This window comes from Streptomyces malaysiensis subsp. malaysiensis (assembly GCF_040653035.1).
In the GTDB taxonomy this organism is placed as follows: domain Bacteria; phylum Actinomycetota; class Actinomycetes; order Streptomycetales; family Streptomycetaceae; genus Streptomyces; species Streptomyces malaysiensis.
Genome location: NZ_JBEZNG010000044.1, coordinates 1 through 57671, shown reverse-complemented (window position 1 = coordinate 57671; position 57671 = coordinate 1). Strand labels below are relative to the sequence as shown.

45 protein-coding genes, 1 pseudogene and 1 riboswitch are annotated in these 57671 nt (G+C 71.6%); of the genes and pseudogenes, 32 read left to right on the top strand and 14 right to left on the bottom strand.

The annotated features are described in order from the left end of the window. Positions 1–88 precede the first annotated feature (88 nt). From AB0E24_RS43095 to AB0E24_RS43075, 5 genes are all read left to right on the top strand, one after another. Positions 89–448, top strand: coding sequence for a YraN family protein (locus tag AB0E24_RS43095; RefSeq protein ID WP_359385291.1), 360 nt, complete (start codon positions 89–91; stop codon positions 446–448). Continuing rightward, positions 448–2076 carry a YifB family Mg chelatase-like AAA ATPase gene (locus AB0E24_RS43090; protein WP_359385289.1) on the top strand — a complete coding sequence of 543 codons (1629 nt, stop codon included), beginning with the start codon at positions 448–450 and terminating at the stop codon, positions 2074–2076. The genes AB0E24_RS43095 and AB0E24_RS43090 overlap by 1 nt, the downstream gene beginning before the upstream one ends. Next, on the top strand, positions 2076–3566 hold the full coding sequence (gene dprA, locus AB0E24_RS43085; protein WP_359385287.1) for a DNA-processing protein DprA: 1491 nt from the start codon (positions 2076–2078) through the stop codon (positions 3564–3566). Before AB0E24_RS43090 ends, dprA begins: the two co-directional genes overlap by 1 nt. Before the next feature lie 129 nt (positions 3567–3695). Continuing rightward, positions 3696–4529, top strand: a complete 834-nt coding sequence (whiG, locus tag AB0E24_RS43080; protein WP_069866419.1) for an RNA polymerase sigma factor WhiG — start codon at positions 3696–3698, stop codon at positions 4527–4529. A 93-nt stretch (positions 4530–4622) separates the two neighbouring features. After that, positions 4623–5162, top strand: coding sequence for a TetR/AcrR family transcriptional regulator (locus tag AB0E24_RS43075; protein ID WP_069866896.1), 540 nt, complete (start codon positions 4623–4625; stop codon positions 5160–5162). 28 nt (positions 5163–5190) lie between these two features. Here the strand turns inward: AB0E24_RS43075 and AB0E24_RS43070 are convergent, their stop codons facing one another. After that, positions 5191–5874, bottom strand: coding sequence for a M23 family metallopeptidase (locus tag AB0E24_RS43070; protein WP_359385285.1), 684 nt, complete (start codon positions 5872–5874; stop codon positions 5191–5193). Positions 5875–6502: 628 nt separating this feature from the next. Between AB0E24_RS43070 and rpsB the strand changes: the two genes are divergently transcribed. The 9 genes from rpsB to AB0E24_RS43025 all read left to right on the top strand — a co-directional run bounded on the left by rpsB (position 6503) and on the right by AB0E24_RS43025 (position 16333). Beyond that, on the top strand, positions 6503–7426 hold the full coding sequence (gene rpsB / locus AB0E24_RS43065) for a 30S ribosomal protein S2 (RefSeq protein ID WP_079259131.1): 924 nt from the start codon (positions 6503–6505) through the stop codon (positions 7424–7426). Between the two features lie 110 nt (positions 7427–7536). Continuing rightward, positions 7537–8373 (top strand): translation elongation factor Ts, encoded by an 837-nt coding sequence (gene tsf / locus AB0E24_RS43060; protein ID WP_069866415.1) that lies wholly within the window; start codon positions 7537–7539, stop codon positions 8371–8373. Between the two features lie 155 nt (positions 8374–8528). Then, positions 8529–9311 (top strand): UMP kinase, encoded by a 783-nt coding sequence (gene pyrH, locus AB0E24_RS43055; RefSeq protein WP_069866413.1) that lies wholly within the window; start codon positions 8529–8531, stop codon positions 9309–9311. Positions 9312–9415: 104 nt separating this feature from the next. Next, positions 9416–9973, top strand: coding sequence for a ribosome recycling factor (gene frr, locus AB0E24_RS43050; RefSeq protein ID WP_030834259.1), 558 nt, complete (start codon positions 9416–9418; stop codon positions 9971–9973). After that, positions 9973–11151: a phosphatidate cytidylyltransferase gene (locus AB0E24_RS43045; RefSeq protein WP_347236593.1), complete on the top strand. Its 1179-nt coding sequence runs from the start codon at positions 9973–9975 to the stop codon at positions 11149–11151. The genes frr and AB0E24_RS43045 overlap by 1 nt, the downstream gene beginning before the upstream one ends. Before the next feature lie 72 nt (positions 11152–11223). Then, the gene (gene rlmN, locus AB0E24_RS43040; protein ID WP_069866409.1) at positions 11224–12330 is read left to right on the top strand and encodes a dual-specificity RNA methyltransferase RlmN; all 1107 of its coding nucleotides are present in this window, start codon (positions 11224–11226) and stop codon (positions 12328–12330) included. A 73-nt stretch (positions 12331–12403) separates the two neighbouring features. Next, positions 12404–12508, top strand: a riboswitch (TPP riboswitch). Next, positions 12504–13577 carry a thiamine ABC transporter substrate-binding protein gene (locus tag AB0E24_RS43035; protein ID WP_359385280.1) on the top strand — a complete coding sequence of 358 codons (1074 nt, stop codon included), beginning with the start codon at positions 12504–12506 and terminating at the stop codon, positions 13575–13577. It overlaps the preceding riboswitch by 5 nt. 104 nt (positions 13578–13681) lie before the next feature. Beyond that, positions 13682–15295: an ABC transporter permease gene (locus AB0E24_RS43030; RefSeq protein ID WP_093702249.1), complete on the top strand. Its 1614-nt coding sequence runs from the start codon at positions 13682–13684 to the stop codon at positions 15293–15295. Next, positions 15296–16333 (top strand): ABC transporter ATP-binding protein, encoded by a 1038-nt coding sequence (locus tag AB0E24_RS43025; protein ID WP_359385278.1) that lies wholly within the window; start codon positions 15296–15298, stop codon positions 16331–16333. It begins immediately after the preceding gene. 130 nt (positions 16334–16463) lie between these two features. Here AB0E24_RS43025 and AB0E24_RS43020 read toward each other — a convergent pair whose 3' ends face one another. From AB0E24_RS43020 to AB0E24_RS43000, 5 genes are all read right to left on the bottom strand, one after another. Then, a complete protein-coding gene (locus tag AB0E24_RS43020) occupies positions 16464–17561 on the bottom strand; it encodes an LOG family protein (RefSeq protein ID WP_069866403.1) in 1098 nt (365 codons plus the stop codon). A gap of 105 nt (positions 17562–17666) precedes the next feature. Further along, the gene (locus tag AB0E24_RS43015; protein WP_359385276.1) at positions 17667–18923 is read right to left on the bottom strand and encodes a hypothetical protein; all 1257 of its coding nucleotides are present in this window, start codon (positions 18921–18923) and stop codon (positions 17667–17669) included. Continuing rightward, a complete protein-coding gene (locus AB0E24_RS43010) occupies positions 18905–19630 on the bottom strand; it encodes an ABC transporter ATP-binding protein (protein ID WP_079259137.1) in 726 nt (241 codons plus the stop codon). The genes AB0E24_RS43015 and AB0E24_RS43010 overlap by 19 nt, the downstream gene beginning before the upstream one ends. Positions 19631–19799: 169 nt before the next feature. After that, entirely contained in the window at positions 19800–21473 is a 1674-nt protein-coding gene (locus AB0E24_RS43005; protein WP_359385273.1) for a thiamine pyrophosphate-binding protein, read from the bottom strand. A gap of 54 nt (positions 21474–21527) precedes the next feature. Then, positions 21528–23003 (bottom strand): sodium:solute symporter family protein, encoded by a 1476-nt coding sequence (locus AB0E24_RS43000; RefSeq protein ID WP_359385271.1) that lies wholly within the window; start codon positions 23001–23003, stop codon positions 21528–21530. A 230-nt stretch (positions 23004–23233) separates the two neighbouring features. Here AB0E24_RS43000 and AB0E24_RS42995 point away from each other — a divergent pair, with 230 nt between their 5' ends. Beyond that, the gene (locus AB0E24_RS42995) at positions 23234–24829 is read left to right on the top strand and encodes a PucR family transcriptional regulator ligand-binding domain-containing protein (RefSeq protein WP_359385269.1); all 1596 of its coding nucleotides are present in this window, start codon (positions 23234–23236) and stop codon (positions 24827–24829) included. 581 nt (positions 24830–25410) lie between these two features. On the opposite strand, the gene AB0E24_RS42990 is transcribed toward AB0E24_RS42995, so the two are convergent. After that, positions 25411–26772, bottom strand: coding sequence for an aspartate aminotransferase family protein (locus AB0E24_RS42990; RefSeq protein WP_069866391.1), 1362 nt, complete (start codon positions 26770–26772; stop codon positions 25411–25413). A gap of 2 nt (positions 26773–26774) precedes the next feature. Further along, complete coding sequence (locus tag AB0E24_RS42985) at positions 26775–27248, bottom strand: Lrp/AsnC family transcriptional regulator (protein WP_069866389.1); 474 nt, start codon at positions 27246–27248, stop codon at positions 26775–26777. 178 nt (positions 27249–27426) lie between these two features. Here AB0E24_RS42985 and AB0E24_RS42980 point away from each other — a divergent pair, with 178 nt between their 5' ends. Together AB0E24_RS42980 and AB0E24_RS42975 are read left to right on the top strand one after the other, a co-directional pair. Further along, positions 27427–28878, top strand: coding sequence for a gamma-aminobutyraldehyde dehydrogenase (locus AB0E24_RS42980; RefSeq protein ID WP_069866387.1), 1452 nt, complete (start codon positions 27427–27429; stop codon positions 28876–28878). Between the two features lie 88 nt (positions 28879–28966). Beyond that, positions 28967–30256, top strand: coding sequence for a hypothetical protein (locus AB0E24_RS42975; RefSeq protein WP_359385266.1), 1290 nt, complete (start codon positions 28967–28969; stop codon positions 30254–30256). 84 nt (positions 30257–30340) lie between these two features. Here the strand turns inward: AB0E24_RS42975 and AB0E24_RS42970 are convergent, their stop codons facing one another. Further along, positions 30341–31030 (bottom strand): glycerophosphodiester phosphodiesterase, encoded by a 690-nt coding sequence (locus tag AB0E24_RS42970; RefSeq protein WP_069866383.1) that lies wholly within the window; start codon positions 31028–31030, stop codon positions 30341–30343. Continuing rightward, positions 31027–32049 (bottom strand): adenosine deaminase, encoded by a 1023-nt coding sequence (locus tag AB0E24_RS42965; RefSeq protein WP_359385263.1) that lies wholly within the window; start codon positions 32047–32049, stop codon positions 31027–31029. The genes AB0E24_RS42970 and AB0E24_RS42965 overlap by 4 nt, the downstream gene beginning before the upstream one ends. Before the next feature lie 111 nt (positions 32050–32160). On the opposite strand from AB0E24_RS42965, the gene AB0E24_RS42960 reads away from it, so the two are divergent. From AB0E24_RS42960 to AB0E24_RS42930, 7 genes are all read left to right on the top strand, one after another. Then, positions 32161–33237: a DUF4190 domain-containing protein gene (locus AB0E24_RS42960; protein WP_359385261.1), complete on the top strand. Its 1077-nt coding sequence runs from the start codon at positions 32161–32163 to the stop codon at positions 33235–33237. Between the two features lie 333 nt (positions 33238–33570). Then, the gene (locus tag AB0E24_RS42955) at positions 33571–35091 is read left to right on the top strand and encodes a gamma-aminobutyraldehyde dehydrogenase (protein WP_100806025.1); all 1521 of its coding nucleotides are present in this window, start codon (positions 33571–33573) and stop codon (positions 35089–35091) included. Positions 35092–35158: 67 nt separating this feature from the next. Further along, the gene (locus AB0E24_RS42950) at positions 35159–36406 is read left to right on the top strand and encodes a polyamine ABC transporter substrate-binding protein (RefSeq protein ID WP_079259144.1); all 1248 of its coding nucleotides are present in this window, start codon (positions 35159–35161) and stop codon (positions 36404–36406) included. A gap of 21 nt (positions 36407–36427) precedes the next feature. Next, entirely contained in the window at positions 36428–37579 is a 1152-nt protein-coding gene (locus AB0E24_RS42945; protein ID WP_147968289.1) for an ABC transporter ATP-binding protein, read from the top strand. Next, positions 37576–38631, top strand: a complete 1056-nt coding sequence (locus tag AB0E24_RS42940; protein ID WP_359385258.1) for an ABC transporter permease — start codon at positions 37576–37578, stop codon at positions 38629–38631. Before AB0E24_RS42945 ends, AB0E24_RS42940 begins: the two co-directional genes overlap by 4 nt. Further along, the gene (locus tag AB0E24_RS42935) at positions 38628–39425 is read left to right on the top strand and encodes an ABC transporter permease (protein WP_069866370.1); all 798 of its coding nucleotides are present in this window, start codon (positions 38628–38630) and stop codon (positions 39423–39425) included. Before AB0E24_RS42940 ends, AB0E24_RS42935 begins: the two co-directional genes overlap by 4 nt. A 5-nt stretch (positions 39426–39430) precedes the next feature. Further along, a complete protein-coding gene (locus AB0E24_RS42930) occupies positions 39431–40879 on the top strand; it encodes an NAD(P)/FAD-dependent oxidoreductase (RefSeq protein WP_359385255.1) in 1449 nt (482 codons plus the stop codon). 58 nt (positions 40880–40937) lie between these two features. On the opposite strand, the gene AB0E24_RS42925 is transcribed toward AB0E24_RS42930, so the two are convergent. Further along, complete coding sequence (locus AB0E24_RS42925; protein WP_359385253.1) at positions 40938–41885, bottom strand: phosphatase PAP2 family protein; 948 nt, start codon at positions 41883–41885, stop codon at positions 40938–40940. A 102-nt stretch (positions 41886–41987) separates the two neighbouring features. Further along, positions 41988–43337 (bottom strand): 4-aminobutyrate--2-oxoglutarate transaminase, encoded by a 1350-nt coding sequence (gene gabT, locus AB0E24_RS42920; protein WP_347236608.1) that lies wholly within the window; start codon positions 43335–43337, stop codon positions 41988–41990. Positions 43338–43730: 393 nt separating this feature from the next. Here gabT and AB0E24_RS42915 point away from each other — a divergent pair, with 393 nt between their 5' ends. The 3 genes from AB0E24_RS42915 (at position 43731) to AB0E24_RS42905 (ending at position 49670) form a co-directional block, all read left to right on the top strand. Further along, complete coding sequence (locus tag AB0E24_RS42915) at positions 43731–46019, top strand: type IV secretory system conjugative DNA transfer family protein (protein WP_383144830.1); 2289 nt, start codon at positions 43731–43733, stop codon at positions 46017–46019. A gap of 210 nt (positions 46020–46229) precedes the next feature. Further along, positions 46230–47993: a PucR family transcriptional regulator gene (locus AB0E24_RS42910; protein ID WP_359385249.1), complete on the top strand. Its 1764-nt coding sequence runs from the start codon at positions 46230–46232 to the stop codon at positions 47991–47993. A 216-nt stretch (positions 47994–48209) separates the two neighbouring features. After that, the gene (locus AB0E24_RS42905) at positions 48210–49670 is read left to right on the top strand and encodes an aldehyde dehydrogenase family protein (RefSeq protein ID WP_102937163.1); all 1461 of its coding nucleotides are present in this window, start codon (positions 48210–48212) and stop codon (positions 49668–49670) included. Positions 49671–49755: 85 nt separating this feature from the next. On the opposite strand, the pseudogene AB0E24_RS42900 reads toward AB0E24_RS42905, so the two are convergent. Next, positions 49756–50250, bottom strand: a pseudogene (locus AB0E24_RS42900) (carbohydrate-binding protein); the annotation flags it as partial. Between the two features lie 207 nt (positions 50251–50457). Between AB0E24_RS42900 and AB0E24_RS42895 the strand changes: the two are divergent. Then, positions 50458–51159: a glycoside hydrolase family 12 protein gene (locus AB0E24_RS42895; protein WP_069866356.1), complete on the top strand. Its 702-nt coding sequence runs from the start codon at positions 50458–50460 to the stop codon at positions 51157–51159. Between the two features lie 92 nt (positions 51160–51251). On the opposite strand, the gene AB0E24_RS42890 is transcribed toward AB0E24_RS42895, so the two are convergent. Further along, positions 51252–52268: a LacI family DNA-binding transcriptional regulator gene (locus AB0E24_RS42890; protein WP_093703124.1), complete on the bottom strand. Its 1017-nt coding sequence runs from the start codon at positions 52266–52268 to the stop codon at positions 51252–51254. A 290-nt stretch (positions 52269–52558) separates the two neighbouring features. On the opposite strand from AB0E24_RS42890, the gene AB0E24_RS42885 reads away from it, so the two are divergent. The 4 genes from AB0E24_RS42885 to AB0E24_RS42870 form a co-directional block, all read left to right on the top strand. Next, positions 52559–54493 (top strand): acyl-CoA dehydrogenase family protein, encoded by a 1935-nt coding sequence (locus tag AB0E24_RS42885; RefSeq protein WP_359385246.1) that lies wholly within the window; start codon positions 52559–52561, stop codon positions 54491–54493. A 186-nt stretch (positions 54494–54679) separates the two neighbouring features. Beyond that, a complete protein-coding gene (dxr, locus tag AB0E24_RS42880) occupies positions 54680–55942 on the top strand; it encodes a 1-deoxy-D-xylulose-5-phosphate reductoisomerase (protein WP_359385243.1) in 1263 nt (420 codons plus the stop codon). Continuing rightward, positions 55939–57240 (top strand): M50 family metallopeptidase, encoded by a 1302-nt coding sequence (locus tag AB0E24_RS42875; RefSeq protein ID WP_079259155.1) that lies wholly within the window; start codon positions 55939–55941, stop codon positions 57238–57240. The genes dxr and AB0E24_RS42875 overlap by 4 nt, the downstream gene beginning before the upstream one ends. A 141-nt stretch (positions 57241–57381) precedes the next feature. After that, positions 57382–57671, top strand: a 290-nt coding sequence (locus tag AB0E24_RS42870; RefSeq protein ID WP_359385241.1) for a flavodoxin-dependent (E)-4-hydroxy-3-methylbut-2-enyl-diphosphate synthase, incomplete at its 3' end; no start/stop codon positions are given.

The window sequence follows — 57671 nt, the reverse complement described above, 5'->3', positions numbered from 1 at the left end:
CCACAGCCGGGCGGCCGTCCACAGAAATGCTCCAAGATCCCTGAGTGGGGCGCGGGGGCGTCACAGTCGGTGCCGGAGGTGGTGCCGAATGAACGCCCGAGGAGCGCTGGGCCGCTACGGCGAGGATGTGGCGGTCCGCATGCTTGCGGAAGCCGGGATGACCGTCCTGGAGCGCAATTGGCGGTGCCGGGAGGGCGAGGTCGACATCGTCGCCCTCGACGCCGGGGCCCTGGTGATGTGCGAGGTCAAGACGCGCCGCGAGGGTGGCTACGAGCACCCGATGGCGGCCGTCCGGCCGGATAAGACCGAGCGGCTGCGGCGGTTGGCGGAGCGCTGGCTGGAGCGGCACGGCGGCCCGCCGCCGGGCGGGGTCCGCATCGATGTGGTGGCGGTCGTGCTGCCCCGCCGGGGCGCGCCCGTGGTCGAGCATGTGCGAGGGGTGGTCTGATGGGGTTCGCCCGCACCTGCTCGGTGGCGCTGGTCGGGGTCGAGGGCGTCGTGGTGGAGGTCCAGGCCGATCTGGAGCCGGGAGTGGCCGCCTTCACACTCGTCGGACTGCCCGACAAGAGCCTGGTGGAGAGCCGGGACCGGGTTCGCGCGGCCGTGGTCAACTCCGGCGGCGAATGGCCGCAGAGAAAGCTCACCGTCGGCCTCAGCCCGGCCTCTGTTCCCAAGGGCGGCAGCGGCTTCGACCTGGCCGTGGCCTGTGCGGTGCTCGGCGCGGCCGAGCGGGTGGACCCGCGCGAGATCGCCGACCTGATGATGATCGGTGAGCTGGGCCTGGACGGCCGAGTGCGGCCGGTCCGTGGGGTGCTGCCCGCCGTGCTCGCCGCCTCCGAGGCGGGCTACCGCCAGGTCGTGGTCCCCGAGCAGACGGCGGCCGAGGCGGCCCTGGTGCCGGGCGTCTCGGTGCTGGGCGTGCGGAGCCTGCGCCAGCTGATCGCGGTGCTGACGGACGCGCCGGTGCCCGAGGAGGAGGAGCCCCAGGAGCTGGGCCGCCCCGATCCGATGCTCGCGGGGCTCACCGTGCCCGGCGCCGGTATGGGCACCGGCGTCGCCGCGGTGCCCGGGGCGGGGGCGGGGGCGGGGCGGCCCGATCTGGCCGACGTCGCCGGGCAGCGGGCCGCGCGCACCGCGCTCGAGGTCGCGGCCGCGGGCGGGCACCACCTCTTCCTCAGCGGGCCTCCGGGCGCCGGGAAGACCATGCTGGCCGAGCGGCTGCCGGGGCTGCTGCCGCCGCTCACCCAGCAGGAGGCCCTGGAGGTCACCGCGGTCCATTCGGTCGCCGGTGTCCTCCCGCCGGGGCAGCCGCTGGTGCAGACCCCGCCGTACTGCGCCCCGCATCACTCGGCGACCATGGCCGCGCTCGTCGGCGGGGGAAACGGCCTGCCCAGACCCGGCGCGGTCTCGCTGGCCCACCGCGGAGTGCTCTTTTTGGACGAGGCTCCCGAGTTCAGCGGGAAGGCGCTGGACGCCCTGCGGCAGCCCCTGGAGTCGGGGCATGTGGTGGTGGCCCGCTCCGCCGGGATGATGCGGATGCCGGCGCGCTTCCTGCTGATGCTGGCGGCCAACCCCTGTCCTTGTGGGCGCCATGGGCTGCTGGGCGATGTCTGCGAATGCTCGCCCGCCACGGTCCGCCGCTATCAGTCACGGCTGTCAGGACCGCTGCTGGACCGGGTGGACCTGCGGGTCCGTGTCGAGGCGGTGAGCCGGACCGAGCTCACCGGAGGGGGTGCCGGGGCCGAGAGCAGCGAGTCCGTCGCGGCCCGGGTCCAGGAGGCCCGTGAGCGGTCCGCCGCCCGCCTCCTGGACACGCCCTGGCGGCTGAACAGCGAGGTGCCGGGCCATGAGCTGCGCACCCGCTGGCAGCCGGTCCCCGGTGCGCTGCGCGAGGCCGAGCGCGATATGGAGCGCGGGCTGCTCACCGCCCGGGGGCTCGACCGGGTGCTGAGGGTCGCCTGGACCGTCGCCGACCTGGCCGGGCACGACCGGCCCATGGCGCCGGACATCGCCCAGGCGCTGCAACTGCGCACCGGGATCCGCCGCGGGGTGCCCGTCGCGGCGGGGGAGCACTGATGTCCATGCCTTCGGCGGACGGCGACCGTGGCACCGTCCCCGCCCTGTTCTCCGACCTCTGGCAGCGGGACGGCGTCACGGTCGAGGGTCAGGGGCTCTCCGAGGGGCGGGAAGGCGCGGACGAGAGTCAGGGACATCCGAAGGGGCGCGGGACCCCGGACGAGCGGCAGGGGCTCCCAGAGCGGCGGGGCGTCGCGGATGAGGGTCAGGGGCTCCCCGAGGGGTGGGGCGTCGCGGATGAGGGCCAGGGACATCCGGAGGGGCAGGGCGTCGTGGACGACGGTCAGCGGCTCCCCGAGGGGCGGGGCGTTCCGGATGAGGAGCGTCTGGCGCGGGCGGCGCTCACCCGGCTTGTGGAGCCCGGGGACGAGGCGGTGGGGCGCTGGCTGCGCCGCATGGGCCCGGTGGCGCTGTGGCGGGCGCTTACCGGGAAGGGCAAGCCCCCGCCCGGGGCCACCGGGGACCGGCTGGCCGGATGCGCCCTCCGGGCGGCCGGAGTGGACCCGGTCGCCGACCTTGCGCTGATCGCCCGGTGCGGAGGGCGCTTCATCTGCCCCGGGGATCTGGACTGGCCAGGTCAGCTCGACGATCTCGGCGACGCTCGCCCGGTGGGGTTATGGGTGCGCGGCCCGGCCGGGTTGCGAATGTGGGCGCTGCGCTCGGTCGCCGTGGTGGGCGCACGGGCTTGCAGTGATTACGGCGCGCATGTCGCGGCGGCCCTCGGCACCGGACTCGCCGAGCGGGGCTGGGTGGTCGTCTCCGGCGCGGCCCACGGCGTGGACGGCGCGGCTCACCGAGGGGCGCTCGCCGCCGGCGGGGCCACCATCGCGGTGCTCGCCTCCGGTGTGGATGTCCCCTATCCGCGCGGGCATGCCGAGTTGATCGAGCGCATCGCGGAACAGGGCCTGGTGCTGGCCGAGTTGCCGCCCGGAGCCCATCCGACACGCGCCAGGTTCGTGCTCCGCAACCGGGTCATCGCCGCCCTCACCCGCGGCACGGTCGTGGTCGAGGCCCAGTACCGCAGCGGATCACTGGTCACCGCGCGCCGGGCACAACAGCTCGGGCGGTCCACCATGGGGGTGCCGGGGCCGGTGACCAGCGGGCTCTCCGCCGGGGTGCATGAACTGCTGCGCGGCGAGGCCGTCCTGGTCTCCGACGCCGCCGAAGTGGCCGAGCTCGTCGGCGGTATCGGGGACCTCGCCCCGGAGCGGCGGGGGCCGCTGGTCGAGCGGGACCTGCTCGATCCCGTGACGGCGCGGGTGCTGGAAGCGTTGTCGGCACGAGGCGGTAACGCCCTGCAGGATGTGGCCCGGGACTCCGGGACCGGCTGTGACGAGGCCCTGGGCCGGCTCCATGAACTGCTCGCCCTGGGCTTTGTCGAACGACATGGCGATCGATGGGAGTTGGTCCGTCCCGTGCGCCCGAGCGGCGGCGTACGGCGAGGCGATCCCCCAAATCGGGGCAATCGGGTGAAAGGGTTGAGGCGATGACCGTATCCGCACACCGCCGAGCCGACACCCTTCGCATACCGCGACGCCGTAGTCACGCTACGCTCACAAGGTTTCCGGCGGAAGCGTACGTCCTCACCCATGTCATGGCAGAACGGCTCAAGGCGACGAATGCCCCAGCACATCTCCGGGTCTGACAGCGCGGCGCCGCCCGCGGCCCGCGGCGCGGTGCACCCCGCCGCGCCCTCATCGCTCGACGAGCTGTGGCGGTCGTACAAGACCACGGGCGACGGTCGGCTGCGGGAGCAGCTGATCCTGCACTACTCACCGCTGGTGAAATATGTGGCCGGCCGGGTCAGCGTCGGGCTGCCCTCCAACGTCGAGCAGGCGGACTTCGTCTCCTCCGGGGTTTTCGGACTCATCGACGCCATCGAGAAGTTCGACCCCGAGCGCGCCATCAAGTTCGAGACCTACGCCATCACCCGGATCCGCGGGGCGATGATCGACGAGCTGCGCGCGCTGGACTGGATCCCGCGGTCGGTCCGTCAGAAGGCCCGGGCCGTGGAGCGGGCGTATGCCACGCTGGAGGCTCAGCTGCGCCGCACCCCCTCGGAGGCCGAGGTGGCCGCCGAGATGAGCATCAGCCTCGAGGAACTGCACGGCGTTTTCAGCCAGTTGTCGCTGGCCAATGTGGTCGCGCTGGAGGAGCTGCTGCACGTCGGCGGCGAGGGCGGCGACCGGCTCAGCCTCATGGACACCCTCGAGGACACCGCCGCCGACAACCCGGTCGAGGTGGCCGAGGACCGGGAGCTGCGGCGGCTGCTCGCCCGAGCGATCAACACTCTCCCGGAGCGGGAGAAGACCGTGGTCACGCTCTACTACTACGAGGGGCTCACGCTCGCCGAGATCGGCCAGGTGCTCGGCGTCACCGAGAGCCGGGTCAGCCAGATCCACACCAAATCGGTGCTCCAGCTGCGGGCGAAACTCGCCGACGTCGGACGCTGAATCGTCCCTTCGGCATCGCCCTCCGGGTGCCCTTTTCCGTAGAGTGTTCGCGTGCCCAGGATTCGAGCGGCCTCAGTGGCCGAGCACCGGACGATGCAGCGCGCGGCCCTTCTGGAGGCCGCCCGCACCCTGCTGTCCCAGGGCGGTACGGAGGCGCTGACCTTCCCTGCCCTCGCCGAGCACACGGGACTGGCACGGTCCTCCGTCTATGAGTATTTCCGCTCCCGCGCCGCCGTGGTCGAGGAACTGTGCGCCGTCGACTTCCCGGTCTGGGCCGCCGAGGTCGAGGCCGCCATGGAGCGGGCCGACGGGCCGGAGGCGAAGGTCGAGGCGTATGTCCGGCGGCAGCTGGCGCTCGTCGGCGACCGACGGCACCGTGCGGTGGTGGCGATCTCCGCCGGTGAGCTGGACGCGGGCGCGCGGGAGAAGATCCGGGCCGCCCATGGCGGGCTGATCGCCATGGTGGTCGAGGCCCTCGCGGCTCTCGGGCATGAGCAGCCCCGGCTCTCGGCCGTGCTGCTCCAGGGCGTCGTGGACGCGGCGGTCCGGCGTATCGAGCTCGGCGCGGCTGAGGACCCCGAGCGGATCACCGAGGCGGCCGTCGCCATGGCCCTGCGCGGTGTCCAGGGCTGACCCCCGCCGATCCTCTCCACCGCCCGCCCTACCTACCTGCCCGCCTGCCCCACCCGCCCCACTGAGCGTGTGGGTCCCCTGGGGCGCGCGGGGCCTGGCCCGGACGGCTCTGGGTGCGCGGGGCGCCGCGGCGCGAACGGATCTGAATGCGTCCAGGCCGCGGGCGCCGCGGCCTGGACGCATTCGGGCGACCCAGACGGATCCGGGCCCAGAGGGACGCCGCCATGAGCGCAGCAGCCGTCGGCAGACGGGTGTCCCCGGCGGGGGAGGCGAGCGCGGAGACCATGGGCGCGTCGCGCACCCCGAACACCGGAAGCAGCCGGGACGGCCCGCCCCGCAGCATCGACGGCGGCAGCAACGACAGGGGATCGAGGTAGCGGTCGGCGCGCCGCAGCCCCCAGTGCAGACAGCCCGGCGGGCAGTGGAAGGGGCCTGGTGCCACCACGCCGACCACCTGCCCGGCGGCCACCCGCTCCCCCTTGCGCACCGTGGCGCGCACCGGTTCGTAGGTGGTGCGCAGCGGAGGCACGCCGGTCCCGGACAACTCGATCACCAGCACCCCACGGCCCGCGACCGGGCCCACGAAGCTCACCCGTCCCGCGGCCGCCGCCCGGACCCGCTCGCCCGGGCGCGCCGCGAGGTCGACCCCGCGATGCCCCGCCGCCCAGGGCGCCGGAGGCGGCCGCCAGCCCCTCAGCACGGCCGGCCGCACCGCTCCCGGCGCGCCGTCGACCGGCCATGATCGCTCCCCGTCCGGCCTCGACCGCTCCCCTCTCGGCCTCGTCCCCGACCCCGGATCCGGTGCGCGTGCCCCCGGCCCCGGTTCCCGCGCCGCGCCCCGACCCGCCGGGCCTGGACCCGCCGCCGCGGCCCGCGCCGCCGGAAGAGGTACCGCCGGAAGAGTCGCTGTCCGCGCCGTCGACACCGGAAGCGCCGACGACACCCTCGGCATCGAGGACGCCATCAGCACCGACGGCGCCAGAATCACCAGGGCAAGCGCCCACCCCACCACAAGCCTTCGCATGAACTCCACGGTGGCCCGGCGGCCTGAAACGGGTGGATCATGGACGGAATCGGTGGACTACTCACCGGTTGTGGATAACGCCGTCACCCGGCACCGTACCGGTCCCGTACACTTCTTATGGCGATCCGGGTCACCGGATCGACTTCGCACGCCCCGCCACCGGCGCTCCGATCGCGCATCGGTCAGCTCGGTGGCCGCGCCCCTCGGTCCTCGGACGACCTCCCGCAAGGGCCTCCGTCCGTGGCAGGCGCGCCGGGACGTCAGGAGCGGCGGCCGCCCGGCCGCCGTGGAACCGAGCACTTCAAGGAGTACGGCCATGGCCGTCGTCACGATGCGGGAGCTGCTGGAGAGCGGCGTCCACTTCGGGCACCAGACCCGCCGCTGGAACCCGAAGATGAAGCGCTTCATCTTCACCGAGCGCAACGGCATCTACATCATCGACCTGCTCCAGTCGCTGTCGTACATCGACCGCGCCTACGAGTTCGTCAAGGAGACCGTCGCCCACGGCGGCTCCATCATGTTCGTCGGCACGAAGAAGCAGGCGCAGGAGGCCATCGCCGAGCAGGCGACCCGCGTCGGCATGCCGTACGTCAACCAGCGCTGGCTGGGCGGCATGCTCACCAACTTCTCGACCGTCTACAAGCGCCTCCAGCGCCTGAAGGAGCTCGAGCAGATCGACTTCGAGGATGTGGCCGCCTCCGGCCTCACCAAGAAGGAGCTCCTGGTCCTCTCCCGCGAGAAGGCCAAGCTGGAGAAGACCCTCGGCGGTATCCGCGAGATGCAGAAGGTGCCGAGCGCCGTCTGGATCGTGGACACCAAGAAGGAGCACATCGCCGTCGGTGAGGCGCGCAAGCTCCGGATCCCGGTCGTCGCGATCCTCGACACCAACTGTGACCCGGACGAGGTCGACTACAAGATCCCCGGCAACGATGACGCGATCCGTTCCGTCACCCTGCTCACCCGGGTGATCGCCGACGCCGTCGCCGAGGGCCTGATCGCCCGTTCCGGCGTCGCCACCGGTGACGAGAAGGCCGACAAGGCCGCGGGTGAGCCGCTCGCCGAGTGGGAGCGCGACCTGCTCGAGGGCGAGAAGAAGGCCGACGAGGCCGAGGCCAAGCCGGCCGAGGCCGCCGCCGAGAAGCCTGCCGAGGACGCCAAGTCCGCCGAGGCCGTCGCGGACAAGCCCGCCGAGGACGCCAAGCCTGCCGAGGCCCCCGCCGCGGGCACCGAGCAGGGCTGACCACTAAGACGTCACTCAGACGGTGTATGACGGCGGGGGACGGTGCCAGTGGCGCCGCCCCCGTCGTTCACCCGTAGAGCTTTCGACTTTCGAGAAGAGATTCACAGATCATGGCGAACTTCACCGCCGCTGACGTCAAGAAGCTCCGTGAGCTGACCGGCGCCGGCATGATGGACTGCAAGAAGGCGCTGGACGAGGCCGAGGGCAGCGTCGACAAGGCCGTCGAGATCCTGCGCGTCAAGGGCCAGAAGGGCGTGGCCAAGCGTGAGGGCCGCAGCGCCGAGAACGGTGCCGTCGTCTCCCTCATCGCGGACGACAAGTCCTCCGGCGTGCTGGTCGAGCTGAAGTGCGAGACGGACTTCGTTGCCAAGGGCGACAAGTTCGTGGTGCTCGCCGACGCCATCGCCGCCCACGTCGCCAAGACCTCCCCGGCCGATCTGGAGGCTCTGCTCTCCTCCGAGATCGAGGCGGGCAAGACCGTTCAGGCGTTTGTCGACGAGGCCAACGCGACCCTCGGCGAGAAGATCGTCCTGGACCGCTTCGCGCAGTTCTCCGGCGGCTACGTCGCGGCGTACATGCACCGCACCAGCCCGGACCTGCCGCCGCAGGTCGGCGTCCTGGTCGAGCTGGACAAGGAAGACGCCACGGTCGCCAAGGACGTCGCGCAGCACATCGCCGCCTTCGCCCCGAAGTTCCTCACCCGTGACGAGATCCCGGCCGAGACGGTCGAGAACGAGCGCCGGGTCGCCGAGGCCACCGCTCGCGAGGAGGGCAAGCCCGAGGGTGCCCTGCCGAAGATCATCGAGGGTCGCGTCACCGGCTTCTTCAAGGAGAACGTCCTGGTGGACCAGCCGTTCGCCAAGGACAACAAGAAGTCCGTCCAGAAGGTCCTCGACGAGGCCGGTGTCTCGCTCAAGCGCTTCGCCCGTTTCCGCGTCGGCGTCTGAGCCGAGCAGCGAATAACCGGCGACCCCGATAGGGTCGTAGGCAGCCAACCGTCGACCGGTCGGCCGCAGATGTGACGAGGAGGCCATTGCCGCAGAGGTCGTAACAGGACCCGTCCGGCAGTGGCCTTCTTCGTATGTGCACGAGGAGATCTCCAATGAATCACGGCGCGGACGTCAAACAGGCCGCCGATGACAAGAAGGCGCACGGCGCGGCCAAACACGGTCGCTTCCTGCTGAAGCTGTCCGGCGAGGCGTTCGCCGGAGGCGGGGGACTCGGCGTCGACCCCGATGTCGTCCACGCCATCGCCCGCGAGGTCGCCGCCGTGGTCAGGGACGGCGCCGAGATCGCCATCGTCATCGGCGGCGGTAACTTCTTCCGCGGGGCGGAGCTTCAGCAGCGCGGTATGGACCGGGCCCGCTCGGACTACATGGGCATGCTCGGAACCGTCATGAACTGCCTCGCCCTCCAGGACTTCCTGGAGAAGGAGGGCATCGACTCCCGCGTCCAGACCGCCATCACCATGGGCCAGGTCGCGGAGCCGTACATTCCGTTGCGTGCGGTGCGCCATCTCGAGAAGGGGCGTGTGGTCATCTTCGGGGCGGGTATGGGTATGCCGTACTTCTCCACGGACACCACCGCGGCCCAGCGGGCGCTGGAGATCGACGCGCAGGCCCTGCTCATGGGCAAGAACGGCGTGGACGGGGTCTATGACTCCGACCCCGCCCGCAACCCCGACGCGGTCAAGTTCGACGCCCTGGAGTACGGCGAGGTGATCACCCGGGACCTCAAGGTCGCCGACGCCACCGCGATCACCCTCTGCCGGGACAACAAGCTGCCCATCCTCGTCTTCGAGCTCCTGGCCGAAGGAAATATCGCGCGTGCGGTGAAGGGTGAGAAGATCGGCACGCTTGTGAGCGACCAGGGCTCCCGGGCCTGACGGCTCGAACGGGGGATGGACAACGGCCTGCCGGTCGGACACCGTGCAGGAGAAGACGCACGCAGGGGCGAGGCTCTGCTTACTGATAACACCAGGAGCAAGTGGTGATCGAAGAGATCCTCCTCGAGGCCGAGGAGAAGATGGAGAAAGCCGTTGTGGTCGCCAAGGAGGACTTCGCCGCGATCCGCACCGGGCGTGCGCACCCGGCGATGTTCAACAAGATCGTGGCGGACTACTACGGTGCGCTGACGCCGATCAACCAGCTGGCGTCGTTCTCGGTGCCGGAGCCGCGGATGGCCGTGGTCACGCCGTTCGACAAGACCGCGCTCCGCAACATCGAGCAGGCGATCCGGGACTCCGACCTGGGCGTCAACCCGAGCAATGACGGCAACATCATCCGGGTGGTGTTCCCCGAGCTCACGGAGCAGCGCCGTAAGGAGTTCATCAAGGTCGCCAAGGGCAAGGGCGAGGACGCGAAGATCTCGATCCGCAGCGTCCGCCGCAAGGCCAAGGAGTCCATCGACAAGCTGATCAAGGACGGCGAGGTCGGCGAGGACGAGGGGCGCCGCGCGGAGAAGGAGCTCGACGACACCACGGCGAAGTATGTCGCGCAGGTGGATGAGCTGCTCAAGCACAAGGAAGCCGAGTTGCTCGAGGTCTGATGAACGACTCTTCCTGGGGGGCCCCACCGAGCCCCGGACTCCGGGGACCGGGCGGTCAGGGCACCTCCCCCGGCTATGGCTGGGAGGTGCCCACTTCTTCGGCGGGTCCCGCGCACGAGGTGGGTGAGGCGGCGCAGACTCGCCCCATGCCCACCGTGCCTCACGCAGGCGGCGACTCCGGCGAGGCCGCCGACCGTGACCGGGGGGCCGCTCGGCTGAGCGGCCCCCTCTTCCGCGATGAGCGGGAGCCGCAGCCCGGACCCCGGCCGCCCGCCGGGCGCCCGCCGACGCCCCCCGACCCCGCGCCCGACCCGGCCTCCGCCGACGGCGGCGCGCGCGGTGCCGGTGCCGGGCAGGGGAAGAAGAGCGCGGGCCGGAACCTGCGCGCCGCGATAGGGGTGGGCGTCGGCCTCGGCGTGATCATCGTGGCCTCGCTCTTCATCTACAAGCCCGTATTCGTCGGCGTGGTGGCGGTCGCGGTGGTGGTCGGGCTCTGGGAGCTGACCTCGCGCCTCACCGAGCGCAAGGACATCCGGGTCCCGCTGGTCCCGCTCGCCGTCGGCGGCGTCGCCATGGTCGTCGCCGGCTATGTGCGCGGCGCCCAGGGCGCGGTGGTGGCGGTTGCCCTTACGGCGCTCGCGGTGCTGGTCTGGCGGATGACCGAACCGCCCGACAACTACCTCAGGGATGTCACGGCGGGTGTCTTCGCCGCCTTCTACGTGCCGTTTCTGGCCACTTTCGTGGCGCTCATGCTCGACACCGGGGACGGTCCGTGGCGGGTCCTGACCTTCCTGCTGCTGACCGTGGTCAGCGACACGGGTGCGTACGCGGTGGGCTGGCGCTTCGGCAAGCATCCGCTGGCACCGCGCATCAGCCCCGGCAAGACCCGTGAGGGACTGCTGGGCGCGGTGAGCTTCGCGATGGTCGCGGGCGCCCTGTGCATGCAGTACCTCATCGAGGACGGCGTCTGGTGGCAGGGCCTGCTGCTCGGCCTCGCCGCGGCGGTCAGCGCGACCCTGGGCGACCTCGGCGAGTCCATGATCAAACGGGACCTCGGCATCAAGGACATGGGCAAGCTGCTGCCCGGCCATGGCGGCATCATGGACCGGCTCGACTCGCTGCTGCCCACCGCGCCGGTGGTGTGGCTCCTGCTGGTGATCTTCGTGGGCGGCGGCTGACACCCCCGGCCCACGGGCCCCGCGCCACTCCGGGCGCGGGGCCCTTCGTACGTCTGCGACACTGGGAAAACCATGCCTAAGCCCGGAGAACTCACCTTCGTCGCGCCGCGTGGGGCCAAGAAGCCCCCGCGGCATCTCGCCGACCTCACGCCCGCCGAGCGCCGGGAGGCCGTCGCCGCCCTCGGGGAGAAGCCCTTCCGGGCCGGGCAGGTGTCGCGTCACTACTTCGCGCGCTATGTCGACGACCCGGCTCAGTGGAGCGACATCCCGGCCGCCGCGCGCGAGAAGCTGGCCGCCGGGCTGCTGCCGGAGCTGATGAGCGTGGTGCGGCACATCAGCTGTGACGACGACACCACCCGTAAGACCCTGTGGCGGCTCTTCGACGGCACGCTCGTGGAGTCGGTTCTGATGCGGTACCCGGACCGGGTCACCATGTGCATCAGCTCTCAGGCGGGCTGCGGGATGAACTGCCCGTTCTGCGCCACCGGCCAGGCGGGGCTGGACCGCAATCTGTCCACCGCCGAGATCGTGCACCAGATCGTGGACGGGATGCGGGCCCTCCGGGACGGTGAGATCCCCGGTGGGCCGGCCCGGCTGTCCAACATCGTCTTCATGGGCATGGGCGAGCCGCTGGCCAACTACAACCGCGTCGTCGGCGCCATCCGCCGGCTCACCGACCCCGAGCCCGACGGGCTCGGGCTGTCGCAGCGCGGCATCACCGTCTCGACCGTGGGCCTCGTCCCGGCGATGCTGCGGTTCGCCGACGAGGGGTTCAAATGCCGGCTCGCGGTGTCACTCCACGCGCCCGACGACGAGCTGCGCGACACCCTCGTGCCCGTCAACACCCGCTGGAAGGTGCGCGAAGTCCTGGACGCCGCGTGGGAGTACGCGGAGAAGTCCGGCCGCCGGGTCTCCATCGAGTACGCGCTCATCAGGGACATCAACGACCAGGCGTGGCGCGCCGATCTGCTCGGCCGGCTGCTCAAGGGCCGCCGGGTGCATGTGAACCTGATCCCGCTCAACCCGACGCCCGGTTCCAAGTGGACGGCGTCCCGGCCCGAGGACGAGAAGGCGTTCGTGGCGGCCCTGGAGGCCCACGGAGTGCCGGTGACCGTCCGCGACACCCGGGGTCAGGAGATCGACGGGGCCTGCGGGCAACTGGCGGCTTCTGAGCGCTGAGGACCGGCTGATACGGTGCTTGAGCATCGTCGCATCATGCGATCGTCAGCAAAGTGAACATCCGTATAAGTGAACATTCCGACAGGGGAGCGCTCAGAGCGCTGAGAGTGCGGCACGGCCGCAGACCCTCGGACCTGATCCGGGTCATACCGGCGTAGGGAGTCAGCATCATCATGAACAGCCAGCTTCGGCGTGCCATCTCAGCCGCCGTCCTCGGCTCACTGGCCTTGAGCGCGCTCGTCGGCTGCGGCGAGGACACCAAAAGCGGCTCGGACTCCAAGACGGTCACCCTGGTCACGCACGACTCGTTCGCGGCCTCCAAGGCGGTCCTCAAGGAGTTCACCAAGGAGACCGGCTACAAGGTGCGGGTGCAGGCCGGGGGCGACGCCGGAGCCGCCGTCAACCAGGCGATCCTCTCCAAGGGCCACCCCCAGGGGGATGTGTTCTTCGGCGTCGACAACACCCTGCTGTCCCGCACGCTCGACAACGACCTGTTCAGCCCCTACACGGCCAAGGGTCTGGACAAGGTCCCGGCGGCCCTTCAGCTCGACCGGGCCGAGCACCGCGTCACCCCCGTCGACTTCGGCGACATCTGCGTCAATTACGACCGTAAGTACTTCGCCGACAAGAAGCTGTCGCCGCCCCGGACACTGGACGATCTGACCAAGCCCGCCTACAAGAATCTCCTCGTCACCGAGAACGCGGCCACCTCGTCCCCCGGGCTCGGCTTCCTCCTTGCCACGGCCGCGAAGTACGGCGACGACGGCTGGCAGGGTTACTGGAAGAAGCTGCGGGCCAACGGCGTCGAGGTGGTCGACGGCTGGGAGCAGGCGTACTACGACCGCTTCTCCGGCTCGGCAGGGGGCGGCAAGGGCGACCGGCCGCTCGTGGTCTCCTACGCATCGAGCCCGCCCGCCGAGGTGGCCGACGCCAAGACCAAGCTAGCCCAGGCCCCCACCGGGGTGGCGACCGGAACCTGCTTCCGGCAGGTGGAGTTCGCCGGACTGCTGAACGGCGCGGGGAACACCAAGGGCGGCAAGGCGCTGCTGGACTTCCTGCTGAGCAAGCGGTTCCAGGAGGACGTCCCGCTGAACATGTACGTCAACCCGGTGCGCGAGGACGCCAAGCTGCCGGAGCTGTTCACCCGATACGGGGCCAGGATCGCCGACTCGGCCACCCTGGCGCCGCAGAAGATCGCCAAGAACCGTGAGCCGTGGGTCAAGACATGGTCCTCGCTGGTCCTGTAGAGCCCCGCGAGAACCGTAAGGCGGCCGCCGGCCACCGTAAGGCCGGTACGGCCGGTACGGCAGACGGCGGCGGCCGTCGCGCGATCGTGCTCCGGCTCGCCCTGATGGCGGTGCCGCTCGCCTTCTTCGCGGTCTTCTTCGCCTATCCCGTGGTCGCCATCGTCACCCGGGGACTGCGCGTCGGCGGGCGGTGGCGGTTCGGCCGGATCGGCGAGGTGGTGGCCGATCCGGCGACGCTGGACGTCCTGTGGTTCACCTGCTGGCAGGCGGTCGCGTCGACGGCCCTGACGCTTGCGGTCGCGCTGCCCGGCGCCTATGTCTTCGCGCGCTTCGACTTCCCCGGCAAGGGACTGCTGCGGGCCGTGGTGACCGTGCCGTTCGTGCTGCCGACCGTCGTCGCCGGATCGGCCTTCCTGGCGCTGCTCGGCCGGGGCGGGGTGCTGGACGAGCTGTGGGGGATGCGGTTCGACACCTCCGTCTGGGCGATCCTCCTGGCCCATGTCTTCTTCAACTACGCGGTGGTCGTAAGGACCGTCGGAGGACTGTGGGCCCAGCTCGACCCGCGCCAGGAGGAGGCCGCGCGAGTGCTCGGCGCGAGCCGCCTGTCGGCCTGGCGCCGGGTGACGCTGCCCGCGCTGGCCCCCGCCGTGGCCGCCGCCGCGCTGATGGTGTTTCTGTTCACCTTCACTTCCTTCGGCGTGATCCAGATCCTCGGCGGCCCCCGCTACGCCACGCTGGAGGTGGCGATCTACCGGGAGACCGCGCAGCTGCTCGACCTGCCTACGGCCGCGGTGCTCACGCTCGTTCAGTTCGCCGCGGTCGCGGCCGTACTGGCCCTGCACGCGTGGACCGTAAGGCGCCGGGAGAGCGCCCTGCGGCTCGTCGACCCCGGCCGCACGGCGCGCCGCCCTAAGGGCCCCGCCCAGTGGGCGCTGCTGTGGGGCGTGCTGGCGGTGGTCGCGCTGCTGATCGTGACACCGCTCGCGGTGCTGGTGGAGCGCTCGCTGAACGGACCGGACGGCTATGGATTCACCTACTACGAGGCGCTGCGGTCGGCCGCCGACAGTGGAGGCACCTTCTTCGTGGCCCCCTTGGAGGCCGTCGGGAACTCCCTTTGGTACGCGGCGGTCGCCACCGTCTTCGCCCTCGTCGTGGGCGGTCTCGCCGCCGCCGCGCTCACCCGCAGGGCGGGCAGGCTGGTACGGGGTTTCGACGCGCTGCTGATGCTGCCGCTGGGCACCTCGGCTGTCACCGTGGGATTCGGGTTCCTGATCGCCTTGGACGAGCCTCCGCTGGATCTGCGTGCCTCCTGGGTTCTGGTGCCGCTCGCCCAGGCCCTGGTGGGCGTGCCCTTCGTCGTACGGACCATGCTGCCGGTGCTGCGGGCGGTGGACCACCGGCTCCGGGAGGCGGCGGCCGTGCTCGGGGCGTCCCCATGGCGGGTCTGGCGGGAGGTGGACCTGCCGCTGGTCGGACGGGCCGTGGCGGTCGCGGCGGGCTTCGCGTTCGCCGTCTCCCTGGGCGAGTTCGGGGCGACCGTCTTCATCGCGCGCCCCGACCATCCGACCCTCCCGGTGGCCATCGCCCGGTTCCTGGGCCGGGCCGGACAGCTCACCTACGGGCAGGCGATGGCCCTGAGCACCATCCTGATGTTGGTCTGCGCCGGATCGCTGCTGGCGCTCGAGCGCATCCGCACCGACCGTTCCGGAGAGTTCTGAATGACGCTGCTGCGACTGGACGAGGTGACCGTAAGGTTCGGTCGGCGCGACGCGCTGGACGCCGTGGAGCTGGCGGTCGCCGAACACGAGACGGTCTGTGTGCTGGGCCCGAGCGGAAGCGGCAAGTCCACCATGCTGCGCGTGGTGGCCGGGCTTCAGCGCGCCGACACCGGCCGGGTGTGGCTCGCCGGACGCGACCAGAGCGGGGTGCCCACACACCGGCGCGGTGTGGGGCTGATGTTCCAGGACCACCAGCTGTTCCCGCAGCGGGACGTGGGCGGCAATGTCGCCTTCGGGCTGCGGATGCGCAAGGTGGGGCGCGCGGAGGTGGATCGCCGGGTCGCCGAACTGCTGGAGCTGGTGGGGCTGCCGGGCGCCCAGCGCCGCCCCGTCGACTCGCTCTCCGGCGGTGAGCAGCAGCGGGTGGCGCTCGCCCGCGCGCTGGCCCCGCGGCCCAAGCTGCTGATGCTGGACGAGCCGCTGGGCCAGCTCGACCGCGGGCTGCGGGAGCGGCTGGTGGTGGAGCTCCGCGAGCTCTTCGAACAGCTGGGGACCACTGTGCTCGCGGTCACCCACGACCAGGGCGAGGCGTTCGCGCTCGCGGACCGGGTGGTGGTGATGGAGAACGGCCGGATCGCCCAGACCGGCACCCCGCTGGAGGTGTGGCAGCGGCCCGCCACCGAGTTCGTCGCCCGCTTCCTCGGCTTCGACAATGTGGTCGAGGCGATCGTCCACGGTGAGGTCGCCGACACCTGCTGGGGCGAGCTCCCCGTGCCGCCCGGCTCCCGGCCGGGCCCCCGAAGGCTGTTGGTCCGCCCGGCCGGGGTACGGCTGACCGACCCCGAGAAGGGGCTGGAATGCACCGTGGCGGCGCGCACCTTCCGTGGCGACCATGTGGCGCTCATCCTGCGGCTGTCGGACCCGGCCGCACCGCATCTGGAGGCGTCCTGTGCCCTGCGGGACGCCCCGGAGGCGGGCGCCCGGGTCGGGGCGGTCTTCGACCCGGCCGACGTGGTGCTGCTGGACCCCGAGCCCTGAGGCGGGGGTTCGGGGTCGTGAGGCCGGGTTCCCGGCCGGGGCTGTGGCGATGGGTGCGCAGGGTCTCCGGCACCCCGATCCCTGATGTCAGAGCCTTTGCCGCCACGCGTCAACGCCCTTTGACATCGGCTCAGCCCAGCAGCGACACCAGGGCCTCGGGCGCCTCGTCCACCGAGTCCACCAGAGCGATACGGGCCTTCATGGACCGTCCCTCCGCGAGCGCTTCGAGCAGCGGCCAGGTCGGCAGCCGCCGCGTCCAGTGGTCCCGGTCCACCAGCACCATCGGAGTCGGCTCACCGCGCGACTCGTAGTAGTTCGGCGTCGCGTTGTCGAAGATCTCCTGGACGGTCCCGGCGGCGCCCGGCAGGAAGACCACGCCCGCGGTCGAGCGTGCCAGCAGCCCGTCCTCGCGGGTGGCGTTGGCGAAGTACTTGGCGATGTGGGAGGCGAACGCGCTCGGCGGCTCGTGTCCGTAGAACCAGGTGGGGATGCCGACCGACGCCCCGCCGTCCGGCCAGCGCTCGCGCACGGTGAAGGCCGCCTCGGCCCACGCCCCGATGGACGGCCGGAAGGAGGGCGTCCTGCCGAGCAGTTCGAGCGCCTCGTCCAGCATGGCGTCCTCGTGCGGGGCCGCGTAGGCGCCCAGGTTCGCGGCCTCCATCGCGCCCGGTCCGCCGCCCGTCGCGACCGTCAGACCGGTCCGCGCCAGAGCCCGCCCGAGGCGTGCGGCGCCCGCGTACCCGTCGGAGCCGCGCTCCAGCGCGTGACCGCCCATGACGCCCACCACCCGCGTCCCGACGAGGAATTCGTCGAGCGCGTCGGAGACCGCGTCATCGTGGATGGAGCGCAGCATCGAGGCGAAGATGTCGCCGTCCGTCTTGGTCCGCTGGAACCAGGCATAGGCGAGGGCGTCCGGCGTCCGCGCGTAACCGTGTTCGCTGAGGCCCTCGAAGAGCTCCATGGGTGAGTAGAGGGTGCCGCGGTACGGATCGAACGGCAGATCCGGCACCGGCGGGAACACCAGTGCGCCCCCGGCCCGTACCTTCGCCGCCGCCTCGGACTCCATCGGGCAGCCGAGGAAGACCGCTTCGCTGGTGTCGGTGAAGAGGAGCTGGGCCGTACGGCTTGTCAGGTCCACGGACTGGACCCGGAACCCGGCCAGGGTGCCGCGGGCGACGACCTGGTCGAACTCCTCGATGGACTCTATTTCCCGGTCTGGTTCACGCACGCCGACATGCTAATCACACCGGTGATAGGGGTCTGTGGATTGTGGCAATCATGACCGGGCCGGGTGGTCGCACAATCCAGGCATGCACACCAACACCCGAGAATTTCAGCGGTGGAACGGCATCGCCGTGAGATGCGCCACCATCCACACCAGCGGCACCAGGAGCGCCAGCAGGGCCGTCGCGCGCAGCGCCGCCGCCCCGCGGAGCAGCCGGGCCGGGGCGCCGAGACGGAGCAGGGCGGCCGTCGTGCGCTCGCGCGCGCTCCTCGCCTCCACCGCCGCCGTCAGAGTCGTGGCCCCGGCGCACAGCGTGACCAGAGCCGCGCCCAGACCGGTAAGCGGGCCGAAGGCATGGGAGCCGGACGGCCCGGAGGCCCTTCCGTACAGCTCCATGACGGTGTACGCGGCGGAGGCCAGGGCGCACAGCGCGCCGACCGGGCGTCCGATCAGCCCGGCCTCCTGCTGGAGCACGCGCCCGGCCAGCAGCCGCAGTACCCCCGGCCGTCCGGCGGCCAGCAGTCTGCCGCACAGATGGGTGAGACCGGGCCCGGCGAGCACCAGCCCGAGCGCCGCCAGCGCCCAGCCGCCCACCACACCGGGCGGGTTGCCGCCGAGCCGGCCCGGCACGGCGAGCAGGGCGTCGGGGCGCGGGGGCGAGTCGCCGCTCGCGTACGCCTGGAGGGCGAGTCCGGCCGCGGTCAGGGCGATGCCCCAGGGAAGGGCGGAGGTGGCCTGGTGGGGCCGGGGCGCGACCGGCCCTGTCACAACGGTGGGCGGGGACGGGATCGACGGACGGCGGGCGCCCCGTGGTCCGCGGACCGGCTGGTGCCCCGCCCGCGGCCGCCGGGGCCACAGCGCGGCCGCACACGCCGCGCCCACCAGCACGGGGACGACGGCGAGCAGTGTGACCGTACCCGCCAGCGGCAGCGGCCAGCCGCCGCCGAGCTGTCGGCCGGCCGTCCCGTTCCCGGCCCAGTCCAGCCAGGAGCCACCGAGGTCGCCGCGCAGATGCAGAAAGGTCAGCAGTGCCAGCACACCGCCGAGCGCACAGGCGGCCGCCATCGAGGCGGCAGAGAGCAGGGCCGCACGGGCCGGGCCGAGTCCGGCCGCGGCGAAACCGGCGCCGGGCCCGGTGCTGGGGTCGGCGCGGCACACGGCGAGGGCCAGTTGGACGGTCGCCGCCAGCGGTACGAGGCACCACAGCAGCCGCCCCACCGCGCCCTGCGAGTCGGCCGGATGGCCGGAGGCGAACCCAAGGGCGCTCAGCAGCAGAAAGCTCGCGCCCGCCGCCGCGACGGTGACCAGCGACCGCCGCAGCAGCACCGAAGGGCGGGCGCCGCGGGCTAGGCGGAGGCTGAGCACGCGGCCCTGCCTTCCGCCTCGGAGGGGTCAGGGCCCACCCGGCGCCCGTCGAGCAGGGCGACGGTGCGATCGGCGAGGGTGGCCACCTCCCGGTCGTGCGTCGCGAGGACGACGGTGATGCTGTGGGAGCGGGCCGCCGAGGTGAGGGTGCGCAGCACCTGGGCGCGGTCGGCCTGGTGCAGCGGTGCGGTGGGCTCGTCGGCGAAGAGCACACTGGGCCCGGCGGCCAGCGCACGGGCGATCGCGACCCGTTGGCGCTGGGACTGGAGCAGCGCGGCGGGCCGTGCCCGGGCGCATTCGCCGACGTCGAGCCGCTCCAGCCACTCGCATGCGGCGCTCTTGGCGGCGCGTCGGCCGGTGCCGCGCAGCATCAGGGCGAGCGCGGCGTTCTCCCAGGCGGTGAGCTCGGGGATGAGTTGGGGTTCGGTGCCGATCCAGCCGAAGTGGTCGCGCCGCAGCCGTTCGAGCCCGAGCGGGGGGAGGGAGTGCACGGGGACGCCCTTGAACCACACTTCCCCGCCGTCCGGGGTGAGTTGGCCCGCCAGACATGTGAGGAGGGTGGTCTTGCCACAGCCGCGCGGACCGGTGACGGCGAGGATCTCACCCTCCCGGGCGGCGACGGAAACCCCGATGAGGGCGGGCGAGCCGCCGTAGGCATACGACACGGTGCGTGCCGCGAGCATGTCGTCGTCCGGCGGAGCCACCATCCCGAGCACCTCGCCTTACCTGCGATCGTCTCATTCCCCCGGTTGGGTGAACGAGCGCGAAGCCAATGGGTCACTGGCACGGTAAGGACTCGGCTGGGGGCCCGCGCCCAGGCTCGGCGCGGGTGGCCCCCATTTCCTCCGATCAGCCCTGATCGGAGTCGGGCTCCGATCAGGGCTGATCGGGCCCGGGACCGCTGTCGGGGCCGCCGCCGGGGAGTCGGTCGAGGTGGGTGGGCGCGAACATCCGCAGCAGCGCGGGCAGCACCACGACCGACGGCCCGGAGGCCGTGAGGGCGCCCGCGAGGTCCGCTCGCAGCCGTTCGGGTGTGGTACGGACTGCCGGGACGCCGAAGGACTCGGCCAGCGCGGCGAAGTCCGGGCGGGACAGCTCGGTGGCGGTCGCCTCGCCGAAGGTGTCCGTCATGTACTCGCGCAGGATGCCGTAGCCGCCGTCGTCCACGATCAGCCAGGTGACAGGGAGTTGGTACTGATGGGCAGTGGCCAGTTCGGCGATCGAGTACATCGCGCCGCCGTCGCCGGACACGGCCAGCACCGGCCTGCGACGGTCCGCGGCGGCGGCCCCCAGGGCGGCCGGGAAGCCGTAGCCGAGGCCGCCCGCGCCCTGCGCCGAGTGCAGGGCGCCCGCACGCGGATCGAAGGCGGACCAGGCCCAGTAGGCGAGGATCGTCATGTCCCAGAAGCTGGGGGAGTCGTCGGGCAGCGCGTTCCGCACCGCGTCCAGCACCCGCCGCTCCAGCTCCAGGTCCTGGGCGTCGAGCCGCTCCCGGACCCGGGTCAGCAGCCCGGCCGCGGCCTTGGCCCCGGTGCCCGGCGGACGGGGAGTGATGGCCTCGGCGAGGGCGGCCAGCGCCTCGCGGGCGTCGGCGTGGATACCGAGCGCCGGGTGGTTGGACTCCAGCTTGCCGAGGTCGGCCTCGATCTGGATCAGGCGGCCGCGGGGGCGGAACGTGTGGTAGTTGGAGGAGAGTTCACCGAGTCCGGAGCCGATGACCAGCAGGACATCGGCATCCTCCAGGAACTCGGTGGTGTGCGCGTCCTCCAGCCAGGACTGGAGGGAGAGCGGATGGTCCCAGGGGAAGGCGTCCTTGCCGCCGAACGTCGTCGCCACGGGCGCGTCGAGTGCCTCGGCCAGCGCCCTGAGCTCCTGCCGCGCCCCGGCGCGCACGACTCCGCCGCCGGCCAGGATCACCGGGCGCTCGGCGCTCAGCAGCCGCGCGGCCTCCGCCGTCAGCTCGGGCCGGGGCGGCAGCGGCCGGGGCTCGGCGCGCAGGGAGGTCACCGGTGGCACGGAGACCGGTGCGAGCAGCACGTCCTGCGGGATCTCCAGCCACACCGGCCCGGCGGGGGCCTCCAGCGCGGACGCCCAGGCGGCGGCGACCGCGGAGGGGATCTGGGAGGCGGTACGGACGGTGTGGACGGACTTGACGACGTCGCGGAACGACGCCTTCTGGTCGACGAGTTCATGGAGATAGCCCTTGCGCCCGCCGCCGAGCCCCGCGGTCGGCACCTGGCTGCCGATGGCCAGGACGGGCGCGGAGGCCGCCGCCGACTCTTGCAGTGCGGCGAGCGTCATGAGCGCCCCCGGCCCGGTGGACACCAACAGCGGCGCCACCGTGCCGGTGACGCGCGCGAAGGCGTCGGCGGCGAACCCGGCGTTGTTCTCCACCCGCAGTCCCACATAGGCCAGTCCGGACCGCCGCAGCGCGTCGAACGCGCCGAGAGCGTGCTGTCCGGGAAGCCCGAACACGGTGCTCGCCCCGAGCGCGGTGAGGGACTCCACGACGAGATCGCCGCCGTGACGCGCGCGCTGTGCGCTGGGCATGGATCGGTGCCTTTCTGACGAATGGGGGATGCGGATATGCGAGGTGAGGCTATGTCAGGCGCCCGTGGTGGCCGGGCTGGTGGTCTCGGAGACGGGGGCGGCGGGTTCACCGGCGAGCCGGCGCCGCCACACATCGAGGATCGCCGCGTCGGTCGGCTTGGTGGCGAGGCTGACCGCCACATACGCCACCAGCGAGGCCAGCAGCCCGAAGTAGATGGGCTCGTTGGCGAGGATGCCCTTCCACCCCATCAGCGCGACGACCGTAAGGCCGCCGACACCGACCGAGGCCAGTGCGCCCGCGCCCGTGCCGCGCTTCCACAGCAGCCCGCCCAGGATCGGCATCAGCAACCCGCCGACCAGCACGTTGTAGGCGACGGTCAGCGCCTCGACCACATCGTTGAGCACAACGGAAATGCCGATCACGGCGACGCCCATGAGGAGGATGAAGACGCGGTTGCCGCCGACCTCGTCATGGGAGGAGCCGGGCGTACGGAGGGTACGGCCGCGCAGCCGGGCCCAGATGTCGTTGTTGGCCACCGTCGCGCAGGCGATGAGCGCCCCCGAGGAGGTGGACATCACCGCGGACAGCGCGGCGGCCAGCACCAGCCCCTTGACGCCCACCGGGAGGGCGTCCTTGACGATGGTGGCGAATGCGTCGTCCGGGGCGCCCAGCTTGGGGTACAGCACCTTGGCCGCCGTGCCGATGATCGCGCCCGCGACCGCGTAGACAAGACAGTACGTACCGGCCGCGGTGCCGCCGAGGCGGGCGACCCGGTCATCGCGGGCGGTGAAGACCCGCTGCCAGATGTCCTGGCCGATCAGCATGCCGAAGGAGTAGATGAGCACATAGGTGAAGACCGTCTGGGCGCCGATGCCCATGGGGGAGAAGTAGCCGTGGGGGAGTTCGGACTTCATCGCGCCGAAGCCGCCCGCCTTCACCACCGCGATCGGCAGCAGCAGGAGCAGCACGCCCACCGTCTTGACCACGAACTGCACCATGTCGGTGAGGGTGATCGACCACATGCCGCCGAGCGTCGAGTAGCAGACCACGATCGCCCCGCCGAGCACGATGGCGACGACCCGGTCCAGGCCGAAGATCACATCGAAGATGGTGGCGTAGGCGATGGTGGAGGTGACCGCCAGCATCAGGGTGTAGGCCCACATCACAATGCCCGAGATCAGCCCGGAGGAGCCGCCGTAGCGCAGATCCAGCATCTGGCTGACCGTGTAGACCTTGAGCCGGGCTATGCGCGCCGAGAAGAAGACCGACAGCGCCAGCAGCCCGAGCCCGATGGTGAGGACCATCCAGGCGCCGGAGAGCCCGTACTGATAGCCGAGCCCCACGCCGCCGATGGTGGAGGCGCCGCCGAGCACGATCGCGGCCATCGTCCCGGAGTACATGAACGGCCCCAGCCGCCTGCCCGCGACCAGGAAGTCGCTGGTGGAACTGGCGCGGCGCATCCCCCACCAGCCGAGCGCGAGCATGCCCGCGAGATAGACGATGATCACGGTGTAGTCGACAGCGGTCATGGCGGTGCTCCTCGGTCCGGCGGGGCGGGTAGCGGTCGGGAGGTCGGGCGGGCGGAGACGCGTGGGATCGGGGAGGTCCCGGCGGTCCGCGGGGATCGAGTCCCGGGAGGTGTGGGGAATGTGGGGAGTGACGGAGACCCTAGGTGTCGCCGGAGCGTCCGGGAAGTGTACGTTTCCTCCACTCCCGATCCCCGGGATGTACGAACCGTCCCCGCGCGAGGCCCGCCGTGATGAACGACCGCGTACCCCCGACGGCCCCCGTCCCGCTCTCCGCCCTCCTCGGCCACCCCGCCCTCGGGCTGCGGCAGGTCGCGGGCGAGCGCGAGGTGGACACGCCCGTCTACTTCGTCCACACCAGCGAGATGGAGGACCCCGTCCCGTATCTGCTGGGCGGCGAGCTGCTGCTCAGCGCGGGGGTGCACTGCCCGGAGGCGGCGGGCGCCGGCACCTACTGGGACCGCTATGTGGCCCGTACGGTCCAGGCGGGCGCGGCGGCGCTCGGCTTCGGCATCGCGCCGGTGCACGAGACGGTGCCCCGCGCGCTGGTCGAGGCGTGCGACCGGCATGGGCTGCCGCTGGTCGAGGTGGACCGGCAGACGACCTTCACGGCCGTGGCGAGCGCCGTATGGGACGCGATGGCCGAGCGCCGCCACCATGAGCTGCGGAGCGTCACCGAGGCGCAGCAGTCGCTGGCGACGGCCGCGGCGCGCCCGCACCCGGTACCGGCCGTGCTGCGCCAGCTGAGCCAGCACCTCGGGGCGTGGACGGTGCTCTACGGCCCGGACGGCGCGGAGCTGGCGGCCGCGGGACCGCGGCCGCCGGGGCAGGCCCGTACGGCGCTCGGCGCGCTCGCGGGGCGGCTGCGCTCGGGCCCGTCCTCGGCGGCGGGCAGGGCGGCCGGCGCGGCCGGTGAGGAGCTTCAGCTGACCGCGTATGGACTGGGCGGCCCGGCGGGGCCGGAGGACCGGCTCGCGCTCGGCGTCTGCGCCCCTCGGCGGGACGGGGCGGACGGGGCGATCGTGGGGGTGGCCGTGGTGCTGCTGTCGCTGCTGACGGCGCGGCGGGTGGTCGGGGCCGAGGCCGAGCGCACATCGGCGCTGGTGCGGCTGATGCTGGGCGCCGAACCGGCGCGGGTGGCGGGGTTGCTGGCCCGCTCGCAAAGGCAACAGGGTCAGTCGGGGCAGCGGGAGCAGCAGGGTCAGTCGGGGCAGTCGGGGATGCCGGCCGAGGCCCCGGGGGCGCCCGCCGAGCCATCTGAGGACGGCGGGCTGTGGACCGTGGTGCACGGGCGGCGGCGCGGCCGCGGCCGGGACGACGGGCTGCTGGCCACCGCGGCGCTCGCGGCCGGGCTCGGCACGCCACTGGTCGACCTCGACGGGGACGCGCTGCGCGCGCTCGTCCCGGGCGAGGCCGAGGTAAGGGCGCAGCCCGGCTGGACCCTGGGCGCCGGGGCGCCCGTACCGGCCGCGGACCTGGCGCGCGGCGGCGCCGATGCCGCGCGTGCGCTACGGCGGGCTGTCGCCGGGCGGGTGCCGCTGGTACGGCACGGGACCCGCGCCGTCGGGGTCGTCTCGCTGGTGGACCCGGCCGAGGCGGGGGCGCACGGCCGGGCCCTGCTCGCGCCGATCGAGGGCGCGCCGGCGCTGCTGGAGACGCTGCGGGTGTGGCTGTCGCTGCACGGCAGCTGGGACCGTACGGCGGTGGCACTGGAGGTGCACCGCAATACGGTTCGTCAGCGGATCGCCCGCGCCGAGGCCCTGCTGGATGTGGACCTGGGCGACGCGGATGTCCGGATGGAGCTGTGGTTCGCCCTCAAGTGGGCTTGAGCCATCGAGTGGGCGGCCTGAGCCCTCAAGTGGGCCCGAGTCACCAAGTAGGTCTCGACCAGGCGGGCTTGAGCTGCCCAGCGCCGCGTCAGCCCGCTCCCGCGTCGGCCCAGCGCCGCGTCGGCCCAGCGCCGCGTCGGCCCAGCGCCGCGTCGGCCCAGCGCCGCGTCGGCCCAGCGCCGCGTCGGCCGGGTGCCGTGTCCGCCCGGTCCTGCGTCGCCCCGGTCCCGCGTCACCCCGGTCCCGTGTCCGCTCGCTCCCGCGTCGCCCCGGTGCCGCGTCCGCCCGCTCCCGCGTCTGCCCGCTCCCGCATCCGCCAGGGCCGACCAGCGGCCACCGGGGCCACCTTCCGCCGGGCGCACCTTCCGCCCGGCGTACCTCCCACCGGGCCACCTCCCACCGGGCCACCTCCCACCGGGAGCACCCCCGCAGGGGGCACCCCAGCGGGGACAGCCGTGCCCGGTGGCGAGTCGGCCGTGCCCGGTCGCGAGTGGGCCGTGCCCGGTGGCGAGTGGGCCGGGCCCGGTCGCGGGTGGGCCGGGCCCGGTGGCGGCCGACGTGGGGCTGGCCCCCGGCGGGGCTCAGAGCTTGGTCCACGCCTCCGTCAGCACCGTCCGCAGCACCTGCTCGATCTCGTCGAACACGGCCTGGTCGGCGATCAGCGGCGGCGCCAGCTGGACGACCGGGTCGCCGCGGTCGTCGGCCCGGCAGTACAGCCCGTTCTCGAAGAGCGCCTTGGAGAGGAAACCGTAGAGGATCCGCTCGGTCTCCTCCTCGTCGAAGGTCTCCTTGGTGACCTTGTCCTTCACCAGCTCGATGCCGTAGAAGAAACCATTCCCCCGGACATCGCCGACGATCGGCAGATCGAGCAGCCGGTCCAGGGTGGAGCGGAACGCGCCCTCCTGGTCCAGCACATGCTGGTTGAGGCCCTCGCGCTCGAAGATCTCGATGTTGGCCAGGGCCACGGCGGCCGAGACCGGGTGGCCGCCGAAGGTGTAGCCGTGCAGGAAGGTGTTGTCGCCCTCGTAGAAGGGCTCGGCGAGCCGGTCGGAGACGATGCACGCGCCGATCGGGGAGTAGCCGGAGGTCATCCCCTTGGCGCAGGTGATCATGTCCGGGACATAGCCGAACTTGTCGCAGGCGAACATCGTGCCCAGCCGCCCGAAGGCGCAGATGACCTCGTCCGAGACGAGCAGCACATCATGGCGGTCGCAGATCTCGCGGACCCGCTGGAAGTACCCGGGCGGCGGCGGGAAGCAGCCGCCCGCGTTCTGCACCGGCTCCAGGAAGACCGCGGCCACGGTGTCCGCGCCCTCGAAGAGGATCTGCTGCTCGATCTGGTCGGCGGCCCAGCGGCCGAACGCCTCGGGGTCGTCGCCGAAGATCGGGGCGCGGTAGATGTTGGTGTTGGGGACCTTGTGGGCACCGGGGACCAGCGGTTCGAAGGGGGCCTTGAGCCCCGGCAGACCGGTGATCGACAGAGCTCCGTGCGGGGTGCCGTGGTAGGCCACGGCCCGGGATATGACCTTGTGCTTGGTGGGCTTGCCGACGAGCTTGAAGTACTGCTTGGCCAGCTTCCAGGCGGTCTCGACGGCCTCGCCGCCTCCGGTGGTGAAGAAGACCTTGTTCAGGTCGCCGGGGGCGTAGCCCGCGAGCCGCTCGGCGAGCTCGACGGCCTTGGGGTGGGCGTAGCTCCACACCGGGAAGAAGGCGAGCTCCTGGGCCTGCTTGTAGGCCGTCTCCGCCAGTTCGACCCGGCCGTGGCCCGCGTTGACCACGAACAGGCCGGCCAGGCCGTCGATGTACCGCTTGCCCTTGTCGTCGTAGATGTACGTGCCCTCACCGCGCACGATCGTCGGCACGGGGGAGTTCTCGTACGACGACATGCGGGTGAAGTGCATCCACAGGTGGTCGTACGCCGTCTTGGAGAGGTCGGCGCTCATTGCTATCTCGTTCCCCAGGTATAGGTCTGCTTCCGGAGCTTGAGGTAGACGAAGCTCTCGGTGGAGCGCACACCGGGCAGCGTGCGGATCCGCTTGTTGATCATTTCGAGGAGATGGTCGTCGTCCTCGCAGACGATCTCGATCAGGAGATCGAAGGAACCCGCGGTGACGACCACGTACTCGACCTCGTCCATGGCGGTCAGCGCGTCCGCGACCGGGTCGAGATCGCCCTCGACGTTGATGCCGACCATCGCCTGCCGCCGGAACCCCACGGTGAGAGGATCGGTGACGGCGACGATCTGCATCACGCCCTGGTCGAGCAGCTTCTGCACGCGCTGCCGCACGGCCGCCTCGGAGAGCCCAACGGCCTTTCCGATGGCGGCGTACGGCCGGCGACCGTCCTCCTGGAGCTGCTCGATGATCGCCAGGGATACGGAGTCGAGGGTCGCTGTGCCGTTCTTGTCAGGTGTGGCCACGACCCTCACTGTGCACGAGCCTCGTCCGTGTCGCAACCCTTCATCGATGAATTTCGTCGTCATGAGACCTGTAAAACACTGAATCCGTTGTTCTGGTGTGGCGGGTATGTTGAAAACGCAGCACCGGCGACTACTGTGGGTGTCTCACCCATCGGACAGCTGACAGGAGGGGTGGCACGTGACCACCGAACTGCGTCGTCTGCGCAACTACATCGACGGAGAGTTCCGGGACGCCGCGGACGGGCGGACCACGGAGGTGGTCAACCCGGCCACGGGCGAGCCCTACGCCACCGCGCCGCTTTCGGGCGCGGCGGACGTGGACGCGGCGATGGCCGCCGCCGAGGCGGCGTTCCCGGCCTGGCGCGACCTGGTGCCCGGAGAGCGCCAGAAGGCACTGCTCAAGATCGCCGACGCCTTCGAGGCGCGGGCGGAGGAGCTGATCGCCGCCGAGTCCGAGAACACCGGCAAGCCGCTCGGTCTCACGCGGGACGAGGAGATCCCGCCGATGATCGACCAGATCCGCTTCTTCGCGGGCGCGGCCCGGATGCTGGAGGGCCGCTCGGCCGGTGAGTACATGGAGGGGCTCACCTCGATCATCCGGCGTGAGCCGGTCGGGGTGTGCGCCCAGGTGGCGCCGTGGAACTACCCGATGATGATGGCCGTGTGGAAGTTCGCCCCGGCGCTGGCGGCGGGCAATACGGTCGTCATCAAGCCCTCGGACACCACACCGGCCTCCACCGTGCTGATCGCCGAGATCATCGGCGGGGTGCTGGCGGAGCTGGGCCATCCGCAGGGCGTCTTCAACGTGATCTGCGGCGACCGCGAGACCGGCCGGCTGATGGTCGAGCACCCCGTGCCCGCCATGGCGTCCATCACCGGCTCGGTGCGGGCCGGCAAGCAGGTCGCGGAGAGCGCCTCGAGGGACGTCAAGCGGGTGCATCTGGAGCTCGGCGGCAAGGCCCCCGTCGTGGTCTTCGAGGACACCGACATCCCCAAGGCGGTCGAGGACATCTCGGTCGCGGGCTTCTTCAACGCGGGCCAGGACTGTACGGCCGCCACCCGGGTGCTGGTCCATGAGTCGATCCACGACGAGTTCGTGAGCGCACTCGCCAAGGCCGCCGCCGAGACCAGGACCGGCGCGCCCGATGACGAGGACGTACTGTACGGGCCGTTGAACAACGCCAACCAGCTGGCCCAGGTCTCGGGCTTCATCGACCGGCTCCCCGCCCACGCCAAGGTCGAGGCGGGCGGCCACCGGGTCGGCGAGAAGGGCTTCTTCTACGCAGCCACTGTGGTCTCCGGGCTCAAGCAGGACGACGAGATCATCCAGAACGAGGTCTTCGGCCCGGTCATCACCGTGCAGACCTTCTCGGACGAGGCGCAGGCGATCTCCTACGCCAACGGTGTGGAGTACGCCCTCGCCTCCTCGGTGTGGACCAAGGACCACGCCCGCGCGATGCGGATGTCCAGGGCCCTGGACTTCGGCTGCGTATGGATCAACACCCACATCCCGCTGGTCGCCGAGATGCCGCACGGCGGATTCAAGAAGTCCGGCTACGGCAAGGACCTCTCCGCGTACGGCTTCGAGGACTACACCCGTATCAAGCACGTCATGACGTCGCTGGGCTGACGCCGGGCCGAGGTCGGGCCGGTGTCGGGCCGATGCCCGCGTAGCGCCGCGCGGGGCTTGTCAGTTGGTCATGGCAGGATCTCCTGTCATGACCAAGTGGGGGAAATCGGGATTGCTGTGGGTCGCGACGGCCGCCGCGCTGCTGCCGGCCGTCGCGGGCTGCGGCGACCGTGAGGCGGGCGGCCCGGCCGCGTCCGCGACGGGGTTCCGGCACTACGCCGGGGCGGTGCAGTATCCCGCGGTCACCAAGGACAGCGGCGGTGAACACGGCCTCGACACGCTCGTGCCGTACGGCGACTGCGTCCTCGGCATCGGCACATACAGCAACGGCCACCGCGACGTGGGCGTCAACTGGACCGGCGACGCGGCCTGTACGAAGCTCTCGCTCGATCCGGCGCCGGAGACCGGGGCCACCCCCGGCGAGGTGCCCGGGGACATGGCTCCGGGGAACGGCGCCGAGGGCTGGGGCGGCGGTGGGCTCATGGGGAGGGCGGTGCTGCCCGGTGAGGACGGCTCGGTGTACGCGGCCGGTACATCCCTCTCCCGCCTTGACCGCTCGGGGCGCGTCCAGCGGCTGGCCGACCTGAAGGTCCCGCCCGTGGAGCCGGATCCGGACGCCGAACCAGGGGCCCGGAATCCGGGCGGCGCGGCCGTCATGGTGCGCAGTGGACAGCGGCTGCTCCTCGGCGGTTCGGTGACCGAGCAGCGGCGGCTCGTACCGACGGTGTGGATCTCCACGGACCGTGGGAGGACCGTCCGGCGCCACCGGCTCCCGGCGCCGGGCGGCGCCGCGGGTGCCTCCTTCACCGGGACCGGCGTGCTGGCCATGGCCGCCGAGGGCCGCCGGATCGCGGTCATCGGAGGCAATGCCCGGGGCCAGGGCCGGCCGCGGCTGCCGGTGTGGGCGTCCACGGACGGCGGGCGCACCTGGCGCACCGGGCTCACCCCGCGGCTGCACGGCTACGCCCCGCTGAGCGGCGTGCTGTGGCACGACGGCCGGTGGATCGCCTACGGCGCCCGGTCCTACGGCGGCCGCGCGGACTACGGCAAGCCCGATCGGCCCTCCGTACTGACCAGCGCGGACGGTCTGCATTGGAGGACCGAGGACACCTCGGCGCTGGGCGAGGGGCGGATCCGGGGCGCCACGGTCGACGGCTCGGGCACGCTGGTGCTCCTCGGCCTCCGCAGCGGGGACCACGTCTTCTGCGGCATGGTGTGGACCGGCGGCTTCGGCGAGGGCGCCGAGCGGGCCGAGCTCGGCTGTGGCGACTCCCTGCCCTCGGCCATCACCACTCGCGCCGAGGGGAAGGTCGTCATAGCGGGCAGCAACGACCTATGGGTGGGCGGCACCTCCGGCTGCCGTGCGAGCGGCCGTTGAGCACACGTACAGCTGCGAGTACACGCACGTACAGCTGCCGAGTACGCACCCGGCCACCGAGCGGATCAGCCGCCTGGTACGCGATCAGCCGCTCAGCAGCAGGGTCGCCAGGGCGCCGACCCGGTTGGTGGTGATCGCGTCGACGCCCGCCCGCGCCAGCCGGGACATCGATCGCCGGGTGTCCGCGGTCCAGGCGGAGACCAGCAGCCCGTCGGTGTGATGGCGGGCGACCAGCTCCCGGGAGACCAGCCCGAAGCGGTAGTTGAGCCAGCGGGGACGCAGCGCGGCCAGCAGCGCCGGACGCGGCGGGGCGAGCGTGGTCCAGGTCAGCGCGATCTCGGCGTCCGGATCCGCGCGGCGCACGGCGTGCAGGGCGGCCAGGGCGCCGCAGTAGTACACCCGGTCCTCCGCCCCGCTCTCCCGCACCTGGGCGACGGCGGCGGGCGCGGCCGACGCGTCCGGCAGATCGATCAGCAGCCGGGTGGAGTCGGCGCATGCGAGGGCCTCGCGCAGGGTCGGCACGCCCCCGCCGGTCAGCCGCCGCACCTCGTCGGCGGTCAGCCCGGACAGCGGCCGGTCATGGCCCCACAGCCGCTTCAGCGTGGCGTCGTGGAGCAGCACGGGTACGCCGTCCCGGGTCAGCCGTACGTCGACCTCGACCGCGCCCGCCCCCGCGCGCACCGCGGAGCGGAGGGAGGGCAGGGTGTTCTCACGGCACACATAGGGGTCGCCGCGGTGGCCGATCGGAATACATCCCGCCCCCGCCGTCCTCATCGGCCGGCGATGATGGTGTAGGCGTCGATCTCCGCCGAGAGCCGCGCCTTGCCCTCGGCATCCAGGAAGGACGCCTCGATGGCGTTCTTCGCGAGGGCCGCGACGCCCGCCGCGTCCAGATCCAGCAGCTGGGCCGCGACCTGGTACTCGGTGTTGAGATCGGTGCCGAACATCGGCGGGTCGTCGCTGTTGATCGTGACGAACACCCCGGCCTCGACCATCTGCTTCAGCGGGTGCTCGGCGAGTGTGGCGACGGCGCGCGTGGCGATGTTGGAGGTCGGGCAGACCTCCAACGGAATGCGGTGCTCCGCGAGATGGGCGAGCAGCTTCGGGTCCTGCGCGGCGCTGGTGCCATGGCCGATGCGCTCCGCCCGCAGCTCGGTAAGGGCGTCCCAGATCGTCTGCGGCCCGGTGGTCTCGCCCGCGTGCGGCACGCTGTGCAGCCCGGCGGCGATGGCCCGGTCGAAGTACGGCTTGAACTGGGGGCGTGGCACCCCTATCTCCGGGCCGCCGAGGCCGAAGCCGACCAGCCCCTCGGGGCCCAGCTCACAGGCGATCCGGGTGGTCTCCTCCGCGGCCTCGAGACCGGCCTCGCCGGGGATGTCGAAGCACCAGCGCAGCACCGTGCCGAACTCCGACTCGGCCGCCTTACGGGCGTCCTCTATCGCCTTGACGAAGGCGGTGTCCGGGATGCCGCGCCGGGTCGAGCTGAAGGGCGTGACGGTCAGCTCGGCGTAGCGGATGTTCTGCCGGGCCATGTCACGGGCGACCTCGAAGGTCAGCAGCCGGACGTCCTCGGCGTCGCGGATCAGGTCCACCACGGAGAGATAGATCTCGATGAAGTGCCCGAAGTCCCGGAAGACGAAGTAGTCGGCGAGGGCCTCGGGATCGGCGGGCACCTTGGAGTCGGGGTGGCGGGCGGCCAGCTCGGCCACGATGCGCGGTGAGGCGGATCCCACGTGGTGCACATGGAGCTCCGCCTTGGGCAGCCCGGCGATGAAGGTGGTCAGATCGGTCAACAAAACCTCCGGGAGACGCCCGCCGACGGCGGGTTCCGGTCATCGTATTGTGTGGCGCCGACAGCCTCGCCATAGGCCGTAGCATGGGCGAACGTCTTTGTGGGGAGCTCCATGGCCGACCAGCACGAACCGTCCGAGCCGCAGGATGTGACGCGGCGACCCGGGCAGCCGAGGCAGCCCGAGCCGCTCGACCGCGATCCCTGGGCTCCGCCGGCGCAGCGGGTCGCGATGGAGAAGGTGGAGAACAGCCGGACGGGCAACGGCTCGGCGGACCAGGGCGCGGCGCCGGAACACGCGACGGACAAGGCGATGGACAAGGCGACGGGCCGGGCGGTGGGCCAGGTGGTGGGAGAACCGGAGATTCCCGCTCCGCGGCACCCGGTGGCCGAGCAGCCGACCCTCACCTCCCACCCCGCCATGCCGGGCCCGACGCTCCCGCCCCCTCCGCCGCCCCCGCCGAGCGCCGCGCGGCCACGGGGCCCGGTGACCCCGCCGGGCGCGGTGCCGCCTCCGCCGCCCGCGCCGACCGGCCCTGGCACGCCCAGCGCGTACCAGGCCGGTCCGTACAGCCCCGCGGGCTACGCGCCCGGGTACGCGCCGCCCGGGTACGCGCCGCCCGGATACGCGTCGGCCGGGTACGCCCAGACCGGATACGCAGCCCAGACCGGGTACGGGCAGCCGACGCCTTACGGGCAGCCCGCCCCGTACGGCGGGGCGCCTGGCCACCCCGGCTACGGCTACCCGGCCACCGCCTACCCCGGCACGGGTTACCCCGGTTCCGGTTACCCGGGCACCGGCCATCCCGGCACCGGCTATCCCGGAGGGACGTACGGCCAGGGCTGGCCGGGCGGGACGTATGTGCCGAACAACGGACATGGCACGGCCGCCCTCGTGCTCGGCATCATCGGCCTGGTCCTCTTCGCGAGCATCGTGCTCGGCATCGTCCTCGGTGTGCTCGCGATCATCTTCGGAGTGCTCGGCCGCGCCAGGGCGAAAAGCGGTGAGGCGACCAACGGGGGTTCCGCGCTCGCCGGGGTGATCCTCGGCGCGGTCGCCGTGGTGGTGAGCGTCGTCATGATCTTTGTCTATATAGCCACCGGGGACGACGGCTCGGACGGGGACGACGATCCGGGCTATGCCCATGTCTCGGCCGCGAAGGTGCTCTCGCCCGCCGATATCGGCCGCTGACGCGCTTCCAGCGTCTCCCAGGGCTTCCAGCGCTTCCAGCGCCCAGAGCCCCAGCCGCCTTCCTTCGTCTCCAGCGGCGCGACCGGCCCCGGCCCGCTCCCACCGCTCCGGCCCCGGCCGCCCCATCCCGTAGTCCGGATCTCGTAGCCAGGACCCGAATCCGGCTCGGAAACGGTGACGCCAGAGCCACTCTGAGCACTGAATCCGTCGCGAAACCAAAAAGCAACAACGGAATCCCTTGTTGATGCGAAGCCTCTCTGTCAGGATCGGCCTTCGATTCCGGTTGGAGCTACGCCGCGCCTCTTTCGGGGCGGACCGGCGGAGGAGAGCGCGATGGATCAGCGGTTCGACGTGACGGAGCGGTTCGCCGACGGTGCCCAGTACATCGCGGGCCGTCTGCGCCAGGGCGGCTCCGAGGACACGCACCCGGTCGTCGACCCGGCCACCGGTGAGCAGGTGTTCGGCTATCGGCTCGCGGGCGCGGCCGATGTCGACGCCGCCGTGGCCGCGGCCGAGGCCGCCTTCCCCGAGTGGGCGGGCGCCACCCCCGGTGAGCGGTCCGACGCGATGCACCGCTTCGCCGCGGCGCTCACCGAGCGGGCGGACGACCTCGCCCACGCCGAGTCGCTGCAATGCGGTAAGCCGATCAAGCTCAGCACCGAGTTCGACGTGCCCGGCAGCATCGACAACACCGCCTTCTTCGCGGGCGCCGCCCGCCAGTTGGAGGGCAAGGCAGCCGCCGAGTACAGCGGTGACCACACCTCGTACGTCCGCCGTGAGCCCATCGGCGTCGTCGGCTCCATCGCCCCCTGGAACTACCCCCTCCAGATGGCGGCGTGGAAGGTCCTCCCGGCCATCGCCGCGGGCAACACCATCGTGCTGAAGCCCGCCGAACTGACGCCCCTGACCTCACTGATGTTCGCCCAGGCGGCCACGGAGGCGGGCCTCCCGGACGGTGTCGTCAACGTGGTGAGCGGCACCGGCCCCGAGGCGGGCGAGCATCTGGTCTCCCACCCCGGCGTGGCGATGACCTCCTTCACCGGATCGACGGCGGTCGGCAAGCGGGTTGCCGCACTCGCCACCTCCACCGTCAAGCGGATCCACCTCGAACTCGGCGGCAAGGCGCCCTTCGTCGTCTTCGACGACGCGGATCTGGAGGCCGCCGCGCACGGCGCCGTCGCGGGCGCGCTGATCAACACCGGACAGGACTGCACCGCGGCCACCCGCGCGTATGTGCAGCGCCCGCTGTACGACGCGTTCGTGGCCGCCGTCGCCGATCTCATGGCGTCCGTACGGCTGGGCGACCCCTTCGATCCGCACACCGACCTGGGCCCGCTGATCTCCCACCGCCAGCGCGACCGGGTGGCGGGCTTCGTGGACCGGGCCCGCGGCTACGCCACCGTCGTCACCGGCGGCGAAGCCCCAGGCGGCGACCTCGCCAAGGGCGCCTACTACCGGCCCACGCTGATCACCGGCGCGCCCCAGGACAGCGAGATCGTCCAGTCCGAGATCTTCGGCCCGGTCCTGGTCGTCCTCCCCTTCGACGGCGACGACGAGGGCATCGCGCTCGCCAACGACACCCCGTACGGTCTCGCCGCCTCCGCCTGGAGCCGCGATGTCTACCGGACGGGCCGCGCCTCCCGCGAGATCCGGGCGGGCTGCGTCTGGATCAACGACCACATCCCGATCATCAGCGAGATGCCGCACGGCGGTGTGCGGGCATCCGGCTTCGGCAAGGACATGTCGGCGTACTCCTTCGAGGAGTACACGCAGGTCAAGCATGTGATGTTCGACAACACCGCGGTGGTCCGCAAGGACTGGCACCGCACGGTCTTCGGGGACCGACAGACCTGAATGTGCGGCCACCTCCGCGTGGCCTCGGCCGGCCCCCACCGGCCGACACCCTCGAAAGGCACAGCTTATGGAAGAACGGCACGAGGCCGAGAGCCTGTCCCCACCGCAGATCGCCGCGATACGGCGCTCCGTGACCAGCGGCCGTATGGCACTCACCCGCCGCTCCCTGCTGCGTGCGGGTGGCGCCGGAGCGATCGCCGTAGGCGGGCTCGGGGCGCTCGGCGGCTGCGGTATCCCGCCGGCGGGACGTACCGAGGTGGACAACGCGTCCGACGACCACTCCGCCGAGGAGAAGAGGATCAACTTCTCCAACTGGACCGAGTACATAGACGTCGGCAAGGGCAATCGCCATCCGACGCTCGACGAGTTCCACCGCCGCACCGGCATCAAGGTCAAGTACACCGAGGACATCAACGACAACGTCGAGTTCTTCGGCAAGATCAAGCCGCAGCTCGCCGCGGGCCAGGACACCGGCCGCGACCTCATCTGCGTCACCGACTGGCTGGCCGCCCGGATGATCCGGCTCGGCTGGATACAGCCGCTGGATCCCGCGCAGCTGCCCCATGCCTTCACCAACCTGGCGAAATCCTTTCGCACTCCGGACTGGGACCCGGGCCGCGCCCACTCCTACGCATGGAGCGGCATCCCCGCCGTCATCGCGTACAACAAGAAGGCCACCGGCGGCCGTAAGGTCACCTCCGTCTCCCAGCTGCTGGAGGACCCCAAGCTCAAGGGCCGGGTCGGGCTGCTGACCGAGATGCGCGACACCGTCGGGCTGACCCTCCTGGACATGGGCAAGCGCCCCGAGACGGTCACCGCCGACGACTACGACGCCGCCATCGCCCGCCTCCAGAAGGCGTCCGACCGGGGCCAGGTCCGCCGCTTCACCGGCAACGACTACACCGGCGACCTCACCAAGGGCGACATCGCCGCCTGTATGGCCTGGGCCGGGGACCTGATCCAGCTCCAGGCGGACAACCCCGAGATCGAGTTCGCGATCCCCGACGCCGGCTATATGACGGCCACGGACAACCTCCTGGTCCCCAACAAGGCGCGCCACAAGAGGAACGCCGAACGGCTCATCGACTACTTCTACGAGCCCAAGGTCGCCGCGAAGATCGCCGCCTACATCAACTACGTCTGCCCGGTCGACGGGGTGCGCGAGGAGCTCGCGAAGATCGACAAGGCGCTGGCGGACAACCCGCTGATCCTCCCGGACGAGGAGATGGTCGCCAAGTCCCACGCCTTCCGCTCGCTCTCGAGCAAGGAAGAGACGGCATTCGAGGACAAGTTCGCCAAGCTCACCGGAGCCTGACAAGCGAGGAAGCGCACCGCCATGACCCAGCCCACCTCCGGCGGCGATGTCCGGCTCGATCGGATCAGCAAGACCTACGGGTCCTTCAACGCCGTCCACCCGCTCGATCTGCACATACCCGCCGGCTCCTTCTTCGCCCTGCTGGGCGCCTCCGGCTGCGGCAAGACCACCACCCTGCGCATGATCGCGGGCCTGGAGGACCCCAGCACCGGAACGGTCCGGCTCGCCGGTGAGGACATCACCGACCTCCCGCCCCACAAGCGGCCCGTCAACACGGTCTTCCAGAGCTACGCCCTCTTCCCGCATCTCGACATCTTCGAGAACGTCGCCTTCGGACTGCGCCGGCGCGGCATCAAATCGGTGAAGAAGCAGGTCGAGGAGATGCTGGAGCTGGTCCAGCTCGGTGACTTCGCCCGCCGCAAACCACAGCAGCTCTCCGGCGGCCAGCAGCAGCGCGTGGCCGTGGCCCGCGCGCTGATCAACCACCCCCAGGTGCTGCTGCTCGACGAGCCGCTGGGCGCGCTCGACCTCAAGCTGCGCCGTCAGATGCAGCTGGAGCTCAAGCGCATCCAGACCGAGGTCGGCATCACCTTCATCCATGTCACCCACGACCAGGAAGAGGCCATGACCATGGCCGACACTGTCGCGGTGATGAACAGCGGCCGGGTCGAACAGCGCGGCGCCCCCGCCGAGCTCTACGAGAACCCCGGCACCACCTTCGTCGCCAACTTCCTCGGCACCTCCAACCTCATCGAGGCCGAGATCACCGACAAGAGCGGCGGCGACCTCGTGCTCACCGCCGCCGGCGGCAAGCTCTCGCTGCCCGCCGAGCGATGTAGCGCTCCCGTTCGCACGGGTGGGAAAGTGCTGGTGGGAGTGCGCCCCGAGAAGATCACCCTGGCCCATGCCGAGGACGCCGGGAGCGTGCCGGAGGGACGCAACCGGATCACCGGACGGATCGCCGACTCCAGCTTCATCGGCGTCTCCACCCAGTACCTCATCACCACCCCGGGCTCCCCCGACATCACCGTCTACGAGCAGAACATCGAGCGCGACGCCCGGCTCGTCCCCGGCGCCGAGGTCGTTCTGCACTGGAACCCCGCCCACACCTTCGGCCTCGACGCGGCCCAGGACATCGACGCCGGTACGGAGCTGGACGAGGAGGCCCCATGAGCGTGTCCCGGCGCGCCGCGCGGGCTGGACTGAGGAGCCGCGCAGCGGCGAAGGAGCAAGCGGTGACGAGGGAAGCCCGCGCGGCGGAGCGCGCCGGGACCGAGCGGGCAGGGGGGCCGGTTACGGCCGCTCCCGAAACCGCGCCGGACGCCGGGCCCGTACCGAAGCCGCCCCTGATCAAGCCCGCGGTCCGCAAGCGACTGGTGCCCTACTGGCTGCTGCTCCCCGGCATCCTCTGGCTGCTGATCTTCTTCGCCGCGCCGCTGATCTACCAGGCGTCGACCTCCGTCCAGACCGGCTCCCTCGAAGAGGGCTTCAAGGTCACCTGGCACTTCCAGACCTACTGGGACGCGCTGAACGAGTACTACCCGCAGTTCCTGCGCTCGGTGCTCTACGCCGCCACCGCCACCGTGCTGTGCCTACTGCTCGGCTATCCGCTCGCGTACCTCATCGCCTTCCGGGCGGGCCGCTGGCGCAATCTGGTGATGATCCTGGTCATCGCGCCGTTCTTCACCAGCTTCCTGATCCGCACCCTCGCCTGGAAGACGATCCTGTCCGACAGCGGCCCGGTGGTGGGCGTGCTGAACTCGCTGCACATCCTGGACGTCACCAGCTATCTGGGGATCACCGAGGGGCAGCGGGTGCTGGCCACTCCGCTCGCGGTGGTCTGCGGGTTGACGTACAACTTCCTGCCCTTCATGATCCTGCCGCTCTACACCTCCCTCGAGCGCATCGACCCCCGGCTGCACGAGGCCGCCGGGGACCTCTACGCCCGGCCCTTCACCACCTTCCGGAAGGTGACCTTCCCGCTGTCCATGCCGGGCGTCGTCGCGGGCACGCTGCTCACCTTCATCCCCTCCGCGGGCGACTACATCAACGCCGAACTGCTGGGCTCCACCGACCAGAAGATGATCGGCAACGTCATCCAGTCGCAGTTCCTGCGGGTGCTGGACTATCCGACGGCGGCGGCGATGTCCTTCATCCTCATGGCGGCCATCCTCACGATGGTCACCGTCTACATCCGCAAGTCCGGGACGGAGGACCTGGTGTGACGGCCCTGACTCGCTGGATACGGCGGAACCTGGTGATCATCGCGGGGATCGGCACCCTCGCGTATCTGATCCTGCCCAACGTCGTCGTCCTGGTCTTCTCCTTCAACAAGCCCAACGGCCGCTTCAACTACGAATGGCAGCGGTTCTCCACCGACGCGTGGACCGATCCGTGCGGCGTCGCCGACATGTGCGGCTCGCTCTCGCTCAGCCTGAAGATCGCCGTATGGGCGACGATCGGCTCGACCGTCCTCGGCACGATGATCGCCTTCGCGCTGGCCCGCTACCGCTTCCGGGCCCGGCCCGCGGTCAACAGCCTGATCTTCCTGCCGATGGCGATGCCCGAGGTCGTCATGGCCGCCTCGCTGGCCACCCTCTTCCTCAACATGGGCGTGGACTTCGGCTTCTGGACGATCCTCATCGCCCACATCATGTTCTGCCTGAGCTTCGTGGTGACGGCCGTCAAGGCACGGGTGATGTCCATGGACCCCCGGCTGGAACAGGCCGCCCAGGACCTCTACGCCTCCCCGGCGCAGACCTTCCTGCGCGTCACCCTGCCGATCGCCGCGCCCGGCATCGCGGCCGGCGCGCTGCTGTCCTTCGCGCTCTCCTTCGACGACTTCATCATCACCAACTTCAACGCCGGCTCGACCGTGACCTTCCCCATGTTCGTCTGGGGATCCGCGCAGCGCGGCACGCCCGTGCAGATCAATGTGATCGGAACGGCGATGTTCGCCGTCGCGGTGCTGTGCGTACTCGTCGGCCAACTGGCCGGCGCCCGCCGCAAGAGGAGCTGAGAACCATGGCCACGGACGCCATGACCCGCTCGTCCGGGGGCGACGGCGCCCCCGACCCGTCCGCCCTGAAGTCCCTGGCCGACGCCGCGTACCGGCCGTACTGGCTGGACGACCCCGGCCGGCCGCGCCCCCGCCCCGCCCTCGTCGGCGAGGAGCGCTGCGATCTGCTCGTCGTCGGCGGCGGCTACAGCGGATTGTGGACCGCCCTGATCGCCAAGGAGCGCGACCCCGACCGCGAGGTGGTCCTGGTCGAGGGCCAGGAGATCGGCTGGGCCGCCTCCGGGCGCAACGGCGGCTTCTGCGCCGCCTCCCTCACCCACGGCCTCGGCAACGGCGCCGCCCGCTGGCCCGATGAACTGGCCGAACTCGAACGGCTCGGCCACCACAACCTCGACGCCATCGAGTCCGCCGTCGAGCGCTACGGCATCGACTGCGACTTCGAACGCACCGGCGAGATCGACGTGGCCACCGCGCCCCACCAGGTGGCGGAGTTGCGCGAGGCCGCCGAGATGGCGGCCGAACTCGGCGTCGGGGAGCAGGAATTCCTCGACCGTGACGCGGTACGCGCCGAGGTCGACTCGCCCACCTTCCTCGCCGGGCTGTGGGACCGCCGGGGCGTGGCCATGGTGCACCCCGCCAAACTCGCCTGGGGCCTGGCCCGGGCCTGCGTCGAGATGGGCGTACGGATCTACGAGCACACCCCGGCCGAACGGCTGGCGAGCAGCGGGGCGGCCATGGCCGTCCGCACCCCTTACGGCCGGGTCCGCGCCCGCCAGGTGGCGCTCGCCACCAACGCCTTCCCCTCCCTGGTGCGCCGCGTCCGCCCGTACATCGCGCCCGTCTACGACCACGCGCTGATGACCGAACCGCTCACTGCGGAGCAGCTCGACGCGATCGGCTGGCGGCGACGGCAGGGGCTCAGCGACACCGCCAACCACTTCCACTACTTCCGGCTCACCGCCGACCAGCGCATCCTGTGGGGCGGCTACGACATCGTCTACCGCTACGGCGGACGGGTGCGCGCCGAATACGATCACCACCCCGCCACGTACCGCACCCTCGCCGAGCACTTCTTCCGCTGCTTCCCGCAGCTGGAGGGCGTGCGCTTCAGCCACGCCTGGGGCGGCGCCATCGACACCTGCTCGCGCTTCTCCGCGTTCTTCGGCAGCGCGCACGGGGGGAGGGTGGTCTACGCCCTCGGCTATACGGGCCTGGGCGTCGGGGCGACCCGCTTCGGCGCCGAGGTGATGCTCGATCTGCTCGCGGGCGAGCGCACCGAGCGCACCCGCCTGGAGATGGTCCGCAGCAAGCCCCTGCCCTTCCCGCCGGAGCCGGTGCGCTGGGCGGGCATCGGCATCACCCAGTGGTCCATGACACGGGCCGACGAGAACGGCGGGCGCCGCAATCTGTGGCTGAAGGCGATGGACAAGGTGGGGCTGGGCTTCGACAGCTGAGGGCCGTCGTCAGCTGATGGTCGGCGCCGGATGTCGCTGTGGGCGGGCCGCGGTGCGGTTACCCCGAGGCGTCCCGTGTGGCCCGGGACCGGTCCACGTGGCCCGAGCGGTCCGACCAGGTCACTTCGAGCACCTTGAGCACCGTCCACAGCAGCGGACCGCACAGGCACCAGCTCGCGACGGTGTCCAGCGGCCAGTGGTAGCCGCGCCGGACCAGCCCGGCGGCCACGGCGACGTTCAGCACGGCGACGGCCACCAGCAGGGGCCGCCGCAGCCGCGGGCGGAGGAACGGGTGGAGGAGCAGCGCCGCCGCGCCGTAGGCGACGGCGGCCGTGGCGGCATGGCCGGAGGGGAAGAATCCGCTCTCGCCCGACAGCGGGCCGGGCGGTCCGGGGCGGTCGATCAGCGCCTTGAACGGAACCACCAGCGCCGGAACCACCGCCATCGCCACCGCGGCGGCCAGCGGCGGCAGCCACCAGCGCGGCTCTCGCGCGCGCCGGGCGCACCACGCCGCCCAGCCGAGGGCGACGGCGAGGACGGGGACCGCCACCGCCGTATTGCCGAGGTCGGCGAGGAACTCGGCGACGGGGGAGGGGAACGCCGAGCCGGCGATCGCACGGCCGAGCCGTTCGTCGTAGGTCCGCAGGGGGCCGTGGGCGGCGATCTGCCAGGTGCACAGCGCGAGCAGCGCGATCAGTACGAGGGGCGCGATCAGCGCGAGAGGCGGTGCGCTCAGCGCGAGGGGCGTGCGGAACGGCGCCCGTGGCGCGGAGGAAGGGGGGTGAACAGTCGGCGGCCCCGGAACAGGGGGGGTGGTTCCGGGGCCGCCGTGGCGACCGGTGTGCCGCGCGCCCCGGGGGGTTTGGGGCGGGCGGCCGTCCGATCGGTGAGGAGATCCGGAGCCGGAGGCTCCAGTGGTGTGCGCGAGGGCACAGCCGGGTCGGGGCTGGGGAAGCACCGGCTCGGCGTCGCCCGCAGTCCCCTGCGAGCGGGGTGTTTCTCTCATCTGCAATGACCGTACGGCAGCGAAGCCCCGGCGGACAGACCGATCACCCACCTGTCATCGGCCCCGCACATCTTCTTCACGCCACCCATCGATCACTCACAGTCACAGCTCGGCGAAGGCGCTCTCGAGGATGTCGAGACCCTCGTTCAGGAGGTCCTCGCCGATCACCAGCGGCGGCAGGAAACGCAGCACATTGCCGTAGGTTCCGCAGGTCAGCACCAGCAGCCCGGCCGAGTGGCACGCCTTGGCGACGGCGGCCGTGGCCTCGGGGCTGGGGTCCTTGGTACCGGGCTTCACCAGTTCGATGGCGATCATGGCGCCGCGGCCGCGGAGGTCGCCGATGATGTCGTACTTCTCCCGCATCGCGCCGAGGCGGCCCTTCATGACCTCCTCGATGCGCTTGGCCTTGGCGTTGAGGTCCAGCTCGCGCATCGTCTCGATCGCGCCGAGCGCCGCGGCGCACGCCACCGGGTTGCCGCCGTAGGTGCCGCCGAGACCGCCGGAGTGCGCCGCGTCCATGATCTCCGCGCGGCCGGTGACGGCGGCGAGCGGCAGACCGCCCGCGATGCCCTTGGCGGTGGTGATCAGGTCCGGGACGATGCCCTCGTCCTCACAGGCGAACCACTGACCGGTGCGGCAGAATCCGGACTGGATCTCGTCCGCGACGAAGACGATGCCATTGGCCCTGGCGAACTCCGCGATCCTGGGCAGGAAGCCCTTGGCGGGCTCGATGAAGCCGCCCTCGCCGAGCACCGGCTCGATGATGATCGCGGCCACGTTCTCCGCCCCGACCTGCTTGCTGATCATGTCGATGGCCTGGGCCGCGGCCTCCTCGGCGCAGTTCTCCGGGCCGGTCGGCCAGCGGTAGGGGTAGGCGAGCGGAACGCGGTAGACCTCGGGCGCGAAGGGGCCGAAGCCGTGCTTGTACGGCATGTTCTTGGCGGTGAGCGCCATGGTGAGGTTGGTCCGGCCGTGGTAGCCGTGGTCGAAGACGACGACCGCCTGGCGCTTGGTGTACGAACGGGCGATCTTCACCGCGTTCTCCACCGCCTCGGCGCCCGAGTTGAACAGCGCCGACTTCTTGGCGTGGTCGCCGGGCGTGAGCCGCGCCAGCTCCTCACAGACCTCCACATAGCCCTCGTACGGCGTGACCATGAAACAGGTGTGCGTGAAGTCCGCCAGCTGTGCGGACGCCCGGCGCACGACGGCCTCCGCGGAGGAGCCGACGGAGGTCACGGCGATACCGGAACCGAAGTCGATCAGCGAGTTGCCGTCCACGTCCTCGATCACACCGCCACCCGCGCGCACGGTGAAGACCGGCAGCACACTCCCCACCCCGCCGGCGACCGCGGCGTTCTTACGGGCGAGCAGCTCCTGCGACTTCGGGCCGGGAATGGCGGTGACGACGCGACGCTCCTGGGGGAGGGACGGGCCTCCGGACAATTCGGTCATGAGGGGCTCCAGGGGAAAGTACGGGGGCTTTAATCGCAGGCTAGGGGCGCCGCGGCGGATGAGGCATGTTCCGTTCGGGAGCAGTGCGCGTGTTGCCTTGTCCGCGACGGCCATAGCCCGGCGACCGCCTTACGGATCGCGCGGCGGTCTTACGGATCGCGCGGCGGTCTTACGGACGCCGCGAGCGCGTTACCGGACCGCGTGACCGCATTACCGGACCGCCGTGACGGCCTTACCGGACCGCGTGACCGCTTTACGGGTCCCCTGACCGCTTTACGGGCCCCGCGAGTGAGACGGCACCGCCCGGGTCGCTGAACTCCCCGCGCGGGAACACTAGATTGAGCGATGGCGCGAAAGCCGAGGAACAGCCGGTCAGGGGGCAAGGGGCAGCACATGGACACCGAGGGCACGTTCGACCCACGCAGCGCACGCCACGACCGCCTCCCACCCCCGCCCCCGCAATCCCCGCCCTCGGCAACCTCAGGATTCCGGCCGCAACCGCCCCACGCGCAGGACCACCCGCGAGCCTCGGAGCAGCCCTCCACGCCCCGGCCCGGGGCGGACGCGTCATCTCCCGGGGCTGCCGCGAGGCATCCGGTCGGGCCGCCGCCGATGCCGCCGACCGCGCCCCCGGCGGCCCCCGGCGTCGCCTCGCCCCCCGGCCCCGCTGCCCGCCCGTCCTTCGCCGCCTGGCTGCGCGCTCCGCGGTCTGAGGCGGCGCCGGGGGTGTGGACGTACGAGCACAGGCCGAAGGCGCCGGAGGAGCCGGATCGGATCCCGGGGCGGCGGCTTCTCAGCGGGGCAGTGATCTCGGCGCTCTGCGGCTGGCTGGTCTGGTCGCTGCTGTGGAACGGGTACCTGGGCGGCTATTGGCTGTGGCCCATGTATCTGCTGACTCCGGACTCGTGGTACGAGCGCGGAGGCAACACACACGCGGGCTGGCTGTCCCAGCGCGTTTACATCGGCATTGTTGTCGCCGCCCTCGCCGTGATCTTCGGTCGCGTCGGCCACTGGCCCGAAGTCTGGCGCCGTTACGTCGCGCCCCTCTTCCGGCGGGCCTGGGACGAGCCCGACCCCGAGGTGGCCGTCGCGAGGCGGCCGGAGGGGGATCCGGTGGAGTGGCCGCACTTGCGGGCCGCGGGGGCGCACAGTGCGGCTGATCGGCTGGCGGCGGACGCGCGGGCGGGGGCGATGAACGACGTCGACCACGCCCGGATCGAGCGCGCCTGGCAGTCCGTGCGGGCGGGGCGGAACTCCCTCGCGTCGTTCACCGACACCGTGCTGCGCCACGGCGCCGCCTCGTACGGCCACCCGTCCGGGGCGCGGGATCTGCCCGCCCGGACCGCGCGTCATGATCTCCTCGCCCATCAGGTCCGCCTCGGCACCGCCCTCGAAGACTCCCGCAACCCTTACCAGCACCGCGGCGTCGGGCTCGCACTCGATCCCGATGTGCTCGGCACCTCGCTGCTGGCGGTGGGGCCGCCCGGTTCGGGGAAGACCGGGCGGGTGGTGCGGCCCGTCGTGGAGTCGCTGTGTCTTCAGGCGCTCGCCGGACAGGTCGCCGTCGTGGCGGTCGGGGCGGCGGGGGCCGGGCTCGGGGCGGATGAGGCGTTCGACGTCGTCGTGAAGATCGGTCGGCCCGACTCCGGCTACGACTTCGACCTCTACGGCGGCACCACCGACCCCGACGAGGCCGCGGGCATCCTCGCCGAAGCGCTGATCGGCGATATGGCCGCCTCGCTGCCCGGTGGGGACAGCCGACGCGCCGCCACCGCGCTGGCCCAGCTGCTCGGCCCCTACCGCGCCGCCCACGGCCGTTTCCCGTCCGTCCCGGATCTGCGGGAGCTGCTGGACGGTTCCAAGACGGCCGTCAACGCGCTGCGCGAGGCGCTGGAGGATGCCGGGGAGCGGGCGCAGGCCCGTGAGCTGGAGGCGCGGGTGCGGCAGTCCGGTACGCCCGGGGACGCGGGCGCGCTGCTCGCGGACCGGATCGCGCTGCTGGACCGGCCCGCGTTCGCCGACTTCTTCGACACCACTGGCGACCGCCGCCCGTTCTCCCTCCGCGCCCTCGAGCACCCCCTCCGGGTCCGTATCGATCTGCCCGAGCGCGGCCATGCGGAGGCGTCGCGGATGCTGGCGCGGCTGGTCCTGGCGCAGTTCACCGAATGCGCGGTGGGCCGCGCCGACCGTTCGCTGTTCGCCTGCCTGGTCCTCGACGACGCCTCGCACACCATCACCCCCGAGGCCCTGCGCGGTATCCAGCGGCTCCGTTCCGCCCACGCGGGCGCGGTGCTCACCCTGCGCACCCTCGACGACGTCCCGGAGGGACTGCGCAGCGCCCTGCTCGGCGCGGTGGGCTGCCGGATGGCCTGCGCCGGGGTGACGACCTGGGACGGGGCGCGGTTCGCGGAGGTGTGGGGCACGGAGTGGGTCGAGACGCGCGATGTCACCGACCGGCAGATCATCGCCGACGAACCGTTCACCAAAGTGCTGCACTTCATCCGTAAGGTCGTCACCGGAAAGGCGGTGACCACCCAGTCGGTGACCGTGCGGACGGTGGAGCGCGAGCGCTGGTCCGCCTCCGAACTGGCCCACGCGGTTCCCGCCGGGCATGCGGTGCTGTCGGTGACCTCCGTAAGGGGCGAGGGCGGGCCGCCGGTGCTGGTGGACCTCCGGGGATGACCTGATGCCCGGTCGTCCCGTTCGTCGCGGTTGGGTGTTCCGCCCCGGTTGCCCCGTTCAGGGGTGGCCGGGGCAACCGGAACCGCAGCGTCACGGCCAGACCGATGGCGAAATCAGGCCGTCAATTCCGCGTATTCCTCCATTGAGGCAGAATCGGCAGTAGCCGTTCATACGGGACGGTGAAGTCGTCGCATTCGCATCGAAGGTGCCATGCCTCCCACGCTCGCCTCACTGGTCCGCCACCCCGGTCTCAAGCTGTCCGTTCTCGCGGGCGAGGACCGGTTGGAGACGCCCGTGCGCTGGGCGCATGTGAGCGAGCTCGCCGACCCCGTGCCCTATATGGACGGCGGCGAACTGCTCCTGATCACCGCGATGCAGATCGAGGCCGACGACCCGGAGGAGATGAGCCGCTATGTGCGGCGGCTGGTGGGCGCGGGAGTAGTCGGGCTCGGCTTCGCGCTCGGCGTCAAGTACGCCGAGGTGCCGGCCGCGCTCGCCGCGGCGGCCAAGGAGGAGGGGCTGCCGCTGATCGGCGTGCCCCGCCCCACCCCCTTCATCGCCATCAGCAAGGCCGTCTCCGCGGCCATAGCCGCCGACCAGTACCGGGCCGTGACCGCCGGGTTCGAGGCGCAGCGCGAGCTGACCCGCGCCGCCATCGGAGCCGAGGGGCCCACCGCGCTGCTCGCCCGGCTCGCCGCCCACCTCGACGGCTGGGCCGCGCTCTACGACGCCTCCGGCTCCGTGGTCGCCGCCGCCCCCGACTGGGCCGCCCGCCGCGCCGCCCGCCTTACCGCCGACGTCGAACGGCTGCGCTCCCGCCCCGGCCCCGCGAGCATCGTGGTCGGCGGGGGCTGCGCGGCCGGGGCCGCGAGCGCCGAACCGGCCGAGGACACGGCCGTCGCCGACCGGGTGGAGCTCCAGTCGCTGGGCACCGGGCGCCGCACCCGCGGTGTGCTCGCGGTCGGTACCGGCGCGCCGCTGGGCACCGCCGAGCGCTACGCCGTGCACTCCGCGGTCGCGCTGCTGACCCTGACCACCGAGCGCTCCCGCGCCCTACAGGACGCCGAGCAGCGGCTCGGCGGCGCCGTGCTGAGGATGCTGCTCGCGGGCGAACCCGACCATGCCCGGGCGGTCGCCGGGCGGCTGTACGGCGGGCTGCTCGACGCGCCGTTCCGGATGCTGGTCGCCGAGGTGCCGTCCGGCGGCGGCGCGGCTCAGCAGCCCCACGCCGCGCCCTCCGCCGCGGACGAGGCCCCCACCGAAGCCGCAACGACCACAACCGCGAGCACAAGCGCCGGCACGGCCGCGGGCGAAGCCGAGGCGTGCGACCCCCTCGCCACGCTCATCGACATCATGGAGGCGGCCGCGGCCCGCACCGGCGAGTCCGTGCTGGTCGTCCCCGACGGCGGGCGGCTCATCGTGCTGGCCCCCGACGGCGGGGCGGCGGTCACGGCATGCGCCGAGCACGCCCGGACCGTCGAGGGCCGCCGCGGCACCAAGGCCCGCCCCCGCGACCGCACCGCCGCCGCGCCCAGCGGCGACGAACTCGTCATCGGGCTGTCCGCCCCCGCGGGCCCCATCGCCGCCGCGGCCGCCTACCGTCAGGCGGAGCAGGCGCTGTCGGTGGCGCGCCGCCGCGGCCGGATGCTGGTCGAACATGAGCAGGTCGCGGCGGGTTCCGTACTGCCCCTGCTCGCCGACGACGCCGTCAGGGCGTTCGCCGACGGCATGCTGCGCGCCCTGCACGAGCACGACGCCACCGGCCGGGGCGATCTGGTCGCCTCGCTGCGCGCCTGGCTCTCCCGGCATGGCCAATGGGACGCGGCCGCCGCCGACCTCGGCGTCCACCGGCACACCCTGCGCTACCGGATGCGCCGCGTCGAGGAGATTCTGGGCCGCTCCCTGGACGACCCGGACGTCCGCATGGAGCTGTGGCTCGCCCTCAAGGCCACGGCCTCCGGCACCTCGGCCTGAAACGCACACCTCCGCCACCAGCCGACCGCCTCGCCCCGCCCGCCCCCGACCACCTCGCCCCCGTCTCTCCCGAACCTGGCACGGTCCATCCCGAATCGGGCACGCCATAGCGGAGCGCGCGCGGCCTCGACTGCTACGCCTCGGACAAACACCGAGCGGGCCGGTCGCGCCTACGGTGGAAGGAGAGATACCACTTCAGAAGGGTCGGGATCCGCTGTGCCAGACACAAACGAAGCTGTCACCCATGCGTTCTGGCTCGCCGGCCGCGAGGCGACGGGCGAGAGCACGATCGAGGTCACCTCGCCCTGGGACGGCCACCGCGTCGGCGTGGTGAGCGTCCCCACCGACGCGCAGATCGAGGAGGCCGTCGCCGCGGCCGACGCGGTGCGCGAGGAATTCGCCGCGACCCCCGCGCATGTCCGGGCGGCCGCGCTGGACCATGTGTCGCGCCGTATCGCCGAGCGTGGCGAGGAGATCGCCCGGCTGATCTCGGACGAGAACGGCAAGCCGATCAAGTGGGCGCGCGGTGAGGTCGGCCGCGCCGTCTCCGTCTTCCGGTTCGCCGCCGAGGAGGCCCGCCGGTTCAACAGCGGGGAGGCCCAGCGGCTGGACACCGACGCCGGTGGCACCGGGCGGCTCGCGCTGACCCGCCGCTTCCCGCGCGGCACCGTCCTCGGCATCTCGCCGTTCAACTTCCCGCTGAACCTGAGCGCCCACAAGGTCGCCCCGGCGATCGCCGTCGGTACGCCGATCATCCTCAAGCCGGCGCCCGCGACCCCGCTGTCCGCGCTGATCCTCGGCGAGCTGCTGGCCGAGACCGAGCTCCCGGCGGGCTCCTGGAGCGTCCTTACGGTGCCCAACGACCGGATGCCCGCGCTGGTCCAGGACGAGCGGCTGCCGGTCATCTCCTTCACCGGTTCGGAGAAGGTCGGCTACTCGATCAAGGAGTCGGTGCCGCTCAAGCACTGCACCCTGGAGCTCGGCGGCAACGGCGCCGCGGTCGTCCTGTCGGACTACTCCTCCGGCGCCGACCTCGACTGGGCGGCCACCCGTATCGGCACCTTCTCCAACTACCAGGGCGGACAGTCCTGCATCTCCGTACAGCGGGTGATCGCGGACGCGTCCGTCTACGAGGAGCTCGTACCGAAGATCGTCGCGGCCGTCGAGGCGCAGGTCACCGGCGACCCGACCGATGACGCCACCGATGTCGGCCCGCTGATCAGCGAGGACGCCGCCAAGCGCGTCGAGTCCTGGGTCGACGAGGCCGTCCGGGCCGGTGCGAAGGTGCTGACCGGCGGCAAGCGCGAGGGCTCCAGCTACGCCCCGACCGTGCTCGCGGACGTCCCCGCGGATGTCGCCGTCTCCTGCGAGGAGATCTTCGGACCGGTGCTCACCCTGCACAAGGTGACGGACGAGAACGAGGCGTTCGCGACCGTCAACGACTCCAAGTATGGCCTCCAGGCGGGCGTCTTCACCCGCGAGGTGCAAACCGCCTTCCGCGCCCACCGCGCGCTGGAGGTCGGTGGCGTGATCGTCGGCGATGTGCCCTCGTACCGCGCCGACCAGATGCCGTACGGCGGCGCCAAGCGGTCCGGTGTCGGCCGCGAGGGCGTGCGGTACGCGATGGAGGACTACACCTACGAGCGGGTCATGGTCCTCACCGGCCTCGACCTCTGAGCCACCCCACCGGACCCCCGCCGGGCCCCGCCCTCACGGCGGGGCCCGACGCATGGGCGAGACCCGTCCCGGCCGCTCCGGACCCTCAACCGGAGAAGCCGAGACGGGCCAGTCTCAGACCGCCGCCGCGCAACGTGATGTGTGGGTCCCGCACTCCGGCCGGTGGCGTGGGCAGATCGGCGCGGACCGTGGTGTAGGCGTAGGGGCCGCCGGTGGGCGGGACGGCGGCGGTGGCCAGCGCGGTGCCGTCGGCCAGATGCGCCTTGACCGTCCCACCGTCCCCCGCCCCGGCCGGGGCGTTCGCGGCCTCGACGGTCAGAGATGTGGCCCCCGTGCCGAAGTCGCATACGCGGAAGAGCAGTCGGCCGACCGCGTCGGCACGGCAGGCCACCGCGTCCTCGCCACGCTCGACGACCTCCAGCCGGAAGACGGCCCCCTCCTCGACGCTGTCACGCTCGGCAACCTTCAGCCCGCCCGCGGCGACACAGACGTAGCCACCGGTCCCCAAGTGTCTGAGGAGGTGTCCGTCGCGGTGCGCTTCGAGCTTGAACGTCTCCTGGACCACCCAGCCCCCGCGCTGCCCGGACTCCCCGAAGGCGTCGGGGCGGTGCGGCGCGGCCGTATCCCTTCCTCCTCACCCACGGCCGCACCCCGGCGGCCGTCCCCCTTCCGTCCCCGCGGACGGATCTGCTCACCGGGCGTACGCACCACACCGGCGTCCGGCTGGACCGCTTCGCGGTCATGGTCCTGGCTCCGCTCGAATCCGCCATCCGAAAGGGAAGGTCCCGTGCAACGAGCCGCTCGAACGCTCTTCCTGACCCCGCTGATCGCGTTACTCGCGCTGATCGGCTTCGCCGCCGCCCCCGCCCAGGCCGCCACCTGGTCCTCCTCGGACCAGTGGGGCACCTGGTCCAACGGCGGCTACACCCTCTACAACAACATCTGGGGCTCCGGCGCCGGATCCCAGACCATCTGGGCCAACTCCTACAGCGACTGGGGAGTGTGGGCCGACCACCCGAACACCGGCGGTATCAAGTCCTACCCCAACGCCAAGAAGGTCGTCGGTAGGAAGATCAGCGCCATCTCCACCCTGACCAGCAGCTACAACGTCACGGTGCCGTCCTCGGGCGCGTACAACACCTCGTACGACATCTGGGACACCAACTACGACTACGAGATCATGCTCTGGGTCAACAAGACCGGCCCGGTCGGCCCGCTCGGCACCGCCCAGGGCGATGTCGCCCTCGGCGGCCATACCTGGAGCGTCTACAAGGGCAGCAACGGCGCCAACGAGGTCTTCTCGTTCATCCGCACCTCGAACTCCACCTCCGGCTCCGTGGACATCAAGCCCATCGTGAACTGGATCAAGAACACCAAGGGCTGGTTCGGCGATGTGACCATCGGCGACGTCCAGTTCGGCTATGAGATCACCTCCTCGTCCGGCGGTCTGGACTTCCGGACCAACAGCTTCGGGGTGAACGCGAGCTGACGCCCGCGTACCGCCGCCGTCCCGCACGGCGGCGGTACGTCACCGAGTACGCCAAGGGGTACGCCGCTTGGGAACGGCGGGCGCGGGGCGGGTCAGGGCGCACCGGGCGCCCGGCCCGAGCTGGCCCGTACGGTCAGCTCCGGGGCGAGCAGGGTCACCTGCTCCTCGGGGGCGCCGCCCGCCAGCTTCGCCACGGTCAGCTCCACGGCGCGCCGCCCCATCTCCTGCGCGGGGATGGCCACCGAGGTGAGCCGCACCGACGCCTGGGTGGCCACCTGCTCGGGGCAGACGGCGACCACCGAGACGTCCTCGGGGACCGCGCGGCCTTGCCGGCGCAACAGGCTGAGCAGCGGATCGATGGCCGCCTCGTTCTGCACCACGAAGCCGGTGGTGCCGGGCCGCTCGTCGAAGATCCGGGAGAGGGTGCCGTCCATGGACTCGTAGCTGCCCTCGCACGCCCGGTGCAGCAGCCGCACCCCCAGTTCACCGGCGCGGCGGCGCAGCCCCTCCAGGGTCCGCTCGGCGAAGCCGGTGTGGCGCTCGTAGACGGCCGGGGCCTCGCCGACGACGGCGATCTCACGGTGGCCGAGCTCCGCCAGATGTTCGGCGCACAGTGCACCGGTGGCGGTGAAGTCCAGATCGACGCAGGTCAGGCCGACGGTGTCGGCGGGCAGCCCGATCAGTACGGTGGGCTGGCGGGCCGCGTGCAGCAGCGGCAGCCGCTCGTCCTCCAGCTCCACATCCATCACGATCATGGCGTCGGCGAGCCCGCTGCCGGTCACCCGGCGCACCGCCGCCGGGCCCTCCTCGCCGGTGAGCAGCAGGACGTCATAGCCGTGGGAGCGGGCGGTGGTGGCGACCGCGATGGCGATCTCCATCATGACCGGCACATACATATCGGTCCGCAGTGGCACCATGAGCGCGATGATGTTGGAGCGGCTGCTGGCCAGCGCGCGGGCTCCGGCGTTGGGGTGGTAGCCGAGCTCCTTGATGCTGTGCTCGACGCGTTCGCGGGTGGGAGCGGAGATCGACCGCTTGCCGCTGAGGACGTAGCTCACCGTGCTGGCGGAGACTCCGGCGTGGCGTGCGACCTCGGCGAGGGTGACCATGCGGGCTGACTCCATCCGATGGGATTGCGAAGCGCTTCGACGCATGGCCGAGTCTCTTCCCGCTGGCCATGTGGATTGACGGTAAACCCATAGCGCAGGGGTGTCCATAGTCGTCGAAGCGCTTCGACGCCCGGCGTATGCCCTCCCGGCGCCCGCTCCCGCGGCGATCTCGCGCCAACTTCCGGATCCCGGCGTCCTCCCGCTTTGCCGTCCCGTCGGACCGGATGCACACTGGCAGCGGTACGTGCCGGTAATGTCACGAGATCGTCATTCGCGGCAAGGGAGCACCGATGACCGCATCCTCCGTCAGGCCGGTGTCCGAGCGTGAAGCCCGCCAGGTCGCCGAGGCCGCACGCGAACAGCTATGGCACAAGCCCAGCTTCGCCAAGGAGCTCTTCCTCGGCCGCTTCCGACTCGATCTGATCCATCCGCACCCCGCCCCCGCCCCGGACGATGTGCGCCGCGGTGAGACCTTCCTCGCCAAGCTCCGCGAGTTCTGCGAGACCCGGGTCGACGCCGCCCGTATCGAGCGCGAGGCGCGGATCCCCGACGAGACCATCAAGGGGCTCAAGGAACTCGGCGCGCTCGGCATGAAGATCGACACCAAGTACGGCGGCCTCGGCCTCACCCAGGTCTACTACAACAAGGCCCTGGCCCTGGCCGGCTCCATCAGCCCGGCGATCGGCGCCCTGCTCTCCGCCCACCAGTCCATCGGCGTACCGCAGCCGCTGAAGCTCTTCGGCACCCAGGAGCAGAAGGACCTCTTCCTGCCGCGCTGCGCCCACACCGACATCTCGGCCTTCCTGCTCACCGAGCCGGACGTGGGCTCCGACCCGGCCCGCCTGGCCACCACCGCCGTGCCGGACGGCGACGACTACCTCCTGGACGGCGTCAAGCTGTGGACCACCAACGGCGTGGTCGCCGACCTGCTGGTGGTGATGGCCCGGGTGCCGCGATCCGAGGGCCGTAAGGGCGGCATCACCGCCTTCGTCGTCGAGACCGCCTCCGAAGGCGTCACCGTCGAGAACCGCAACGCCTTCATGGGGCTGCGCGGCCTGGAGAACGGCGTCACCCGCTTCCACCGGGTCCGGGTCCCGGCCGCCAACCGGATCGGCCCCGAGGGCGCGGGGCTCAAGATCGCGCTGACCACGCTCAACACCGGACGGCTGTCGCTGCCCGCGATGTGCGCGGGCGCCGGTAAGTGGTGTCTGAAGATCGCCCGCGAATGGTCCGCCGCCCGTGAGCAGTGGGGCAAGCCCATCGCCGAGCACGAGGCCGTCGGCGCCAAGATCTCCTTCATCGCGGCGACCACCTTCGCCCTGGAAGCGGTCATCGACCTCGCCTCCCAGATGGCCGACGAGGACCGCAACGACATCCGCATCGAGGCCGCGCTCGCCAAGCTCTACGGCAGCGAGATGGCCTGGCTGATGGCCGACGAACTGGTCCAGATCCGCGGCGGCCGGGGCTATGAGACCGCGGCCTCGCTGGCCGCCCGCGGGGAGCGGGCCGTCCCCGCCGAGCAGATGCTGCGCGATCTGCGCATCAACCGGATCTTCGAGGGCTCGACCGAGATCATGCATCTCCTCATCGCCCGCGAGGCCGTGGACGCCCATCTGTCGGTGGCGGGCGATCTCATCGACCCCGACAAGTCCCTCCAGGACAAGGGCAAGGCGGCCGCCAAGGCCGGCGGCTTCTACGCCCGCTGGCTGCCCGGTCTGCTCACCGGCCCCGGCCAACTGCCCGGCGCCTACCCCGAATTCCACCCCGCGGGGCATCGGGACCTCTCACCGCATCTGCGCTATGTGGAGCGCTCGGCCCGCAAACTGGCCCGCTCCACGTTCTACGCCATGTCCCGCTGGCAGGGCCGGATGGAGACCAAACAGGGCTTCCTCAGCCGGATCGTGGACATCGGCGCGGAGCTGTTCGCGATGAGCGCGGCCTGTGTACGGGCCGAGATGCTGCGCTCCCGCGGTGACCACGGCGCCGCCGCCTATCAGCTGGCCGATGTGTTCTGCCGGCAGGCCAGGATCCGCGCCGACGAGCTCTTCGCACGGCTGTGGACCAACACCGACGACCTCGACCGCAAGGTGGTCTCCGGGGTGCTCTCCGGGGCGTACGAATGGCTCGAGCAGGGCGTTCTCGACCCCAGCGGCGACGGCCCCTGGATCGCCGACGCCACCCCGGGCCCGACCGACAAACAGAACGTCCACCGCCCCATCCGCTGAGGAACCACCGAGGAACCACCGAGGACTCGCAGAGGAACCACCGAGAAGTCGCAGCAGAACCGACGAGGAGCCCGGAGAGCCGCGGAGGAGCCGCCGGAGCATGCGCTGAGCAGCCGCTGGGGCCCGCGATCGCCGGATCCCGGGGCTTGTCACCGAGCCGTCACCCCTTGCCGCCACAATGGGGGAATGACGGAATCCCTGGCTGACCCGCATCTGCGCTATCCGGCGGCCACCGCCGCGGCGAGCGTGCGCGACATCGTGATCCTGGGCTCCACCGGTTCGATCGGCACCCAGGCCATCGACGTGGTGCTGCGCAACCCCGACAGCTTCCGCGTGACCGGCCTGTCCGCCGCCGGGGGCCGGGCCGGGCTCCTCGCCGAGCAGGCCCACCGGCTGCGGGTGGACAGGGTCGCGGTCGCCCGTCCGGAGGCGGTGCCCGAGGTGCGCGAGGCGCTGAGCGCGCTCTACGGCGCCGGTGAGCCGCTCCCCGAGATCCTGGCGGGGCCCGACGCGGCCACCGAACTCGCCCGCTCCCAGTGCCACACCGTGCTCAACGGCATCACCGGCTCCATCGGCCTGGCGCCGACCCTGGCCGCCCTGGAGGCGGGCCGGGTGCTGGCGCTGGCCAACAAGGAATCGCTCATCGTCGGCGGCCCCCTGGTCAAGGCGGTCGCCAAGCCCGGTCAGATCGTCCCCGTCGACTCCGAGCACTCCGCGCTCTTCCAGGCGCTGCTCGGCGGTGCCCGCGACGAGGTCCGCAAGCTGGTCGTCACCGCCTCCGGCGGTCCGTTCCGCGGCCGGACGAAGCGGGAGCTGGCCTCGGTCACCCCGGAGCAGGCGCTGGCCCACCCCACGTGGGACATGGGCCCGGTGGTCACGATCAACTCCGCGACCCTTGTCAACAAGGGCCTCGAGGTCATCGAGGCTCATCTGCTGTACGACATTCCCTTCGAACGGATTGAGGTGGTGGTCCACCCTCAGTCGTATATCCACTCGATGGTTGAATTCACCGATGGCTCGACGCTCGCCCAGGCGAGCCCACCCGATATGCGGATGCCCATCGCGCTCGGCCTCGGCTGGCCCGAGCGGGTGCCGGACGCCGCGCCCGGCTGCGACTGGACCAAGGCCCACACCTGGGAATTCTTCCCCCTCGACACCGAGGCGTTCCCCTCGGTCGGGCTCGCCCGCAAGGTCGGCGACCTCGGCGGCACCGCCCCGGCCGTTTTCAACGCGGCGAACGAGGAGTGTGTGGACGCCTTCCTTGACGGAAAGCTGCCCTTCAACGGAATCGTCGATACGGTCGCCGAGGTGGTGGCCGAACACGGCACCCCCGCCGTGGGAACCCGGCTCACCGTCGCGGACGTCCTCGAGGCCGAGACATGGGCCCGCGCCCGCGCAACGGAACTGGCCGCCCGAGCGGCGAAGGCGACCCCGGAGGATCGCGCATGACGACACTGATGACGGTCCTCGGCATAGTGGTGTTCGCCGTCGGCCTGCTGATCTCCATCGCCTGGCATGAACTGGGCCATCTCTCCACGGCCAAGCTCTTCGGTATCCGGGTGCCGCAGTACATGGTCGGCTTCGGGCCGACGATCTTCTCCCGGAAGAAGGGCGAGACCGAGTACGGCATCAAGGCGGTCCCGCTCGGCGGCTATATCCGCATGATCGGGATGTTCCCGCCGGGCGACGACGGCAAGATCACCGCCCGCTCCACCTCTCCGTGGCGCGGCATGATCGAGGACGCCCGGTCGGCCGCGTTCGAGGAGCTCCAGCCCGGCGACGACAAGCGGCTCTTCTACACGCGCAAGCCGTGGAAGCGCGTGATCGTGATGTTCGCCGGGCCGTTCATGAACCTGATCCTCGCGGTGGCGATCTTCGTCGGGGTGATGATGAGCTTCGGCGTCAACACCCAGACCACCAGCGTGGGCACGGTTTCCCAGTGCGTGGTCGCGGCCTCGTCCTCCACCGACAAGTGCCCCAAGGGGGCCAAGGACTCCCCGGCCAAGGCCGCCGGTCTCCAGCCCCGGGACAAGATCGTCGCCTTCAACGGGCACCGCACCCCGGACTGGGGCGCGCTCCAGCAGGACATCCGCCGGACCACCGGCCCCGCCACGATCACCGTCGAGCGGGACGGCGTCCGCAAGACCCTGCACGCCAACCTCATAGAGAACCAGGTCGCCAAGTCCGACGGCAACGGCGGCTATGTCGAGGGCGAGTTCGTCACCGCCGGCTTCCTCGGCTTCACCCCGGCCAACGGCGTGGTCCAGCAGTCCTTCGGGCAGTCCGTGGACCGTATGGGCAACATGGTCCAGGACGGCGTCGACTCCATGATCGCCCTGCCCTCCAAGATCCCGGACCTGTGGAACGCGGCCTTCGGGGACGCCGAGCGCAAGGCGGATTCCCCGATGGGTGTCGTGGGCGCGGCCCGGGTCGGCGGCGAGGTCGCCAACCTCGACATCCCGCCCTCCCAGCGGATCGCGACCATGCTCTTCCTGGTCGCCGGGTTCAACCTCTCGCTGTTCCTGTTCAATATGCTTCCGCTGCTGCCGCTGGACGGCGGCCATATCGCGGGCGCGCTGTGGGAGGCCATCCGGCGCCATGCCGCCCGGCTGGTCCGGCGGCCCGACCCCGGCCCGTTCGACGTCGCCAAGATGATGCCGGTCGCCTATGTGATCGCCGGAGTTTTCATCTGCTTCACCCTTCTCGTCCTGGTGGCGGACGTCGTGAACCCCGTGAAAATCTCCTGACGACACGAGATGTCCTGAAGTTCACCTTTGGGTGGACTTCAGGAGCGGGGTGTGCCCACGCCATGGCCGGTGCCGTAATCTCGGAGATCGGAGTCCGCTGATCTCCGGCAACTCACACACCTTCTTGGGGTTACGAACCAGATGACTGCGATTTCGCTAGGAATGCCGTCCGTACCGGCCAAGCTCGCCGAGCGCAGGGTCAGCCGGAAAATCCAGGTGGGGTCGGTGGCCGTGGGTGGCGATGCGCCGGTCTCGGTGCAGTCGATGACCACGACGGTGACTGCGGATGTCGGTGCGACGTTGCAGCAGATCGCGGAGTTGACGGCGTCGGGGTGTCAGATTGTGCGGGTGGCGTGTCCTTCGCAGGATGATGCGGATGCGTTGCCGGTGATCGCGAAGAAGTCGCAGATTCCGGTCATTGCCGACATTCA

What these genes read in the sequence shown, in the direction of transcription:
- AB0E24_RS42875 (WP_079259155.1), top strand. Translation starts at nt 55,939, where the DNA reads ATGACGACACTGATGACGGTCCTCGGCATAGTGGTGTTCGCCGTCGGC.
- gabT (WP_347236608.1), bottom strand. Translation starts at nt 43,337, where the DNA reads ATGACCGAATTGTCCGGAGGCCCGTCCCTCCCCCAGGAGCGTCGCGTC.
- AB0E24_RS42930 (WP_359385255.1), top strand. Translation starts at nt 39,431, where the DNA reads ATGGCCACGGACGCCATGACCCGCTCGTCCGGGGGCGACGGCGCCCCC.
- AB0E24_RS43005 (WP_359385273.1), bottom strand. Translation starts at nt 21,473, where the DNA reads ATGCCCAGCGCACAGCGCGCGCGTCACGGCGGCGATCTCGTCGTGGAG.
- AB0E24_RS42915 (WP_383144830.1), top strand. Translation starts at nt 43,731, where the DNA reads ATGGACACCGAGGGCACGTTCGACCCACGCAGCGCACGCCACGACCGC.
- AB0E24_RS43095 (WP_359385291.1), top strand. Translation starts at nt 89, where the DNA reads ATGAACGCCCGAGGAGCGCTGGGCCGCTACGGCGAGGATGTGGCGGTC.
- rpsB (WP_079259131.1), top strand. Translation starts at nt 6,503, where the DNA reads ATGGCCGTCGTCACGATGCGGGAGCTGCTGGAGAGCGGCGTCCACTTC.
- AB0E24_RS43030 (WP_093702249.1), top strand. Translation starts at nt 13,682, where the DNA reads ATGGCGGTGCCGCTCGCCTTCTTCGCGGTCTTCTTCGCCTATCCCGTG.
- AB0E24_RS43000 (WP_359385271.1), bottom strand. Translation starts at nt 23,003, where the DNA reads ATGACCGCTGTCGACTACACCGTGATCATCGTCTATCTCGCGGGCATG.
- AB0E24_RS43010 (WP_079259137.1), bottom strand. Translation starts at nt 19,630, where the DNA reads ATGGTGGCTCCGCCGGACGACGACATGCTCGCGGCACGCACCGTGTCG.
- tsf (WP_069866415.1), top strand. Translation starts at nt 7,537, where the DNA reads ATGGCGAACTTCACCGCCGCTGACGTCAAGAAGCTCCGTGAGCTGACC.
- AB0E24_RS42960 (WP_359385261.1), top strand. Translation starts at nt 32,161, where the DNA reads ATGGCCGACCAGCACGAACCGTCCGAGCCGCAGGATGTGACGCGGCGA.
- AB0E24_RS43025 (WP_359385278.1), top strand. Translation starts at nt 15,296, where the DNA reads ATGACGCTGCTGCGACTGGACGAGGTGACCGTAAGGTTCGGTCGGCGC.
- AB0E24_RS42945 (WP_147968289.1), top strand. Translation starts at nt 36,428, where the DNA reads ATGACCCAGCCCACCTCCGGCGGCGATGTCCGGCTCGATCGGATCAGC.
- dprA (WP_359385287.1), top strand. Translation starts at nt 2,076, where the DNA reads ATGTCCATGCCTTCGGCGGACGGCGACCGTGGCACCGTCCCCGCCCTG.
- AB0E24_RS42910 (WP_359385249.1), top strand. Translation starts at nt 46,230, where the DNA reads ATGCCTCCCACGCTCGCCTCACTGGTCCGCCACCCCGGTCTCAAGCTG.
- AB0E24_RS42925 (WP_359385253.1), bottom strand. Translation starts at nt 41,885, where the DNA reads ATGAGAGAAACACCCCGCTCGCAGGGGACTGCGGGCGACGCCGAGCCG.
- dxr (WP_359385243.1), top strand. Translation starts at nt 54,680, where the DNA reads ATGACGGAATCCCTGGCTGACCCGCATCTGCGCTATCCGGCGGCCACC.
- AB0E24_RS42975 (WP_359385266.1), top strand. Translation starts at nt 28,967, where the DNA reads ATGACCAAGTGGGGGAAATCGGGATTGCTGTGGGTCGCGACGGCCGCC.
- AB0E24_RS43075 (WP_069866896.1), top strand. Translation starts at nt 4,623, where the DNA reads ATGCAGCGCGCGGCCCTTCTGGAGGCCGCCCGCACCCTGCTGTCCCAG.
- AB0E24_RS42885 (WP_359385246.1), top strand. Translation starts at nt 52,559, where the DNA reads ATGACCGCATCCTCCGTCAGGCCGGTGTCCGAGCGTGAAGCCCGCCAG.
- AB0E24_RS43045 (WP_347236593.1), top strand. Translation starts at nt 9,973, where the DNA reads ATGAACGACTCTTCCTGGGGGGCCCCACCGAGCCCCGGACTCCGGGGA.
- AB0E24_RS43035 (WP_359385280.1), top strand. Translation starts at nt 12,504, where the DNA reads ATGAACAGCCAGCTTCGGCGTGCCATCTCAGCCGCCGTCCTCGGCTCA.
- AB0E24_RS42955 (WP_100806025.1), top strand. Translation starts at nt 33,571, where the DNA reads ATGGATCAGCGGTTCGACGTGACGGAGCGGTTCGCCGACGGTGCCCAG.
- pyrH (WP_069866413.1), top strand. Translation starts at nt 8,529, where the DNA reads ATGAATCACGGCGCGGACGTCAAACAGGCCGCCGATGACAAGAAGGCG.
- whiG (WP_069866419.1), top strand. Translation starts at nt 3,696, where the DNA reads ATGCCCCAGCACATCTCCGGGTCTGACAGCGCGGCGCCGCCCGCGGCC.
- AB0E24_RS42990 (WP_069866391.1), bottom strand. Translation starts at nt 26,772, where the DNA reads ATGAGCGCCGACCTCTCCAAGACGGCGTACGACCACCTGTGGATGCAC.
- AB0E24_RS42950 (WP_079259144.1), top strand. Translation starts at nt 35,159, where the DNA reads ATGGAAGAACGGCACGAGGCCGAGAGCCTGTCCCCACCGCAGATCGCC.
- AB0E24_RS42890 (WP_093703124.1), bottom strand. Translation starts at nt 52,268, where the DNA reads ATGGTCACCCTCGCCGAGGTCGCACGCCACGCCGGAGTCTCCGCCAGC.
- AB0E24_RS42995 (WP_359385269.1), top strand. Translation starts at nt 23,234, where the DNA reads ATGAACGACCGCGTACCCCCGACGGCCCCCGTCCCGCTCTCCGCCCTC.
- AB0E24_RS42940 (WP_359385258.1), top strand. Translation starts at nt 37,576, where the DNA reads ATGAGCGTGTCCCGGCGCGCCGCGCGGGCTGGACTGAGGAGCCGCGCA.
- AB0E24_RS42970 (WP_069866383.1), bottom strand. Translation starts at nt 31,030, where the DNA reads ATGAGGACGGCGGGGGCGGGATGTATTCCGATCGGCCACCGCGGCGAC.
- AB0E24_RS43090 (WP_359385289.1), top strand. Translation starts at nt 448, where the DNA reads ATGGGGTTCGCCCGCACCTGCTCGGTGGCGCTGGTCGGGGTCGAGGGC.
- rlmN (WP_069866409.1), top strand. Translation starts at nt 11,224, where the DNA reads ATGCCTAAGCCCGGAGAACTCACCTTCGTCGCGCCGCGTGGGGCCAAG.